This is a genomic window from Salinibacter altiplanensis (genome assembly GCF_002894645.1).
In the GTDB taxonomy this organism is placed as follows: domain Bacteria; phylum Bacteroidota; class Rhodothermia; order Rhodothermales; family Salinibacteraceae; genus Salinibacter; species Salinibacter altiplanensis.
The window spans coordinates 241,474-299,144 of record NZ_NCQY01000020.1 but is presented as its reverse complement, the minus strand read 5'-3'; the positions used below and the strand labels follow the sequence as shown (position 1 = coordinate 299,144).

The following is a 57,671-nucleotide window of genomic DNA, read 5'->3' as shown; positions in this document are numbered from 1 at the left end:
CGGCGAGAGGCCGTCGACGTAGTCGATCTCGGGCCGCTCCATCATCTCCAGAAACTGACGGGCGTAGGCGCTCAGGCTCTCCATGTAGCGCCGCTGGCCCTCGGCAAAGATCGTGTCGAACGCGAGGCTCGACTTGCCGGACCCCGACAGGCCGGTCACCACGACGAGCCGGTTGCGGGGAATGTCGAGGTCGATGGCCTGCAGGTTGTTCTCGCGCGCACCGCGAAGGGTGATGTGCTCGGGCATGCGGGGACGGACCGTTTTCGTGGAAGGGGAAACTCCAATCTATAGACCTCGGCGCCCCCTCAAAATCCGTATTTTGTATTGCGGGAATCGTAGCGCGTGAGGGGCCGAAGGCCATAGAGAAAGTTACACCATTGGGGCGAGTGGGCGTTTCGCAATGGGCTGGGGGTGCTGCGGGCTGGGACGGAGATGTTGCGGGGGCGTTGCGGATCGACGCTCGATGAGTCCGACCGCAGGATTGGCCCGAAACGCACGATCGGCGCCGCCCACGCCACAGGAACTCCTCGTCCGCGCCGCGCCGCCGTGCGGCCAAACGGCGGGAACGTGAACGTGCCGATCTCGAAGCAGTGCGGCCCAAACGGGATGCCCACCCGTCACGGCCCGTGTAGACGCTGCCAAAGAGGCCCCAGAGGAGGATGCCGGGGATGCGCACGAAGATTTGGGAGGAAAGAAGCGCACGGCAACACGCGAGAGCAGGACCGGCACCTATGGAAAAGTCAGCCGCGCCCCACGGGATCACAGGAGATCGTTCGGCCCGGCCCGCTCCACGGGGCCATGATCGGGGCATTGTTCGTGGAGACGCGTCCGAAACGCAGAGACGGACGGGACAGAGTCTGGACGAACCAGGTGGGCCGGGCAGGTACAGTCCGACGCTCCAAAGCCGTCGACCGGCACCGTGGCCTCGGCACGCGACCGAAGCACCTCGGCCCACGTGCACTCGCGGCGCTTGGCATCGTGGGTGTACCAGACGACCTCCAGGGTCGTGACGGCGCGGAGGTAGTCGACGTGCCAGTGCAGCGCCCCGTCGCCCTGCGCATGCCGCCCCACCCGGGCCTGCAGCCCGCCCGGGCCGAAGGCGCTGCCTACGTAGATGTAGACGCCGGGCCGGATCGGCATCACGGACAGGGCCCCTATCTCAGTCTCACCGGCCTCGTCGGCCCGCAAGAGAAGCGCGTACGTTCCGGGCGCGTCCGTCATCGGGCGGAGGGGATCGTCGCGTCCGTCTTCCAGAACGCAATGCCGCCCGCCTGCGGCCCGACCTCCACCGAGGCGACCCGCTCATTCGTGCGGAGGTCAAACACGTCGACCGCGCCCGGGTCGTCCCCCTTTCCCTCCGCCGAGACAAACGCGTAGCGGCTGTCCGGGGAGATCACGACACCGTGCGTGACGGACTGCGTATTTGGCAGGCGGGCCGCCCGCTCGCCGGTCTCCAGGTTCCAGATGCCCGTCTCGCCGGTGCCCTTGTACGAGACGACGAGCGTCGAGCCATCCGGCGACACCTCCAGATTGTACGGCGCGGTCCCTTCTCCGGTCTGCAATCGCTGCGTCACCGCCCAGTCGTCCCGGTTCACCACGGCCACCTCGTCGGTCCCATTGTGGGCCACGTACGCCAGCGGCCGCGAGGGATGGGGGTCCACCCACGTCGGCTTTGGGGCCCCCTCACCGGTCGTGAGGGTGCGCGTAACCTGGCCCGTCAGCGCGTCGATCTCGTAGAGCGTGCCGTCCATCATGCCCACCGAGTAGTGCGTGCGGCCGTCCGGCGCAAAGCGGGAGCCGTGCGGCATAATGCCGGTCTTCACCTTGTCCATCTCCGTCATCGTCTCCGGATCGACCACGGAGACGGTGCCCGGGGTTGGCTCGCCGTGCAGGTTGAAGTTCACGACGTGGAGCAGGCCGGTGGACGGGGCGACCTCCATCGTGGCCGGAAACATGCCGACGTGCGCGGTGTCGACCTTCGCGTTCGTGCCGGCCTCGTACTTGGCGACGCGCCCGTAGGGCTTGCCGTGGGCGATGGACACGAACCAGTGCTCTCCGTCCGGCGCCACCGTCATGCCGTGCGCCCCTTCCGTCTCCGGCGCGATGTAGCCGACGGGGACGGTTTCCTCAACGGTCGCCGATTCGGTGTCTGCGTTGAACCGCACCAGGGCCACCTCGTCGGCCGACTCCGACGCGACGTAGGCGTAGTAGTTTTGCCCACGCGCGGGGACGGCGGTCAAGACACTCAGGACGGCGACCCAGAAGAGAAGGCGGCAGGTGTCCATGATAAACGAGGGGGCGGGGAGTGAGGATCGCACGGTTCGGATGCACGACATCACGCGTCGCTCGTCATGCGTTACTCGTCACGCGTCAATTCGACCGCCCAGAGGCCCGAGTTCCAGTCGGAGAAGAAGATGTGGCCCTTATGCGGCTGCGGGCCCCACGTCATGGCGGCGTTGGGAATGCGGCCCTCCAGGTCGTGCGGCTTGAAGTGCGCGATCTCGCGGCCCTGCTCGTAGAGGTTGCCCTTCAGGTCGCCAGAGAGATCCACCACGCGCAGCCCGGCGTTGTAGTAGGCGACGTACAGCGTGTCGCCGTCCACCCAGTAGTTGTGCGAGCCGGCCTCCGGCACGCGGTAGCGCGCCTCTTCAGACGGGGCCTGCGGGTCGGACACGTCAACGAAGTGGAGCCAGCCGTCCGGGATGGTCGGCTCATTCTCGGTGTTCAAGCCGTTGGGGAACGCTTCGTCCCCCGCGACGACCCAGTCTTTGCCGGTTTCCGGGTCGTCGTACGGAAAGGCCGCATGGTTCCAGCCGCTCGGGTAGGCGTACCGCCCAATCTCGACGGGATTCGAGGGCGACCCGCCCTTCACGCCGTTGCCCACGTCCACCATCACGATCCCATCGTCCCAGTTTGAGGAGTACGCGATGCCGTCCTCCACCCACACGTCGTGAATGGAGTGGCCCGGCGTCTCCAGCTCGAAGTCAGTGACCCGCCTCGGGTGGGCGCGATCCTCGATGTTGATGATCTCGTAGCGGCGGCCGTTGCTGAGGGCGTAGACGTGGTCCTCGTAGATGAACAGGTTGTGGACGCCCCCGGTGAGGCGGTTCGTGTACTCGGTGACGATCGACACGTCGGTGGGGTCCGAGCAGTCGAGGAGGACCATTCCGTTCTTCCGGTCGGACGCGCCCTCCCGGCTGATGATGCAGGTGCGCCCGTCCTCACTGACCTTGACGTCGTTAACGGTACGGGCGTCAACGGTGACCGTGTCGACGGGGGTGATGTCGGAGGGATCGGTCACGTCCCAGAAGTACGCCTCGCCATCCCCGCCCCAGGTGCCCGTGAGGGCGTAGTCGCGGCCGTCCGGCGCCTCCCACACCCAGAGGTCGGACGTGTGGACGTTCGACACGCGGGCGTGGTCGACGACCTCAATGGAGCCCGGGAGGTCGCGCGGCGTGACCGTGACGGTGTGAGTGGCAGTGTGCGCCCCACTCGTGGCGACGACGGTGTACTGCCCGGCGTCCTCCGCCACGAAGCGCCCGTTGGGGCCAATCTCAGCGGCCGCGCCCGGCGCAATGTCTTCGGTCTGGCCCGTGCGCACGGCGTACCGGATCGGGACATCCCCCACCGCGGTGCCCGCCTCGCTGCGGGCCGTCGCCGCAAAGTCGAGCACGTCGCCGGTGCGGGCCGAGTCCGCCCCGCCGCTCAGGTCGAGGGACGCGACCGGATTCTCCACCACCTCGACGGTCGTCGTCCCCTCGTGGCCCTCAGCCTGAGCCGTGAGTGTGACGGTGCCAGGGGCGGCGCCGTGGACGCGACGCAGCCGGTCAACTGTAGCGACGCCCGGGTCCTCGCTTTTCACCTCGACGGCCACGTCGTCGCGGACCCGTCCGTTCGTCGCCCGCGCCTCCACAGTGAGGGGCACCGTCGTCCCGGCATACATTTGCGCCGGCGCCTCGGCGAACGCCACCTCCCCCACCGCCGCCTGGCGCACCGTGATTGACACCCGCTGTACGATCCGGTCCCGATTGGCGGTGCCGGGACGCAGGGCGATAATTTCGTGGGTCCCGGGCTCGTTGGCCGTCACCTCTCCGCCCCGCGTCGCCGGAGCCGCATTGCCGTTGCGGGACAGAAAGACCACGGTGGTATCCCGCCGCCGCTCGCCATCGGGCCCAACGTAGAAGGCCCTCAGCTGCTGGCTCTCGCCGACCTGAAGGGTCGGGCTGGACGGGTCGATGTCGAGCGACTGTCCTAGGACGGGCGTGACGGCAAACACGAGCCCCGCAAGGGCCCAGAGTCCCACCGGGAGAAGGGGACGGGACGATGTGAAGACGTGGAGCATGAGACGATCGGAAGAGGGATTGGAACTAGATTCACAATCCCTTTCCACAGGCCCCATTCCTCCAGGTTTCCCGTCTTCTCTGGCCGTCGCCGTGATGGCTTTCCCCGGTGCTTACGGTCTTGTGGATCATACGATCTCGTCCGGCCCGTACTCCAACACCGGCCCGCGGTAGCCGAAGACCGTCTGCAGCACCTTTGTGACGGTGGCCGACTGCTTTTGCACGTACCACTGGTCGGCCACGCGGCGCACCCCCTCGCCGTAGGCCGGGTAGGGATGAATCGTGTCGCCGATGTTGCGGAGCGTGACGCCGTTGCGCATGGCGATGGTAAACGCGGTGATAAGCTCACCCGCCCGCTCGCCGAGGACGCTCGCGCCCAGGATTTTTCCGGTGAGCGACGTGGCATGCACCTTGATCTGGCCGGTCGTCGCGCCCTCGGTGATGGCACGGTCGAGCTGGTCGTAGGGGAAGTGGTAGGTCTCGTAGGAGACGCCCTGCTCGTCGAGGTCGGACGCGTGGGCCCCCACGTGGCCCAGCTCCGGCTCCGTGTAGGTGACCCACGGCACGTGGTCAGCGTCGATTTTGGAGGGAATCTTCAGAAGGGCATTCGTGACGGCCACCTTCGCCATGTGATTGCTCATGTGCGTGAACTGGTACCGCCCCGTCACGTCGCCCACGGCATACACGTGGCCCTGACTCGTGCGGCACCGGTCGTCGACCGTAATTCCCTTCCGGGAGTAGTCGATGCCCGCGGTGTTTAGGTGGAGGCCATCGACGTTGGCCGTGCGGCCCGTGGCAAGGAGGAGCGCGTCGGTCTCAACAGTCTCTCCGTCTCCCGTTTCCACCGTGATGGCTCCATTCTCCTGTGCCACCCGCTCTGCCGCGGCCCCCAGCTTGTACTTCACTCCTTCCTCCTCCAGTGTGGTGCGCAGCGTAGCAGTGAGGTCGGCGGCGTCGTTCGAGAGGATGCGGTCGGCCATGTCGAGCACGACCACGTCCGTGCCCAGGCGTGTGAAGGCCTGTGCCATCTCGGTCCCAATGGGCCCGGCGCCCACGATCGCGAGGCGCTCTGGCTGCTCGTCCAGTTCGAACAGGCTGTCGTTCGTAAGGTAGTCCACCTCCTGGAGGCCGTCGATGGGCGGCACGAGCGGGCTCGCCCCCGCCGCGACAATGATGTACGTCCCCGTCACCTGCTCGGTGCTCCCGTCCTCCCGCTCCACCGCCACGGTGTGGCTGTCGATGAAGTGCGCGTTCCCCTGTCGCACGTCGATGTCGAGGTCCTCAAAGATCTCCGGGGCGTCGGCCTCCTCGTACACGTCCCGCCGCACCTGGCGGACGTGGTCCATGACGCCCGCAAAATCGACGTCGACCGGCTGGTCGGTCAGGCCATACGTGCTGGCCGTCCGGGCCTGGTGGACCACTTTCGCAGCCTTTAGGAGCGTCTTGCTCGGCACGCAGCCGGTCCATGTGCAGTCGCCGCCCAGCGCGTCGCGCTCGATCATGGTGGTCTTAGCGCCGAGGTTGGTCGCGATGCCGGCTGCGGAGAGGCCGCCGGCCCCACCGCCAATCACAATGACGTCGTAGTCGGTCGTCATAAAAGGAGAGGACTCACTCATTCAGAAAATTGTGGCACACGCTGTGTCGCCCGACGGCACGGTCCGTTACGGCCGCGGGTCCCCTCGTTGGCACACAAGGCGTCGCCGCGTGCAGAGACCTCGGTACCTGGGGCGACAACGAGGCAATCCGGTCCGGTCGAGCACCTTGCTCTTCTCTCCCCGGCAAAGGGATCGAGACCATTCCGTGGGCAGCCCGGGCGCGCGTGCAGGCCAACCAGGGGCCGTGTCCGGCGAGAGCAATGTCGTACACTCAAGTCAGGCAATCCAGGAAGGTGGTTTCAGAAAACATAATTTGGCTTTACGGCCGCGGCCGTCGATTCTTACCAGTCCTGGCGAGTCACTCGCTCATGGACGCGAGGCTCTTTCTCCAGCGGGCTGATTCGCGTTTGGGGGAAACGGGGGCCTCCGTCGTTTTGTCCTTCTGTGTCTCACTGCGAGATGGATCGAGTCCTTTCTTCTCTCCTTCTGGCCGCGTGTCTGTTCAGTGCTCCCCCTCCCGCCTGTTCGGCCGCGGGCTCAACTGACAGCCTTCGGATGAACCTGACGCCAATGATCTCGGCCGTACTCGCGGATGGGGAGGGAAACGGCAGGCCCGACCGGCTCGGCGACACCCTGGCGCTCAGTGGACGAGTAACCGCGTCCCACACCCAGTTGGCCCACGTTCGTCCCGGCGTGGCCGCCCTCCAGGACGACACCGACGGGATCCACATCCGTCTGCCCGACGACCCGCCCCTCCACCGGGGCGACAGCCTTCTTGTTCGGGGGCGGCTCGTTGAAGAAAAGGGCCTCACCGCGATCGATGTGGTCCAGTACCGCGTCGTCTCCACCGACTCGTACACCCCGGAGCCGGTCCCCCTCACCGTGCCCACCGCCGCCGAAGAGCACTACGAGGGCTGGCTCGCCCGGACGCGGGGACGGGTCGTCGCCAAGCGCCACACGTCGGCCGGAAAGTCTCTTGTGCTCGAAAGCCCCGACGGATCCTCGCCGGCCCAACTGTCCCTCTTCGTCCCCCAACGCCACGAAGACCGGGTTCGGATCGACCGATTCGAGACGGGAGACCTCCTCGAAGCAACGGGGATTGTGGGCCAGCACGGAGACCAGTACCGAATCGAGCCCCGCGATGCGTCGGACCTCGTCCAGAGCGGCCTGGCCTGGAAGTACATCCGCATCGCCCTGTTCGTTCTCGGCGGACTGGCGACAGTCGCCACGATGTGGGGCCTCGTCCTGCAGGGGGCCGTCGACCGCCGCACCCGCCAATTGGAGGCGGCCAAGCGCCAGAGCGATCGCATGCGGAAACTGTTCGAGTCCGTTTTCGAAAGCGCCCCCGTGATGATCATTCTCCTCGATGAGCACGCCCGGTTTGAGCGCGTGAACGACCAGTTCGAGGAGGTTTTGGGGTGGGACGAAGGCGAGCTCCGGGCCCGGGACGATGCATGGACACTCTTGTATCCGGACGACGAAGATCGGCGTGAAGCCCTGGAGTTCGTTGCCGGGCCCCCAACAGGCCGCTTCGAATCGCGTCCGCGAACGAAGGGAGGAGATCGGATCGTGACGGAGTGGTGGAGGACCGACCTGGACGAGGGACGCCGGCTGTGCCTGGCTGCAGACGTAACCGAGCGCAAGGCACGTGAGCAGGAACTGCGTCGTGCAAAGCAGCAGGCCGAAACGGCCCGTTGGGAGGCCGAGGAGGCCAACCGGCTCAAGTCGGTGTTTCTTGCGAACATGAGCCACGAAATTCGAACGCCGCTTACCTCAATCATCGGATTTGCCGAGGCCATCGGAGAGGAGCCCAGGGACGACGCCACAGAACGTGCCGTGCAGTTTGCCCATCTCATCAGAGACAGCGGTCACCGGCTCCTCAACACACTCAACGCAGTACTGAACCTGTCGAAGCTGGAAACGGGAGAGGTCGACTTCTCCGCCCAACCGATCGACCTCGCCAGCGAGATTCGGAGCAGTGCTCGGCAGTTCCGCCGGAAGGCCAACGAGGACAACATTGACCTCCGCGTGGAACTTCCCAACCAACCGGTCTTCACGCAGGCGGACGAGGGAGGGGTACAGATTGTCCTGCGCAATCTCTTGTCCAACGCGATCAAATACAGTCAGGACGGGGACCGCGTCTGGGTGCGCGTCCGGCAGGCAACGGACGCCGTGGTCTTGGAGGTCGAGGATGAGGGCATCGGAATGGATCCCGGCAAGGTCGAGGAGCTGTTCGAGGCGTTTCGGCAGGCCTCGGAGGGACGCGGGCGGACCCACGAAGGAACGGGCATCGGCCTCGCCGTAACGAAGAAGGCAGCCGACGCAATGGGCGGTACGGTCGCCGTTGAGACCGAGAAAGGAGTTGGGAGCCGGTTTGTCGTGCAGCTCCCGCGCGCCGATGAGGCCGAGCCCCAACGGCCCAGCAGGCCGTGACAACGGGGTCGCGGGCCACGTTCCCCGTCGAACGCGGATGGGGACGGCCTCGGGGATCGGGGGGCGCACCATCAGCGGACGCTTCCCAGGTGCGCCACGGCGTGACCGGGAGCAATCTACAGGGGCACGCCCAAGGAGGTCAGGCCCCCAGCTCCGGCTCCGAAGTTGCCCCACTTGGCACTTCGGCGGGGGTCGATCGGCTCTCCAGGACGACAGCCGGTTCGAGGGGACGAACGGCCACCGTGTCACCCGGCTCGTAGAACTGCCGGTTGTCCGTGTGGACGAGGTACTCGCTTCCCTCACAGCACACCCGATACGTGATGTCGTGGCCCTTGAACGCCCGGCCCACGACGGTTCCGACAGTGCCGTCCGAGGTCTCCGGCGCCTCCAGCCCGAGGTGCTCCGGGCGCATCGACACGAGCACCGTGCCCTCCGCCGCCTCGTTAAGTCCCACCCGGCCGAGCGGCGTGTCCGCCTCGGTGCCGGCGGCCCGCGAGAGCAGCAGGTTGGTGCGGCCCAGAAACTGAGCCACGAAGAGCGTCCGGGGGTGGTAGTACACGTCCTCCGGCGTGCCGATCTGGTCGAGCTGTCCCCCCCGCATCACGGCCAGGCGGTCCGAAAACGAGAGCGCCTCCTCCTGGTTGTGCGTCACGAAGACAGCGCTCATGCCCTTGTTCTTGAGCAGCTCGCGCACCTCCTGTCGCGTCTCTTGTCGCAACAGGGCATCGAGGTTGGAAAAGGGCTCGTCGAGCAGGAGGAGGTCCGGCTCCGGGGCGAGGGTGCGCGCGAGGGCCACCCGCTGCTGCTGCCCGCCCGAGAGGTGCTGGGGCCGCCGGCCCTCAAAGCCGTCGAGCCCCACCATCTCCAACGCCTCTTGGGCCCGCGCCGCCTCCGACGCCCCGTTGAGGCCGAACGCCACGTTCTCGCGAACCGTGAGGTGGGGAAAGAGGGCGTAGTTCTGAAAGACAATGCCTACGTCCCGCGTGTCCGGCGATGCGTGCACGCTGGGCCCCGAGAGCACCTGGTCCCGCACCGCAATCGTCCCCTCCGTGGCGGCCTCAAAGCCCGCAATGCACCGGAGCGTCGTCGTCTTGCCACAGCCGCTGGGGCCCAAGATCGAGAAGATCTCGCCGTCCTCCACCTCAAACGACACCTCGTGGACGACGGGCGGGGCCGCGGGCCCAAACCGCTTGGTCAGGTTTTGAACGGAGAGGATCGGGGGGCTCATGACGAAAATGGCACCCATCGTCGCCCCCCCTCGTTCCCCATTCGCCCATCGCCGACGGGACAATTGAACGGGTCTACGTGCGCTCCGCGGCCGCGGAGCGCTCGGTCGCCTGCTCGCGGAGCAGCAGCACGCCCACGAAGAGGGCCGAGACGAACATGATGGTGAGCGCGTAGGGAGCGGCCTGCCCAAACATCGCCTCTTCGGCGTAGCTCCACGTGTTCAAGGCGAGCGTCTCGAACCCGATCGGCGCCAAGAGGAAGGTGAGGGGCAGCTCCTTCATGGCTGAGAGGAAGACGAACGCCATGCTCACGAGCAGGCCGCGCCGCACGAGCGGAAAGGTAACGCCCACGAACGCGCCGAGCGGGGAGCGGCCCAGCGAGCGGGCGGCCTCCTCCAGGTGGGGCGGCGCCTGGTAGAGCGCGCTCCGCACAGGGCCCACGGCCTCGGCCATAAAGTGGACCGCGTAGGCCATCACAAGCAGGCCCAGCGTCTGGTACGCAAACGGCACAGCCCCGAGCGAAAACACGATGAGCGCGAGGGCGAAGGCCAGGGGCGGCGTGGCGTAGCCCAGGTAGGCGACCCGTTCCACGACGCGCGTCCAGTTGGACGGGTGCCGCACCCCCAGGTACGCCACCGGCAGCGCGAGCAGGGCCGCGAGCACGGCGGCCGGGGCGGAGGCCGACACCGAATCCCAGAGGGCCGCCCCCAGACTGCTCCAGGGCACTCCACTCGCCGCGGAATCGGCCATCCAGTACCCCACCGTGCCCGCCGGGAGGACCACGGACAGCCCCGCCACGCCCAGCGCAAAGGCATACCCGGCCCAGCGCCAGCGCCCCAGTCCGTATTGGGCGGCAGTCCGGCCCGTACCGCTCTCCGTCCGGTGGAACAGAAGCCCCTTCAGCAGCCGCGCCTCCAGCAGCAGGACCGCGCCCGTCAGGATCAGCAGCATGAGCGCGAGGCAGGCCGCGTAGACCCGATCGTAGGAGGCTGCGTACTGGATGTAAAGCGCGTAGCTGAACGTGTCGTACCGCATGAGAGAAACGACCCCAAAGTCACCGAGCACGTGGAGGGCCACCAGGAGCCCGCCCGACAGGAACGCCGGGCGCATCTGGGGCAGCACCACCTGCACAAAGACCTGCCACCGGCCGCGCCCGAGTGCCCGGGCCGACTCTTCTAAGGAAGGATCCAGTCCCAGAAAAGCCGTGCGGAGGTTCAGAAAGAGGTACGGAAACGTGGATAGGCTGAGCGCAATCCAGGCTCCGGTGTAGCCGCTCAGCCGGGGCACCACGAGGCCGAGCATCTGCGCGAGCGTACCGTATTCGCCCGTCGTGGCCATCAGGGCGTACGCCATCACGTAGCCGGGCACCGCGAGGGGCAACACCCCCAGCAGCGTGAGCACCTTTCGGCCCAGGAGGGCCGTGCGGGTGGTGAGCCAGGCCAGCGGAAGTGCCAGCACACTCGTGCCCACCAGCACGCCCGCAGTGAGCCCCACCGTGTTCCCCAGCAGCTGCAGGGTGCGGCCCCGCACGACCAGGTCCCACAGCGTTCCCGGATCCGCCTGGAGAGCACGGAGCAGAAGGTACACCAGCGGGATGAGAACCCCTCCCACGACGACCGCCACGGGAATGGCTACGTACCAGCGCCGGCGAATTGTGTCCAGCACGCGGGCAACGGTCATGTCTGCGAACGAAGGCGAAGAGAAAGGCCGGGGGCGTCCACAGGGAGTCGCCCGCGCGCTCCCGCACACCGGCACACTGCCGCGCCAGAACGCTAGAGGGCCCCTACGTCACGGAGCAGCTCAAGGGTCGGGTCCATCTCCTGCAGCCGCTGCAGCTCGAACTCCGGACTCAACTGGAGCGCCTCCTCCGCCGGCGTCATGTAGCCCGGCACCGGCGTGCCCGCCACCACCGGATACTCGTTCACGCGGTCGGCGGCGAAGGACTGTGCCTTCTCCGAGAGCAGGTATCGCAGAAACCGGTTCGCAGCGTCGGGCTGATTGCTCGTCTGCAGAGCCCCGGCTCCCGTTACGAGGGCAAGATTGCCAAGATCCCTCTCCGCAAAGTGGTATGTTTCCACCGGTGCGGACGCCCGCGCCGCTGCCTCCTCTTCTTCTTCGTGCTCCTCCTCTTCGTGCTCTTCTTCCTCATACTCACCCTCGGCCCCACCGTGCTTGAGGCGCAGCACGTAGTAGTGGTTTGTCAGGGCCACATCGATTTCACCGGCCTCCAGGGCCTGCACCATCGGCGTGTTGGAGGTGTAGCTGTTCGGGTCTAGCTCCTGCATATTCGTCAGCCACGTGCGGGCCGTCTCTTCCCCTTCCGTCACACGAAGCGCCGTTGTAAAGTCTTGGAAGCTGGAGTACGCCGGTGTCCATCCGATGCGTCCCTCAAACTCGTCGTGCTCCGGCAGGTCGAGCACCGAGTCGGGAAGGTCCTCCGGGCTCACCGTGTCGCTGTTGTAGGCCAGCACGCGAAAGCGAGTCGTGACGGGGGTCCACCGCTGGTTTGAGGGCGTGAAGCGAGTCGCCCGATCTGCCAGCGTGTCCGGCAGTTCGGTAAGCAGACCGTTGTTGACGGCGTTGCCAAGGGCACCGGTCGTGTTGGCCCAAAACACATCGGCCGGGGACTGGTCGCCCTCCTCTTGCAACGCGGCCAGCAGCTGCGAGTCGGTCCCGTACCGCACGCGAACCGGCACGTCCGTCTGCTGGCGGTACTGCTGGACGAGCGAATCGACGAGGGCCTTGCTGCGGCCGGAGTAAATGACGAGTTCGTCCTGCTGCTCCCCTCCGCATCCGACCAGGGACAGGACCAGGACAACGACGAGACTGAGGCTGAGAAGTCGTTTCATGGAACGTAGACAGTTGTCTGGGTGAGTTGGATTTGTTTAGATTGATTCTAAAGAAGGAGAGGGAGAGATGACACGAGGCGCGTTGCACAAACCGCCTAAATCGCAGAAACTCCACATGGATCGCCGGTCGAACGGATCCGCCGTCGCCCTTCTACACCTCAAACATCAGCAAACCAGTCCCTCCGGCCAGACTCAATTGTCTTCCCGGCCTCGGTGTCTTTTCTTCACACATACGTGGCTCACTTGTTTTCGTCTCTCCTCCACTCCCCAATGGCCCGCAGAGTTTCCCTCGCCGCCCTGCTCGCACTCATCGTTCCCCTCCTGGCCCACGGTCAGGCTCCGTCCTTCTCCCGCATGGACGTCTTTGACCTGGAGTGGGTCGCCAGTCCGCAGGTGTCTCCGGACGGCAACCGGATCGTGTACCAGCGGCGGGGCATGGACGTTATGGAAGACCGCCGCACCTCGGCCCTCTGGCTCGTGAGCGCGGACGGCACCGGGCACACGAAGCTAACCAACCGGACCGCCGACGAATCGTCGCCCCGCTGGTCCCCGGACGGCTCAAAAATTGCGTTCACGAGTTCGGGCGACGACCACGGCACCGAGATCTACGTCCACTGGGTCGAGGAGAACAAGACGGCCCGCCTCACGCAGCTGGAGAACGCCCCGAGCGGGCTGTCCTGGTCGCCCGACGGGACACACCTCGCGTTCTCGGCCCACGTGTCCGCCCCGGAGCCGACGCTGGCCTCGCCGCCGGAAGCCCCGGAGGGCGCCGACTGGGCCGAGCCGCCCCGCGTGGAAACGCGCCTCAACCACGAGGCCAACGGAGTCGGCGTCCTGGACTACGGGTACGACCATCTGTTCGTGGTGCGGGCCGACGGGGGGCGCGCCCGGCAGGTCACATCGGGCGACTACCACCACTCCAGCCGCCCGGTGTGGACGCCCGACGGCGAGGCGCTGATCTACTCGGCCAACCGCCACGACAACTGGAAACGAGAGCGCCGCAACTCGGAGCTCTACACGGTGCCGGTAGAGGGCGGAGAGAGCACACCGCTGACGGACCGCTTCGGCCCCGACCACACGCCCCGCGTGTCGCCGGACGGGGAGCAGATCGCCTTCCTCGGCTACGACGACGAGGTCCAGACCTACCAGGTGACCCGGCTCTACGTGATGGACCGCGATGGCTCCAACCAGCGGGCCGTGGACCTCGGCCTAAATCGCTCGATCGATGACCTCGCCTGGGACGAGGACGGGGAGGGACTCTACGTTCAGTACGAGGACGAGGGCACGACGACCCTGGGGCACACGACCTTCGACGGTTCCCCCTCGGTGGTGGCGGAGAACCTGGGCGGCACGTCGATTGGCCGCCCGTACGGCGGCGGCCACTTCTCCGTGTCCGACGGGGGGCGCCTCGCCTTTAACCAGACCTCGCCCGCCCATCCTGCCGAGCTGGCAGTCACGCGCCGGGGCCAGGATGCGACGCGGCAGCTCACGGACCTGAACGGCGACCTCCTCGACGACCGCACCCTCGGTTCGGTGGAGGAGATCCGCTATTCGTCTTCGAAAGACGGGCGCGAGATCCACGGCTGGGTGGTGACGCCGCCGAACTACGACCCGGACCGGGCCTACCCGCTGATGGTGGAGATTCACGGCGGTCCAATTTCCAACTACGGCGATCGCTTCTCCGCGGAGATTCAGCTCTACGCGGCGGACGGATACGTCGTATTCTACCCCAACGCACGGGGCAGCACCAGCTACGGGGAAGAATTCGGCAATCTGCTCTACAACGACTTTTCGGGCGGCGAATATCAGGACATCATGGACGGGGTGGATCGGCTCGTCAAACGGGACTACGTGGCGGACGACAGCCTGTACGTGACCGGCGGGAGCGCGGGCGGCACCTCCGCCGCCTGGATCACGGGCAAGACCGACCGGTTCCGGGCCGCGGCCGTGCAGAAGCCGGTCACCAACTGGATCAGCAAGACGCTGGCCGCGGATAATTACTACAGCTACGCCGAGTACCGGTACCCCGGCCAGCCGTGGGAGAACCCGATGGAGTACTGGGACGTGTCGCCGGTCTCCCTCCTCGGCTCGATGAGCACGCCGACGGTCGTCATCGTTGGCGGCGACGACCTCCGCACGCCCCCCTGGCAGGCGAAGCAGCTCTACAACGGGCTCAAGCTGCGCGGCGTGGAGGCGGCCTATGTGGAGATTCCGGGCGCCTCTCACGGAATTGCGTACCGGCCCAGCCAGCTGATCACGAAGGCCGACCACGTGCTTGGCTGGTTCGACCGCTACCGACAGTAAACGTCCGGAATGCCGAGCAGCCCTTCACTTAGCCCGCGTGCTTCGCCACGAGCCGTTCGATGGCCTCGAGCAGGCGGGCGGGCTGCTGGGCGCGCTTCCGCTTGCGCACCCCATCCGTGAGCTCCTCGGCCCAGTCCTCCCGGAAAAACCGCGTGATGGCCGCGGCCAGGGCGTCGGGATTCTCGGGCGGGACGACGAAGCCGGCCTCCTCGTGCGGGATCGACTCCGCGAGGCCGCCCACGTCGGTCACCACCATTGGCGTCTCGAAGTGGGTGGCAATCTGGGCGACGCCGCTCTGGGTGGCGGAGACGTACGGCTGCACCACGAGGTCGGCGGCGCCGAAATAGGTGGGCACGTCGCTGGACGGGATGTAGTCGTCGTGCCAGTGCACACGGGCGCCCAGATCGTGCGCGCGAACAAGGCGACGGTAGCGCTCCGGATCGTCGTACGGCTCCCCCGCCACGACGAGGTGCAGGTCGGGACGGTCGCCGAGCACGTCCGGCAGTGCCTCCAGGAGCACGTGCAGGCCCTTGTACTCCCGCACGAAGCCGAAGAAGAGAATCACCGGCGCGTCGTCGGGGAGATCGAGCGCCGCTCGGGCCTCGTCGTCCGGGACGGGCTCGCCGAACCGCTCGTAGACGGGATGCTCGATCTGTTCAAGGGAGGCGCCGGCCCCGGCGAGGCGGCGCGTATCGGTGGCCACGGCGTCGGACATCACGACGTGCCCGGCACAGGCGCACAGAAAGAAGCGACTCAGAAGCGCATCGCCGAAGTGCCGTTCGTGGGGCAGCGCGTTGTGGACGACGGCGAACGAGGGGATGCCGTAGTGTCGCCGCAGTCCCCGCGCGATGACGCCGTACGCGGGGGCGAAGAACGGCATCCAGTACTGAAAGATCACCGCGTCGGGTACCTGGTCCCGGAGGTACAATCCCGTCCGGAACCACGAGACCGGATTGATCGAGTCAAGCGGGCGCGGCGCGTCTCGGACGGCCGGGGGCGCCTCGCTCTCCGGCTCGTACTGCGTCTCGCCGGGAAAAAGAAGCTTGGGGTACTGCCGCGAGAAGGTGACCGGCCGCACGTCGTGCCCTCGATCCGCAAGGCCCGTGACTATTATCTCCGTGAAGTGGGCAATCCCGCCCCGGTACGGGTGCATCGGACCGACGACCGCAATTCGCATTTGTTCATTGCCCCCTTGTCTCATCTTTGCGTCCACCGTTCACCTGCCAATCTGCAAGCTTCCAATGACCCGATAATCTAATGCACCAGTGCCTCATTGACTCAACGATTCACCGTGCTCATGTCCGGGTAGCGGTTGCCGGCCGCCACGTCCTGCGGGGCAATCTCGTCGATGCGATCGAGCTCCTCTCGGGACAGTGAGACATCGAGCGCCCCAAGGTTGTCGTCCAGATGCTCCGGGTTCGTGGTGCCCGGAATCGGCGCAATGTCGTCGCCCTGGTGCAGTACCCAGGCGAGGGCAAGCTGCGCGGGAGTCACGTCCTTGTCGGCGGCCAGGCGCTTCACCTCATCCACGAGGTCCAGGTTCTTCTGGAAGTTCTCCCCCTGGAAGCGCGGGTTCTGACGGCGCCAGTCGTTCTCGGGCAGATCGTCGGGCGACTGGAACCGGCCGGTGAGAAAACCGCGGCCGAGCGGGCTGTACGGCACGAACCCGATGCCCAGCTCCCGGCACGTCGGGAGAATTTCGTCCTCCGGGTCGCGGCTCCAGAGCGAGTACTCCGTCTGGAGCGCCGTAATGGGGTGCTCTTCGTTCGCTCGGCGGAGCGTGTCGGTGGCAGTCTCTGACAGGCCCAAGTACCGCACCTTTCCCTCCTCCACAAGCCGGCCCATGGCCCCCACCGTGTGTTCGATGGGCACCTCCGGGTCCACGCGGTGGAGGTAGTAGAGGTCGATGGTGTCGACGCCGAGGCGCTGCAGGGAGTCCTCGCAGGCCGTCTTCACGTAGCTCGGGCGGCCGTTGAGGCCGTGCATGCCCCCCTCCTTGTCCCGCACGATGCCAAACTTGGTCGCGATCGTCACCTCGTGGTGATGTATGCCGAGCACACGCCCCAACAGCCTCTCATTGGTGAAGGGGCCGTAGATGTCAGCGCTGTCGAAGAAGGTGAGGCCGCGGTCGATGGCCCGCTGGAGGGTCTTGATGGCCTGGTTCTCATCGGGCGTGCCGTAGAAGTCGGACATGCCCATGCAGCCGAGGCCGAGAGCGGAAACGGTGAGGCCCTGGTCGCCAAGGGTGCGCGTGTTCACAGGGAGTGGACAAATTTGGGAAGCAAAAACATGGATCAGCAAGGTTACCAATTCCTACGACCGCTCGGGCATGCTGTTGCGTCGGAAAAAACGACCGCCACCCTCACACCATTGGAGCTCGTCTTATCTCCAAGAGGCTCGCGCCCGGTACGATACGGGTCACACTGCGACCAGCGAGTTCTATCGATCTCCAACGCAGCGTCCAACTCGCAGGACATGGATCTGCCGGACTACCGACTTCACACGCTGAAAGAGCAGTTCGAAGGACACTGGACCACGGGCATGTCCGACAACTGGCGGATCAGCCTCCACTTTGAGGACGGGCCCAACGGACATGGACCACCACTGAGTCCACTGTTCCGCAACAGCCAGCGAGGGAATACCATTTATTCGCCTCATTGTACTCTCTGGAGGTAGGGCCCCAAACAGGACAGAAGGGAAGGGGGAACTGGAGGTAAATCGGTGCGCGGCGGCGTAGAAGATCTCCGGCACCAGCCGAGAGCTGTATCGCTAATCGCAACGGGGAACGTTGCCCATGTACCCTCAAACAAAAAGCCCCTGGGCAGCAAGAACTGCACCCAGGGGCTGTATTGTAAAAGTAGAGAAGTAGGTCCGGAAGACCGACCCGTACTACTCAAGGTCAAACCGGTCGAGCGTCATCACCTTCGTCCACGCATCCACAAAGTCATGGACGAACTTCTCTTCCCCGTCGGCGGCCCCGTAGACCTGTGACAGAGCCCGGAACCGGGAGTTGGATCCAAAGATCAGATCCACGCGGGTGGCCTTCCACTTGACCTCGCCGGTGTCTCGGTCTCGGATTTTGAAGTGCTCCTTCGCCTCCGAAACCGGCTCCCATTCGTGGTCCATGTCGAGCAGGTTCACGAAGTAGTCGTTGGTGAGCGTCTCCGGGCGGTCGGTAAAGACGCCGTGCCCGTCGGCCTGCTCGTGGGTCGCGTCCAACGCACGCATGCCACCGACGAGCACCGTCGTCTCGGCGGGCGTCAGGTTCAGCAGGTCGGCTTTGTCGACCAGAAATTCCTCCGGCGCCCAGTCTTGATCGGGATCATCGGCGATGTAGTTGCGGAACCCGTCCGCCTGTGGCTCCAGCCACTCGAACGCTTCCGTGTCGGTCTGCTCCTGCGTGGCGTCGGTGCGGCCGGGGGTGAACGGCACCTCCACGTCGTGGCCGGCGTCCGCCGCGGCCTTCTCGATGGCGGCGCTCCCACCGAGCACGATCAGGTCGGCCATCGACACCCGTACATTGTCGGACCGCGCATCGTTGAAGTTCTGCTGGATGCCGTTCAGAACCTCCAGGGCGTGGGCCAGCTGGTGCGGCTCGTTGGCCTCCCAGTGCCGGTGCGGCTCAAGCCGAATGCGTGCCCCGTTGGCACCTCCACGCTTGTCGCTGTCCCGGTAGGTCGACGCCGCCGCCCAGGCGGTCTTCACCAGGCGGGCGACGGACAGATCGGTGTCGAGGATCGCGTCCTTCAACTCGGCGATCTCCTCGTCCCCGATCAGATCGTGGTCGGCGTCCGGCACAGGGTCCTGCCAGATCAGGTCCTCGTCGGGGACCTCCGGGCCGAGGTACCGCTCCTTCGGGCCCATGTCGCGGTGCAGCAGCTTGAACCAGGCCCGCGCGAACGCGTCCTCAAACGCGTCCGGGTTCTCACGAAAGTCCTCGATGATCTCTCGGTAGTCCGGGTCTCGCTTCAGCGCCACGTCCGTCGTGAGCATCATCGGATCCACCGTCTCCGAGGCGTCGTGGGCGTCCGGCACAATTCCCTTTAGCTCGTCGCTTTTCGGTCGCCACTGCCACGCCCCGCCGGGCCCCTCGTGGACCTCCCACTCGTAGTCGAGCAGGAAGTCGAGGTAGCCCATGTCCCACTGGGTCGGCGCGTCGGTCCAGGGCCCTTCAATGCCACTGGTGATGGTGTCGCCGCCCTTGCCGGAACCGTAGTCATTTTTCCAGCCGAGGCCCTGCTGCTCGATGGAGGCCGCTTCGGGCTCGGCGTCGAGGTGCTCGTCGGTGTCGGCGCCGTGCACCTTTCCGAACGTATGGCCGCCGGCGATGAGCGCGGCCGTCTCTCGATCATTCATCGCCATTAGGCCGAAGGACTGGCGGATTCGCTGGGCCGACCACTCCGGGTCCGGCGTGTCCTCCGGCCCCTCGGGATTCACGTAAATGAGGCCCATGACGGTCGCCCCGAGCGGGCTCTCAAGCTCGTCGTCCTCGTTGAACCGCCCCCAGGTCTCCATTTCGTCCTCCGGCCCCCAGTCGACAGACCCATCGGGCTTGTACTCGTCTTCCCGGCCACCGGCGAAGCCAAATGTCTTGAAGCCCATTGACTCCATGGCCACGTTGCCGGCTAGGACCAACAGGTCCGCCCAGGAAATCTTGCGGCCATACTTCTGCTTGACCGGCCAGAGCAGCCGGCGCGCCTTGTCGAGGTTTGCGTTGTCGGGCCAGCTGTTGAGCGGGGCAAGCCGCTGTCGTCCCCCCGATGAGCCCCCGCGTCCATCCGTCGTGCGGTACGTGCCCGCGGCATGCCACGACATGCGAACGAAGAACGGGCCGTAGTTCCCGTAGTCGGCCGGCCACCAGTCCTTCGAGGTCGTCATCACCTCTTTGATGTCCGCCTTCAGGGCGTCATAATCAAGCTCCTGAAAGGCCTCCGCATAGTCGAAGTCTCCGTTCCAGGGCCCGACATCCTGCACATTTTGGTCGAGGATCTCGATGTCCAAGCTACTGGGCCACCAGTCGCGGTTCGTCGCAGGGGGGGTCCTGGCTGGCTTCTCCGCCGACCCGTTGTCGGAGCCGTTGTGCATCACTGGGCACCCACCGGCCCCGTTCGTACGTTCTGGAGCGTGTTCTTCTGACATAGATAGAAACGACGGCGTTGCTGAAGGGATAACGAGACACTTCTAAAGGTACGGCCCCAGACTTGATTATTCAAATCGATCGTCTCTATATTCTTAATAGGTTTGCCCTATCAGAAAGACCCCCATCCGATGACGCTCTCGCAACTGCAGTATCTCGTGGCCCTCGACACGCACCGCCACTTTGGCGACGCGGCCGCGGCGTGCAACGTGACCCAGCCCACCCTCAGCGGCCAACTGCGGCGGCTGGAGGACGAGTTGGACGTGGAGCTCATTGACCGGAGTCACCAGCCGGTGGTGCCCACGGCCGCCGGCGAGTCCATCGTGAACGAGGCCCGAGAGGTGCTCGCCGCTCGGGATCGACTCGCCGCCACCGCCGCGGAGGTAAAAGACCGGGTCACGGGCACCCTTCGCCTCGGCATGCTCCCGACGCTGTCGCCCTACCTCCTGCCCCTTGTCCTCCCCTCGTTGGAGACAGCGTACCCGGAGGTGTCCCTCGTCCTGCGCGAGTGGCCCACGACCGAGATCTTGGACGCGCTTCGGACCGATGCGCTCGACGCGGCCCTGATCGCCACGGACGAGGCCGGCCCGGGCCTTCACGACCGCGTCCTGTTCACGGAGCCCTTCGTCGGCTACGTCGCTCCGTCCCACCGCCTTGCCGACCGCGAGTCCCTGGGGCCCACGGCCCTCTCCATCGAAGACCTGTGGCTTCTGAGCGAGGGCCACTGCTTTCGCGACCAGGTGCTCCAGGTGTGTGGCCGCGCCCCGTCCGCCCCTCAGGCCGCCGCGCAGTTCGAGAGCGGTTCCCTGGAGACGCTGGTGCGCCTCGTCCGGACCAGCGGGGGCATGACCCTTCTGCCCCGCCTCGCCACGCACCACATGCCCGAGGCGGAGCGGGCAACGTTCGTCGTGCCCTTCGCTGACCCTCCGCCCACCCGGAACGTCCGTTTCGTGACCCGGCGCCGGCACAAGCAGCGTCTCCTCAACGCGGTGGTCGAGACGCTTCTCAAAGTACTACCTAGCACAGTGGCAGCTTCTTGATAGGGCAATTGAATCAGGAAACTCACAACACCCTCTTACATTTTCTTAGTAGAGAATCAGGGTCAGTGAGCCTGATGCGGCAATTGATTTTCGTCGTTGATACGCGACGATTCAGTGTACGGGTAGCCATACGGGCTCCGTCACCGAATAGCCAGATTAGAATCCTGGCATTTTCTACTCTCAACATTTCCGGCGCGACGATGGCCCATATTTGCCTCGGCTCCGCGACCGGATAGGTGGGAATTGTCGAACAGGCTCACTGACCCTTTTTCTATGTCTCACTCACCCATCTCTACCTGACCTCACTCCGTGAGCATATCTCTCGATGCTTCTGAAGAGGAGCTTCAGAATGACTTCCATAACCTCGAAGATCTTGAGGACGTAGCGGACCTTCTGGATGTTGAGTCCAGCAACCTAATTTATCATATTCGCGAATCTCCAGAAGAAGGTCGCTACAAAACATTTACCCTTGACAAGTCGGGTGGTGGTGAAAGAGAAATTTCAGCGCCTGTTTCTGCTCTAAAAATCATACAGCAGAAGCTTAATCAGATCCTGCAGGCCGTCTACACCCCTAAAGCTGCAGTCCACAGCTTCTTGCCCGACCGAAATATCAGAACAAATGCTGAACAGCACGTAAAGCAGCGCTTCGTCTTCTGTGTCGACCTAAAGGACTTCTTTCATGAAATTAATTACGGTCGCGTCTGGGGACTCCTTCAGGCAGTGCCGTACGAACTACCGGAAGATGTAGCAACTGTACTCGCACAAATTTGCTGTCACAACAACAGGCTGCCGCAGGGTGCCCCCACATCCCCCATTGTCTCGAACATGCTTTGTGCGCAACTGGATAGTGAACTCCTCCGGCTCGCAGAAAGCAACAAATGCATCTATACCCGCTACGCAGATGATCTCACCTTCTCTACTTCAATGCGTCAGTTTCCAGACGAATTGGCGACTGGGGGGGAGGATGGCAATGTGAAGGTCGGTAAGGAATTGCGAGAAGTAGTGGACAAAAACGGATTTGAGTTGAACGAAGATAAAACCCGTCTACAGCATGAAGACTACCGACAGATGGTGACGGGTCTCATTGTGAATGAGAAGGTAAATGTGCCAAGAGAGTTCGTTCGGGAGATTCGCGCCATGCTACACGCCTGGAAGGCTCACGGCTATGAGGCGGCTGAGGAAGAATTTCTTCGCGAGTACGACACGAAGAATAGGAAATCGGAGAAGGAGGAACCGGTCTTTTCGAGGGTGATACGCGGGAAGCTTGAGTTTCTTTCTATGGTGCGCGGAAAGGATGACAAGATTTACAAAAAATACCTCACTGAGTACTCCAGATTGAGCAATACTCCCATCAATATTGACAATCAAGAAGAACCTGAAAATGATACTTCAAAACTTATAGTGTACACGGAAGGGAAGACTGACTGGAAGCATCTAAAACGAGCCATCCGAGAACTTGCTGTAAATCAGAGTTCAGAGCTTCCTGACCTCGAATTTAATGAGACTGAGTCGGACAGAGGAGACGACGAGTTACTTGAAAAGTGTAGACACACCTCAGAGTCCGAGGGCCAGCATCAGCACGCCCATGTATTCTTATTCGACAGGGACCAACCAAACCAAGTACAAGAGGTTACGGAGGACGATCAGTCTTTTCGTAGCTGGGGAAATAATGTTTTTTCAGCTGCTATACCCCCTCCCCCACACAGAGAGGATGTCAATATTTCTATTGAGCTTTACTACGAAGATGATGATCTTTTAAAAAGAGACGGCAACAGCCGAAGAATTTTCTTAGGCCAAGAGTTTCATAAAACGTCTGGAAAACACAAAGAAGAGGCCAAAATAAATTGTAGCCTCTTAAACAAAACTGGAGATGAAAACAGAATTATAGATGATCGCGTATTCAACGAAGAAAATGAAAATATCTCTCTTTCAAAAAATGATTTTGCCGAATATATATTAAATGAAGAGCCACCTTTTGATGATATTAACTTCAAACCTTTTGCTAGAATATTTGACCTACTCTCAGAGATTGAAGAGAGAGTTGATAGTTAAGAGCTATCCCTCAACAGATGTTGAGGGGTCTTTAGATGCCAATTCCTCAATTGGCCCAACCGCCTCCGCCACCTCGTAGGTCGACGGGTCCTCCATCCGCGGACGGATGATCATCTCGCCCAGCAGACCCGTGGTGAACATCTGCGACCCGAACAGGATGAGCAGCACCCCGAACAGCAGCAGCGGACGGTCCCCGATGGGGTGCCCGAGCACGAGCTTGTCGAACGACAGCCACAGGCTTACCAAGAAGCCAAGGGCAAACGCCCCGGTGCCCATTGAGCCGAAGAAGTGCATGGGCCGCACGGCGTATCGGGTGAGGAAGACGACCGTGATAAGGTCGAGAAACCCCTGAACGAAGCGCTCTACGCCAAACTTGGTGGTGCCGTACTTGCGGGGATGATGCCGCACTTCTTTTTCGGCAACGTGATCGTAGCCCTCCCACTTGGCGAGGAGGGGAATGTATCGGTGCAGCTCGCCGTAGACGTCAATGCTCTTGACCACCTCACGGCGGTACACCTTCAGGCCGCAGTTGAAGTCGTGCAGGGGCAGGCCGGAGAAGAGGCGCGTGACCCAATTGAAGAACCGGCTGGGGAGGGTCTTGCTGAGTGGGTCCTTGCGGTCCTTTTTCCAGCCACTTACGAGGTCGTGGTCCCCCTCTCGGAGCACATCGAGCAGGGCCGGGATCTCGTTCGGGTCGTCCTGCAGGTCCGCGTCCATGGTGGCGACGTAGCGCCCCTGCGCCCGGTCGAACCCAACGGCCAGGGCCGCGGACTTGCCGTAGTTGCGGCGGAAACGAAGGCCGGCGATACGGGCATCCTTTTCACAGAGGCCCTGTACCGTCGCCCACGTCTCGTCCCGCGACCCGTCGTCGACGATCCACAGCCGGAACGAGAGGCCCGCCTCTTCGCACGCCGCCCGCACCCCGTCGGCAAGCTCGGGGAGCGACCGGGCCTCTTCGTACGCCGGCACGACGATGGACAGGTCCGGGTCCCGAGAATCGGGCGGAGAATGTTGGGGAGCGGGTGCTTCCACGACCAAGGGGCACTATCCAGAGAAGTGCGGACTTCGCGCTGCGCACCGCGTGCAGGCCGCCCCCCTACGCACCGCGCACCACGCAACACGCCCTAAGCGTCGATCGTCGCGTACTTGGCGTTGCGCTCGATAAACTCGCGCCGGGGCTCCACCGAGTCGCCCATGAGGGTCGAGAAGAGGCGGTCGGCCGCGGCGGCGTCCTGGATGGTCACCTGCTGAATCTTGCGCGTCTCCGGGTTCATGGTGGTGGTCCAGAGCTGCTCGGGGTTCATCTCGCCGAGCCCCTTGTAGCGCTGCATGCTGGGGCTGTTGCCCTCGGCCCGCAGCTCGGCCATCCGCGTCTGCATCTCCTCGTCGGACCAGCAGTAGATTTCCTGGCTGCCGTTCTGGATGCGGTAGAGCGGCGGCAGGGCAATGTAGATGTTGCCCTTCTCGATGAGGGGGCGCAGCTGGCGGTAGAAGAAGGTGAGCAGCAGCGACCGGATGTGGGCCCCGTCCACGTCCGCGTCGGTCATCATCACGATCTTGTGGTACCGCATCTCGCTCATGTTGAACTCCTCCTCCGTGGACGTGAGGCCGGTCCCGAGGGCCGTGACGATGTTTTGGATCTGATCGTGCTCCAGGATGCGGTCGAGGCGGGCCTTCTCCACGTTCAGGATCTTGCCGCGCAGGGGCAAGATGGCCTGGAAGTGGCGGTCGCGCGCCTGCTTGGCCGAGCCGCCCGCCGAGTCGCCCTCCACGAGGTAGAGCTCCCCCTCTGCGGGGTCGCGCGAGGAGCAGTCGGCCAGCTTGCCGGGCAGGCTGCCCCCCGAGAACGCGTCCTTGCGCTGCACCAGCTCGCGCGCCTTGCGGGCCGCCGCCCGCGCCTCCGCCGCCTGGATCACCTTCTCGATGATGCGCTCCGCCTGGTCGGGGTGGTCCTCCAGCCAGCGGCCCAGCTCGGTGTTGATGAGCGACTCGACGATGCCCTGCACCTCCGAGTTGCCGAGCTTCGTCTTCGTCTGGCCCTCGAACTGCGGCTCGGCGACCTTCACCGAAAGCACCGCCGTGAGCCCCTCCCGGAAGTCGTCGCCCGACAGGTCAAACTTGAGCCCGTCCAGCATGTCGTTCTGCTGGGCGTAGCGCTTCAGCGTCCGCGTGAGGGCGCGCCGAAAGCCGGTGACGTGCGTGCCGCCCTCGTGCGTGTTGATGTTGTTGACGAAGGAGAGGACGTTTTTGTTGTACTCGTCGTTGTACTGCATGGCCAGCTCTACCGGCACCTCCCCGTCCGTCTTCCCGATGTAGATCGTCTCGTCGAGGATCGAGCCCCGCGCCTCGTCGAGGTAGTCCACGAACCCGATGATGCCCTCCTCCGAGTGGTACGTCTCGCGGGCCAGGTCCACATCCTCCTCGCGGTGGTCTTCGACCCGGATGCGCACCCCCGCGTTCAGGAAGGCCAGCTCGCGCAGGCGGTCCGAGAGGGTCTCGAACCGAAACTCCGTCGTCTTGAAGATGTCGCCGTCGGGCCAGAATCGGATGCGCGTCCCGGTCTCCTCGCCCGCCTCCATGGGGCGCACCTTGTGCACCGGGTCCTCCGGCACCCCGCACAGGTAGTGTTGCTCCCACACCGAGCCGTCTCGCCAGACGGTCACCTCGAACCGCGAGGCCAGGGCATTCACGACCGACACCCCCACGCCGTGCAGCCCGCCGGACACCTGGTAGCTGTCCTTGTCGAACTTGCCCCCGGCGTGGAGCACGGTCATCACCACCTCCAGCGCCGAGCGGTCCTCCGCCGGGTGCTGGTCGACCGGAATGCCGCGGCCGTTGTCCGTGACCGACACCGAGCCGTCGTCGTAGATCTCGACCCCGACCTCGTCGCAGTGGCCGGCCATGGCCTCGTCGATCGAGTTGTCGAGCACCTCGTAGACGAGGTGGTGTAGGCCCCGCAGGCCCACGTCGCCGATGTACATGGAGGGGCGCTTGCGCACGGCCTCCAGGCCCTCAAGCACCTGGATGTTGGACGCCGCGTAGTCGCTAATGGCGCGATCCGGAAGGTCGGTGGTCTCGCTCATGAAAAACAGACAGCCAGTCGAAAGGGGACGAAGGGGCTTGCGGAGGTCTTTTCGGCTCCGCAGCTAGTTAAGTTCGTACGGAAGGACTGGCTGATGGTTCGGCCTGTGCGCCCCCTACCCAGCGCCGGAGCGCCCCGGTGTCAAGCGGGGACGCCTCGCATGGAGTCGTCCTCAATTCGTTCGGGGCCGGTGGACGCCGCCCGGGCCGCTCCCTACATTGTGCGCCGTCATGGTTTTTACACGTGAGAAACTGGCCTCGTCCCCTTTCCATGAACGGCTTCTCCTCCATGCAACGCATCCTCACCGCCGTCCTGCTCCTTCTCGCTGGCCCCGCCCTCGCATTCGCCCAGGCGCCCGAAATTGACCGCATCGACCCGCCCTTCTGGTGGGTCAACATGGAACGGTCGACCGTGGAGCTGATGGTCTACGGCGAGAATCTCGCCACGACGCGGGTGGAGATTGGGGATCACCCCGGCGTAACGCTGGACCGGGTGACGGAGGTCGACAATCCGAACTATCTCTTCGTTCGCCTCCGCATCGCCGACACGGCCACGCCCGGCACGGTCCCGCTCCACTTCCGGCACGACGCGGGGACGCTCACCCGCGACTTTGAGCTCCGCCCCCGGCGCACCGACCCGTACGCCCAGGGCTTCTCCAGCGAGGACGTGATCTACCTGCTCATGCCGGACCGGTTCGCGAACGGCGCCCCCGAGAACGACTCCATTCCGGGCTTCCTGGAGGGGGTGGACCGCTCCGACCCCGACGCGCGTCACGGGGGCGACTTTGCCGGCATCCGCGAACACCTCGACTACATCGACGACCTGGGGATGACGGCTCTCTGGATGACGCCCATCTTTGAGAACGACATGCCCCCCGACTACGGGGCCTACCACGGCTACGCGGCCACCGACATGTACCGGGTGGACCCGCGCTTCGGAAGCAACGACGCGTTCCGGCGGCTCGTAGAGGACGCCCACGAGCGGGACCTGAAGGTGATCATGGACATGATCCACAACCACATCGGCGCCCGGCACTGGTGGATGGACGACCCGCCCACGAGCAACTGGGTCCACGACTTCGACACACACGGCACTACGAACCACGAGGGGGCCGCCGTCATCGACCCGTACGCCTCGGCGCGCGACCGGGCACAGCTCACGGACGCCTGGTTCGTGCCATCGATGCCCGACCTCAACCAGGACAACGACCTGCTCGCCACCTACCTCATCCAGAACACGCTCTGGTGGATCGAGTCGACCGGCATCGACGGCATCCGGATGGACACCTACTTCTACGCCGACAAGGCATACATGACGCGCTGGACGTCAGCGGTGCGGGAGGAGTACCCGGACTTCAACATCGTGGGCGAGAGCTGGGTGCCCACCGTGTCCCACGAGGCCTACTGGCAAGACGACTTCCCGGCCTCCCCCGACGGCTACGACTCGGACCTGCCGAGCGTCACAGACTTTCCACTAAGCTTCGCGATGCGGGACGCCTTCGCTCCCGATGGGGACATCCACGACCTCTACCGGACGCTGACACAGGATCACGTGTACCCCGATCCGAACAAGCTCGTCACCTTCCTCGACAACCACGACCTCGACCGGTTTTTCTCCGTCGTGGACGCGGACGAGAACGCCTTCCGGCTAGCGTACACGTTCCTGATGACCACGCGCGGGATCCCGCAGGTCTACTACGCCACGGAGCTGATGCAGCCGATGCTGGACGTGCAGGGCGACGGCGCCAAGCGGGCCGACATGCCCGGCGGCTGGCCCGGCGACTCGCGGAGCGTATTTACCGAGGAGGGCCGCACCGCCCGCGAAAATGAGGCCCACACCTTCGTGACGAATCTCACGACGTGGCGCGAGAGCGCGGACGTCGTGCACCACGGCACGCTTACCCACTTCATTCCGCAGGACAACACCTACGTCTATTTCCGCCACGACGCCGACGACACGGTGATGGTGGTCCTCAACAACGCGGAGGCGCCGCGCACCCTCGACCTTGATCGGTTTGCGGAGCGCATCCAGGACCACACGGCGGGCCGGGACGTGATCAGTGGGGACACCGTAGCCCTCGGCGACTCCCTCACGGTGCCCGCCCGAACCCCGATGGTGTTGGAGCTTCGGGAGTGATGCACTTTCGCCTGGGCGACGCTACACCTCGTGCCGCGTCCACACGACGAGGCTCATGCCCCGTTCCAGAACCTCCGACAGGTGCGGGCCCTCGGCGTCGTCGGCCAGGGCGTGGTCCACAAACTGCTCGATCTCATCGTGCGTCCGGCGCGCCTCCTCCACCAGCTCCTCCGAGATCTCCGGGTAGAGGCTCAGCAGATGTTGGTGCATGGCCTGGGCGAGGCGCTCGGCGCGGCGCATCTTCATGAGCAGGTCGAAGTGGCGCACGGCGTGCGGCAGGGGATCTTCGTCACGCTGTTCAAGGGGCACGCGACTCAGGGCCATTTCCATGAGCAGGTCCATGAGCGTCTGCCCGGCATTTTGGAGACGGGCGACCGCCTGATCGATGGGGGCCTGCGCCGACGGGTCGCGGCCCGCCCGGCGCTGGACCGCCGACTCGTGAAGGGTTGCGGCGGTCGACAGGCTGGCCAGCAGTGTCATGGACTCCAGCACGGCGGCGGCGTCGGGGGGGAGGTCACTGCTCATGGAAAAAACGGGGGAAGGAATGACGGAAAGCACGACGTATGGGGGTTCCGTAGGGACGTGATGCACGAGAACGCCCCATCACGCCTCACAGCCCTACACCTCCAGGTACCGCACGAACTCGTCGACCAGCTCTTCCAGCTCTCCGTCTTCCTCCCCGAAGGCCGCCACGACGTGGTAGTCGTGGTGCTCCAGGACGTGCCGGACGCGGGCAGTGTCCTTCACGTTGAGCTTGAGCGTGACGCGGATGTCGTCCGTCGAGTTCTCCGGCAGTTCCGAGGCCACGGCCAGCACCTTCGCCTCGTTTTGCTCAATGACGTGGATGAGCTTGGAAAGAGCGTAGTCCCGGGCGTCGACCTCCAGGGCCAGGATGGCCCCTTGCTGGCGAGTCGACAGCATCTGTGCAAACTGGTCAAAGATGTCGTGCCGGCGGAGCAGCCCCAGGTACTGCCCCTCCGAGTCGGCCACCGGCACGGTGCTGAGGTCGTGCTCCACCATCGCACGCGCCGCATCGAAGATGTGCGCGTCCGGGGGCACGCTCACGGGCCGCCCGATGAGTAGCGACTCGATTGATGCGTCGGGCCCCTCCGCGTCCATGAGACGCGTCTCGGCAATCACGCCGACCAGCCGCCCGTCGTCGCCTACGACCGGCAGGTGGCGCACGTGGTGCTCCATGAGCAGTCCCAGGGCCTCCTCCACCGGGTCGGAGCTCTGGAGGGCGGGGGTCGCGGAATGGATGGCCTCTCGTACTTTCATGGCGTCGGAGACTTGGAGAAAGGGATGCACAGCAGAGGAAACGGACGCGGGGGCAGCGGTCTGTTTTCCCACAATTGTCGTGCCGAACCCGTCGTTCTACCCAGGCCGCAGGGCGCCCAGCACCAGAAGGGCCTCGGCCGATCAGGCATTCGGGACCGGTTCTTCCTCCCCGGCCGGCCGGAGCGCCCCGAGGGAATCCAGCATCGCCCGAAGACGCGAGTCGTTACGCGGGGCCGCGCGGAAGTGAATGCACGCCACGGCCTGTGCCCCCTTCACCTCTCCGTTTAGCGATTCCAGGCCTCCGTTCTCGGCGTACGCGTAGTCCTCCGTGATCACGTCGCCGAGACGGTGCACCTGCGCGATGGCCTCGGGCTCGCTCACCGGGATGTACGCCATCCGCTCCACGTAGTCCCGCTCGATGAGGCCGAGGAGATCGTCCCTCAACGTGTCCAGGCCGATGCCGCGGAGGGCCGACGCAAATACTGCGTCCGGGTGGTTGCGCCGGAGGCGGCGGAGCAGGGTTCGGTCCTCCAGTGCGTCGATCTTGTTAAACACCACAAGCGTCGGCTTGTCGCGGGCATCCAGCTCGCCCAAGGTTTCGGCCACCACCCGCATCTGCTCCTCGTAGTTCGGGTGCGTAACGTCCACCACGTGAACAAGCACATCACTCTCGCGCACCTCGTCGAGCGTGCTTCTGAAGCTCTCGATGAGGCGGTGAGGGAGTTTTCGGATGAACCCGACCGTATCGGACATCAGCACCTCCTTGTTCGAGTCCAACTCGACGGTGCGGGTGGTCGCATCGAGCGTGGCAAAGAGGCGGTCTTCGGCCTCAAGATCCTCGTCGGCCAGGGCATTGAGAAGGGTGGACTTGCCCGCGTTCGTGTAGCCGACCAGCGAAGCCGTGGTATATCCTTCGCGTCCCTTGCGCTGGGTCGTGCGCTGCTGGTCAATCTCGGCGAGCTTCTCGCGCAGCTTCGCCATGCGCTTGTCAATGATGCGGCGGTCCATCTCGATCTGCTTTTCGCCGGGCCCCTTGGTCCCGATCCCCCCCTCCTGCCGCGAGAGGTGGGTCCATCGCCGCGTGAGACGGGAGCGAAGATAGCCGAGCTGCGCGAGCTCAACCTGTGTTTTTGCGGCTCGGGTCTGCGCCCGACTGGCAAAGATGTCGAGGATAAGCCCCGTTCGGTCGAGCAGCTTGCAGTCGATGTTCTTTTCGATGTTCTTGACCTGAACGGGCGACAGCTCGTCGTCGAAGATCACTAGGTCGGAGTCCCGCGCCTCCGTAAGGCGCGCCAGCTCCTGCACCTTTCCGGAGCCAATGAATGTGGCCGGGTTTGGGCTGTTCAGCGACTGCGTCAGGCGGTCGGTCACGTCAGCCCCAGCCGTGCGCGCGAGGTGCTCCAACTCGTCGAGATGATCCCGCACTTCCCAGCGCGATTCCTGCGGCGTGATGACCCCGACGATGATGGCCGTTTCGGCGTCTTCGGTTTTGTGCTCAGGGGTAAACAATGCGGCAGAGGCGACTTTCTGGGGGAAGAATGCGCGCGAGGGACTTGCAGACACCGGGAGCACCGGTGCCTAGTTCAATTGAATTCCACACAGTCATATCTGTCCTGGCGTCCGGTTGTTGCACACAGGCCGCAGGGAGAACACAATTTTCTTGACCCTCCGCTCCCCGGAAGAGGTGGGAGACGACCACGGCCGGCCTCGTGGCCGGCACGCCCCCCCCCGGGATTACGACGACGCCGTCTCGGGCACCCACTGACTGGCGACGAGCATCTCTGCCGCGAGGAAGACCAGTGCCAGAAGCAAAAACACGTTCCAGAGCTCCGTGCCTGCCCGCCGAGTGCGGAGGGTCTCTTCGAGGTCGTCGGTCTCTGCCGCGGCTAGCGCCCGTACCGACGCCCCCGTCGCGGTTCGCAGCCGTTCCGAGGCGTCTTCCGGGGACGCTGCCCGGAGGTTCGACTCGGCCGGGTTGACGTTCACGGCCACCCGCCGCACCCGCGTCGAGCCCGCCTGCACGTCATAGAGCCCCGGTGTTGTCAGTGTGGTCCCCACTTGCACAAGCGTCGCCCCAAAGAGGGTGCGCTGCTCGGGGGTGACCTCGACCCCGTCCGGGCCTTCGAGGCGAACCGATGCCTCGGGAGGGACGCCCCTCACGCGCAGTTCGGTCGGGCGGCCGGCCCCCAATTGCTCGCCCGCGACGGAGGGGGTCGCGGAGAGGTAGTAGACCGACCGGTAGAGGAGCGGCACGAAGAGCCCACGAACAGGCAGGTCGCTCCACGCCCGGGTGGGCGCCACGGCAGTTAGGAGCAATCGCCCCCCTCCATGGCGCACCTCATGGAGGAACGGGCGGCCGTTGGACAGCTCGATGAGGGTCTGCCCCGACCGACCCGAGGGACGGATGTTCATAATGTAGTAGAGGTCCGGCTGCTCCACGGACGCCTCTTCCCGGCGCCGTTTCTGGAAAATGTTCTCGAAGAGCGGATGCTGCAGGTCCACCTGCTCGAACGAGGCCACAGTCTGATCCCCCGACAAGGCGCCGCTAAACCCCCGGAACGACCCGGCGTTGAGGCCTCCGAGCAGGGCATTGTAGTCCTCCGGGCGGGCCTGGGCGTTCGGGAAGAGGAGCAGGCCGCCCCCCCGGTCCACGAAGCGGGTGAGGGCCTCTACCTCTCCGCTCGACAGGGACCGAGGCCCGGCGAGGAGCACCGCGTCGTAGCGCCCCAGCTCCGCGGAGGCCAACTCACGCTCGTCGATTGCGGTGGTACGGAACGCAATCCGGTCCGCCACCATCTCGGACGAGAGGGCAAGGTCAAGGTAGCGCGTGTCCTGACCCTCCCCCCGCACCATCAGCACGCGCCGTTCCTCCGGTACGTGCAGGGCAAAGTGATGCCGGTCGTCCACTGGCACGGCATCGTCTTCCGTCACCACCGCCCCGTCCAGCCAGCCCCGCGTCTGGGGCGTAACTGTGAAGGAGACCGTCGTCTCCAGGCCCGGCTCCAGCGTTGCCGTGGCCTGGGCCACCCGGTCGCCCGCGAGATAGACACTCGCCACGTAGTCGTCGAGCGGATCGGGGCCGTGGTTGGTAAGGGTGGCCTCCAGCTGCACCGGCTGGTCGACCTCCACGATGCGACTGGTAACCGTGACGTCCGAGACGCTGACATTGGACTGACTTCGCGTCTCGACGGGCAGCAATTGCACCTGCACCCCGTCGGGCACCTCCACCGCGACCGAGTCGCCGAGGGTACTGGCCTGCAGGTCGCTCACCACGGAGACGACCGCCTGGGGCGCGTCCGCCTGACTCGCTGCGTCGGCCGCCTGTCCCACGGCCGCCGCGAGCGAGGAGGCCCCGGCCCGCGGCTCCAGCTCCGCGAGCGACTGCCGCACGACGCCCGTGTTCGTCGTCGGCTCCAGCCGCCGCGCCCCGCTCCGCGCCGTCGGCCAGAGGAGCGCCTCGTCGCCCTCTTCCACCGTCCCCAACACGCCCTGCGCCTTCTGAACGGCCCGATCGAAGTACGTCCCGCCCCGGCCCTCCGCCGACATCGAGAGCGAGTTGTCGACGACGACCGCGTGGGCAGTGGGCGCCGATGCCCCCACGCCGCCAAGCTCACTCGTGAGCGTGGGCTGGGCGAACGCCATCCCCAGACTGGCAATGGCCAGCATGCGCAGGGCAAGCAACAGCCACTCTTTGATGCGGACCCGCTGTACTGCCGATGCCTGCAGCTCTTTTACGAACGCCAGCGAGCTAAACTCGACGGTGCGCGGCTGGCGCAGGTTGAAGAAGTGCAGAAACAGCGGCACCGCCACCGCCGCCATCGCGAGGAGCGCAAAGGGGTTGATGAACGACACGGATCACGACCGTTGGGCGCGAGCGACGACGCGATTGGGATCTGCTGCTACCGCCCGTTTGGCCCCGTCGTTCCACGTTGTCTTCACGTAGACACGCCGGGCCGCCCACGGAGGACCGCCCGGCACTGTGCTGGCACAACCGACCTGGCAGCGTCCGCAACTCTCGTCCCCCTACGGAAGGAGTACCGTGTCGATGCCGTGGATCACCCCGTTGTCAACCTCCACATTCGGCGTCGTCACGCTGGCTCCCTCATCGTTCGGGTTGACCGTGACCTCGTCCCCGCTCCGGACGACCGTGACGTCTGAGCCTTCCAGCGTGGGCACGGAGGTCTCAGACTCCGGCACATCGGCCGCCAGGAAAACGCTGTCGAGGACGTGGTGCTGCAGAATATCGCCGGCGTTTGAGGGAATTTCGCCCGCCTCGATCTCGCCGCTGCCATCGCTGTCGAGGGCTCCCAGAAGAGCCTCGTTCGTCGGGGCAAAAATGGTACGCCCGTCATTCGCCCCGGCTTCTCGGAGGGCATTCGCCAAGCCGGCCTCCTTTACCAGCCGCGCAAAGATCGTGAACCGCGGCGTGAGTGTTGTCCGGTCCACGGCATCCGCCAGGAAGCCATCGACCACGTGCACGACGCCGTTCTGCGCACTCGCGTCGGGATTCGTCACAATTGCTCTGTTTACCTTCAAGGTATCAGCACCCTGGTTGTCCTCGTCGACGATTCGAAAAGAAAGTCCCTTTCCCGATAGGGGACTCAGTGCGTTGTCGTTTTCTGCCAAGGTTCGGAGCGCGGCCTCCTCATTTATCTCGTCCACGACATGATGCCGCACGACCTTCTCGACAACCTGCCGGTTCAGCGACGGGTCAATGGCCGGCGAAAAGGCATCATTGGTCGGGGCAAATACGGTGAAAGGACCGTCCGTGTCCAGTGTCTCGACAAGGCCAGCCTCAGCCGTAGCTCCTTCGAGGGAACTCAATGCCGGCACCTCCTGAACGTACCCCGCAATCGTGGGGGACTGCCTCGTCGAATCGTCCAGGTCCTGATCGACGAAGGCGTCACACCCCATCGTGACGAGGGCAAAGGCGAGCAGGCCGAGGCCGAGGCGGCCCCATCGGCGAAGAGACGTAGCAACGTCAATCATGTGAGGACAAGGTGTTCGGTTCGAGGAGGGGTGAGGCATTTCCATCCGGGGCAGCGAGGCCGGGGGGTCGCCTCCGGCCCCGCCGACGCAACTAGAGGGAGATCGTGAGCCGGCTGTAGACGAAGCGGCCGTTGAAGCCTATCGGGTGGGCCCGGTTGTACGGCAGAATGATGTCGAACGTCCCCTTCTGCGGGTCGAGGTCCGGGTAGTTGTCGAAGAGGTTGCGTGCCCCGACGGCGAGGCTGACCTGATCGTCAAACATGTTGTACCCAAGCTCGCCCCCGAAGACGTATTCCGGATCGAGCGTAAACTCGTCGTCGGCATCATCGTCCGCGTTCAGCAGCTCGCCGTAGCGGGCGCCGCGGAGCGTGAGGTCCACCGGGCCGGCCGTGAGGGAGGCCGTCAGCTTCGTCGTCGTTTCGGGCAGTGCACCGTCCGTCAACGCCCGCTGGTCGTCCGGGGCCAGAATCACCGTGCTGAAGTCCTCATTCAGCGTCGTCGGGTTGCGCGGACCGCCTGTGATCTCGGTGTCCGTCCAGTTGAACGCGCCGCGAAGCTGCAGTTGCACCCCATCTGCGAGGAGCGCCGAGAACTTGGAGGTGACGTCAATGCCCTCCGTGTTCGTGTCGATGGCGTTTGAGAAGAAGCTGGCGGACTCGGCGCCCGTGTTGTTTTCACGGAGAACCTGGTTGATGGCCTCCTCCCCTGGCGATCCCGGCTCGCCAAGGTCTCCCGAGAGGGTAATCCGGTCATCGATCTGGATGTTGAAGTAATCGACCGAGACCTGAAACCGCTCGATGGGCTTGATGACAACGCCGCCGCTGAAGTTGACGGACCGCTCCTCGTCGAGGTCCGGGATGCCCAGCGCATTCCCAATGTCGCTGTTGATGCGGAAGATGCCGGTCTGTACGGGCTGGTTGTCGATGAATGTCGTGGACACCTTCGAGAAGAACTTCTGCGCCTGGTTCGGCGCCCGGTATCCCGTCTGGGCCGTCCCGCGGAAGGCCAACTGCGAGATCGGCTCGAAGCGCAGCGCAACCTTTCCGTTGACGGTCGACCCGAAGTCGCTGTAATTCTCAACCCGCCCGGCCACGTTCAGCTGGAGCGGGTCGATGAGGTCGGTCTGCAGGTCCACGTACGCCCCCACGTTGGTGCGCGTCTCGTCGACCTCCTGCGAGGGGCGGAAGCCCGGAAAGACCTGGGCCCCCGGGGCAGGCACGCCCCCATTCTGGTTGATTTGCCAGGGCGCGTCCTCCGTAAAACCCGCCCAGGAGGCCTCCTCTCCGGCTTCGAGCTCGTACGTGTCGGCGCGGAAGAGGGCCCCGGCCGCCACGTTCAGCGGCGACGCAAGGCCCACCTCGTACCCGCGATCCACATCCAGTTGCACGACGGTCTTCTGAAGCTGCACAGACCCCGCGTAGAACTCTGTTTGGTTTCCCCCCTGCGTAGGGCCAAAGCTGGCGTTGAGGGTATTGGTAATGTTGTACTGAAAGTAGTTAAATCCAGTCTGGGCGCTCAGGTCGTAGTTCCATTCGTCGAGCACTCCCCGAAGCCCCACGACCACCGAGCCATCGTTGATCGGGTTCTCGAAGTTCGGGAGGAAGCCCTCCGGGTAGATCTGAGGCCAGTTGCCATCGTCGGTGCCCTCCCGGTAGAAGCCCTGTCCCTTTCCCTTCCGGTAGCTGTAGCCCCCAAACGCATAGATTTCGGTGGGCTGGTCGGCGTTGAGATCGGAGATGGGGTACGCCCCATTCGCCCAGAACAGCAGGTTCTCCGACCGCCCATCCCCCCAGTGGAAGGCCGGCTGCTCCACCGAATTGTTCTTGTCGACAATGTCAAACAGTCCGTCCTCGTCCGGGCCCGCGATCTCATCTCCGCCCTGCCCGGCAGGCCCCAGGTTGAAGTCCGCCGGACCGGCCCGGTTGGTCGGCGTCCGAAGGCGGTACTCGCCGAAGAAGTTCAGGAATCCGCCGTCGTCTCCCAGCTCTACGCCGAAGGACGGGCGGACACTGTAGGTGGTCCCATCGTTCGAATAGGGGTTTGTCACATACCCTCCGATCCGAGTTTCCACCGTCGGGTCCAGGGGCTCGTCCTTGAGGCGCAGGTTCGCCACACCCGCAATGGCGTCAGACCCGTACTGCGACGACGCACCGTCCCGCAGCACCTCGATCCGTTCGATGGCATTGGACGGGATGGCGTTCAGGTCGATCGGACTGGACCCCCCTGAGACCCCGGCCCCCAGCCGGTTGACAAGGGCCGACTTGTGGCGACGCTTCCCATTCACGAGAACGAGCGTCTGGTCCGGGCTCAGCCCCCGCAAGGTAAAAGAGCGAAGTGCGTCCATCCCGTCGGAGAGCGTGTTCTGCGGAAAGTTGACCGACGGTGCACTCTGCTGAAGAATCCGGCCGGTCTCGAAGGCCCCGGAGGTCTGGATTTCTTCCGTCCCGTACACGTCTACCGGAGTGGCCATGTCCTCGGCGGCCATGTCGCGGGCCCGCGACCCAACGGTGACGGTCACGCCTTCTCCCTGCAAGGGAGCCCGCTCAAGCACAAATCGCCCCTGCGCCGTCGTGCCCGCCTCCAGCGCAAACTCCCGCTCGACGGTCTCGTACCCGACGAAGGTCACACGAACCGTGTAGGAGCCCGGCTCAATGTCCGTGATCGTGTAGGAGCCATTGGGCCCGGTCGCCGTGCCGTAGTCCGAATCCACGAACACGACGTTGGCCCCAGGCAGCGGATTCTCGCTCGGCCCTACGACACGTCCGGACAGGGTGGCGGCCTGCTGGGCGTGCGCCGGCGCCCCCGCAACGAGGCCCCACGCAAAACTGACAACCAGGAGGATAGAAGCGTAGCGTATCGTCATAGGGGGATGAGGGAGCGTCGATGAAGACAAGCGAATTCTTTCCCTACTGGACTGCCTTCTCCAAAGTCCGAGAGAAGGGGGACTCATAAGATGGTCCACATTATATAGTCCCAGGCATCATTACTGTCAATGTTCTGGAAACGACACTTCGAAGATGCAGAAACGATACAACCCGAAAATGTATGAAATTACGAAAAACAGACATTACGATCTCCACTCACTGTCGTCCATTTCGCGAAATGCCCGGCGGCAAGAGTTCGGAGGGGAATGGCTTCGCCCGCAGTGAGGCCTCCACGCTCAGCTACCGCTTCATCGCTAGGGTCACGCCGTCGGCCAGTGGGAGCATGCTCAGGTCCACCCGTTCATCGTCGTGAATCTTCTCATTGAGGCGCTGGATGGCCCGCACGCTTTCGTCCTCCACGTCCGGGTCGGCGACCTGCCCGTTGCGAAACACATTGTCGAGGGCAATAACGCCACCGGGCCGCAGCAGCCGAAGCGATTGCTCGTAGTAGGTGTCGTAGCTCGCCTTGTCCGCATCGATGAACGAGAAGTCGAAGGTCCCATCCTGCCCATCGTCGATCAGCGCCGTGAGGGTCTCCTCGGCGGGCGCGATGCGAAGATCGATGCGGTCGGCCACGTCTGCTTCCTCCCAGTATTGGCGTGCAACCGTCGTGTACGCCTCGCTCACGTCGCAGGCGACGAGCGTGCCCGTCGGGGGCAGGGTCGACGCCACGGCGAGCGCGCTGTAGCCGGTAAAAACGCCGACCTCAATCGTGCGGCGCGGCGCGATCAACCGGACGAGGAACTGCAGGAACTGTCCCTGCTCCGGAGCGACCTGCATGTTCGACTTCGGATGCTCGGCCGTCTCCGCCCGGAGGCGCTGCATCACCTCGGGCTCGCGGAGGGACGTGGACAGGAGATACTCGTGCAGTTCGTCCGTCAGGCCAATCGACTGAGTAGACATTGTGGGAGGCATGGACAGTGGGAAGAAAGCGCGTTGCCCGCATGAGGGACCAGGGGCAACGTTCCCTGTCATCTGACCCCCGAGAGCACGTGCGCACACGGAATCCACCGTCACAACAGGACCGGCATCGGCTTGCTTACCCCGGTCGGTCGCGCACTGTGGGCGACGAATCACGAGTCGGTGCGGAATTGGTCGAGCCAGGCATCGGTTTTGGGGTGCTGGGCAAACGTGGTCACGGCACTCTCGATGGTTTTTCGGCTCGCCTGCCCCGCCAGCTCGTCCGAGACGGTGGCGTAGAGGGCCTCCAGGAGGTGGAGCGGCGTCTTCTTCGTCGCGTCCGCCATGTCCCGGAATCCCTGTTCTCTCGCCGCGTCGAGGAGGTCGGACCAGGCGCGATCAAGCACGCGGTGCAGTCCCGCCTCGGTCGCCATCTCGTCGGCCTCCGCGACGCCGCGTTCGCGGAGCAGCGCCCGGGACGCCCGGTTGGTTTCCGGCCCCGTGAGGCCGTCCACCGTCACAGGGCGATCGAACAAATGGGTCAGTGCCATCTGCCAGTACGTGACCCGCGACTCGTGGGCCGCCACAAACCCCGGCTCTCCCCGACCGGAGACGTGGAAGTGATCCTGATGGGCAGCATCAAATTTGTAGTTGAGCACGGTTCCGAAGTGCTTTCGGAGCACCGCTTCGACGGCGAGGTAGAAGGCCCGGTCGCTCGGGTACCGGTTCGCGACGAACGCCTTGTCGGCCCAGAAAATGCCGTCGATGTCGAACGCCCGCCCGGCCCCGTGCATGCCACCCTTGTCCACGTAGGCCCCGGCCGAGGTGAGGACCTCCGCCGGCCCGAGCGGACAGACGGCCCAGAGCTCTTCGACGGCCGCATGCAGGGTGTCCTCGAAAGGCTCTGTGGAGTGAAAGGTGTAGGCGATGCCGCGGGTCCCGTACCCGGCGTTCGGGGCACGGTCGTAGTGAACGGGCACGCCTGCAAGCTCATCGAACGCGTTCTCGGGTTCGGGCATGGCGACGGGCGAGCGCCTGTACAAACTGACATGGGCGAACGGACCATTGACCTCGCGCCCCGTAGACACAGACAGCGGCTCTTTCATAACGTCTGTACCGTCGGGGGCACCCGGTCGTCGCGGGAGGGGGCACACCGCGCGAACGTGACGCAGTGCCCCAGGTACAACCATTCTCATCCGTACCCGGCTGCTCTCAGCCCCTGGCGCCCCCAACCGCGTTCCCCTCGGTCGGCACCCGACACGTTTCCCCGCTCCCTATGAGCCCGCCACAGATTCTCTGGGTCGACGACGAGATCGACCTGCTTCGCTCCCACGTGATGTTTCTGGAGGAGAGGGACTACGAGGTCTCGACCGTGGCAAACGGGGCAGACGCCGTGGACCTGGTGCAACAGCGCCCCTTCGACGTAGTGCTGCTCGACGAGCAGATGCCGGGCATGGAGGGGCTGGAGGCCCTCGACGCCATCAAGGGCGAGCGGCCCAACCTGCCGGTGGTGCTCGTGACCAAGAGTGAGGAGGAGGACCTGATGGAGGCCGCCCTCGGCAACCAAATCAGCGACTACCTCACCAAACCCGTCAACCCCAGCCAAATCCTTCTCACCTGCAAGCGGCTTCTGGAACAGTCGCAGATTCGGCAGGAGGCCCTCTCCCAGCAGTACCTGCAGTCGTTCAACCAAATCTCCCAACGGCTCCGCACCCCCCTCTCCTCTCACGAGTGGGTTGACCTCTACCAAACCCTCGTGGAGTACGACCTGGAGTTGGCCGACGACGAGGGGGCCCGGCAGGTCTTCCAGGACCAGTTTGAGGAGGCGGACCGCGAATTTGGAGGGTTCGTCGAGGAGCGCTATCCGGACTGGATGGCACGCGTTGACGAGGCCCCCGGGGCAGACCGCCCGGTCCTCTCCCACGAGGTGGTGCCCGAGTTCGTACTGCCAGAGACGGGCGACGAGCCGGTCGTCTTCTTCGTGATCGACTGCCTGCGGTACGACCAGTGGCTTGAGATTTCCGAGCTGCTTCGGCCACACTATGCCGTCGACACGGACTTTTACATGAGCATCCTGCCCACGGCCACCCCCTATTCCCGCAACGCCGTCTTCAGTGGGATGCTGCCGGTCGACCTCGTGGATCGCTTTCCGAAGGCGTGGCAGACGGGCGAAGAGAGCGAGCACAGCCGCAACCAGTACGAGGACGCCCTGCTCCGCCACCAGCTTGACCAGCATCACCACGACGACCTAAGCCTCCGCTACGACAAGCTGATTACGAGCGAGGACGGGCAGCAGCTGGCCCGGGACGCGGCCAACCTGACGCAGCACGACCTAAGTGCCGTCGTCGTCAACTTCATCGACATCCTCGCCCACAGCCGCTCCGAATCGGACGTCTTGCAGGAGCTGGCCCCCGACGAGGAGGCCTACCGGGCCCTCACGCGGACCTGGTTCGAACACTCCTGGCTCCTCGACATGCTGAAGACACTGTCCGATACGGACTGTACGGTCGTCTTGACCAGCGACCACGGCGCCGTGCGCAGCCTGCAGTCGACCAAGGTGATCGGCGACCGCGAGACGTCCACGGCCCTCCGCTACAAGTATGGGAGCAACCTGAAGTGCGACGAGGACGACGCCATCTTCGTCCGGGAGCCGGAGCGGTTCGGGCTGCCCAGCTACGGGATGAACACGACCTACCTCTTCGCCAAGCAGGACTACTACTTCGTGTACCCTACCAACTTCCACCACTACGAAAATCTCTACCGGGACACCCTGCAGCACGGCGGGGCCTCGATGCAGGAGATGATTCTGCCCGTCGCGACGCTCCAGCCGAAGGGGTAAGCCTGGATCGGTCCAACGAATCCATGCCCGATGACCCGTGATGGGTGAAACGTGATGGCCGAACGACACCGGCCTCCTCCTCACGCATGATGCGTCACGCCTCCCCCCATGCCCGAAACGACACGCAGCACGATCCAGGACCTCCTCCCCCAAACGACCGACTCGGTGAAGGCCACCATGGCACTTGGGGCCCGGATCGTGAATATACTCGCCCCGGGGGCCGTCCTCGCACTGTACGGCGACCTGGGCTCGGGCAAGACCCACTTTGCCAAAGGCGTCGCCCGCGGCCTCGGCCTCCGCCCCGCCGAGGTGCGCAGCCCCACCTTCACGATTCTGTCCGTCCACGAGGAGGGCAAGCATCCGCTCTACCACTTCGACGCCTACCGCGTGCAGACGCCCGACGAGTTCGTGGAGCTCGGCTTCGAGACGTACGTGCACGGCGAGGGGATCACCTGCATCGAATGGGCCGGACGGGTCTCCCCCCTCCTTCCGCCCGACACAGTCCATCTTCAATTCCACCACGTGGCCCCGTCGAGGCGGCGGGTCACGCTCGGCGCCCCCGACGCGTCCGACGACGAGACCTCGCAGGCGTGAGTGCCCCCGGACGCGCGCCACGCGGCATTCCCGCTGGGCCCGGCCCCTCTCGACCTTTTCTCCTTCGACGCAGACCGCGAATGCCCGACGACGCCCTCGACCTTCTTCTGAACCGTCCCCAGTACGCCAACGTCGCCGACGACGCCTACGCCCCGGGCCTGGACCGGATGCGAACCCTGGTCGACGGGATGGGCAATCCGCACGAGGCGCTCCGGGCGGTGCACGTCGCCGGGACGAACGGAAAGGGCTCGACCGCCGCGATGACCGCGGCCATCGCCACCGCGGCGGGCCTGCGCACGGGCCTCCACACCTCCCCCCATCTCACGCACGTTGCCCAGCGGATGCGGGTGGATGGCACGCCCGCGCCCACCGACTGGCTCGCCGAGACGCTCGACGCGCACCGCGCCCTCATCGACGAGGTCCAGCCCAGCTTCTTCGAGCTCGCCGTCGCCCTCACCTTCCGGTACTTTGCCGAGCAGGACGTGGACCTGGCCGTGATTGAGGTGGGACTGGGCGGGCGCCTCGACTCGACGAACGTGCTCCGCCCTGCCCTGTCGGTGATCACCCACGTCGGATTCGACCACACCGACATGCTGGGCGACACCCTCGACGCCATCGCCCGCGAGAAGGCGGGCATCATCACGCCCGGAACGCCCGCCCTCAGTGCCGTGACCCCGGACGAGGCGCGGGCCGCCATCGCCGAGGTCGCCGCCACACAGGACGCCCCCCTCCACCGGCTCGACGACGAGACGTCCTGGACCCCCCACCGGTCGAACCTCACCGGGAGCACCTTCAGCCTCGACACCCCCGCGCACCACTACGATCGGCTTTCGTTGTCCCTTGCCGGTCCGCACCAGCAGCGCAACGCCGCCCTCGCCGTGCGGGCCGCGGAGCTCACGTTCCTGGCGGGCAAAGGCGATACGTCTGCCGACGCGGCGGTGCGGGAGGGCCTTGGCGACGTGCGGGGCCACACGGGCTTCCACGGGCGGCTCGACGTGCTTCAGGAGGAGCCCCTGATCGTGGTCGACGTGGGGCACAACCCCCCCGCCATTGCCGCCAGTCTCGACACGGTGGCGCCCGTCGTGGCCAACCGCGGCGGCACGCTGCACGTGTGCCTCAATGCGGTGCGGGGCAAGCAGCTCGACGCGACCGCCCGCCTGCTTGCCGCCCACGAGGCCGTCGTGATCCCCATCCCCATCGACACCAAGCGCGCCATTCCCCCCGGTGAAATTGCCGAGCGGCTGCGGGCACAGGGAGTTGCGACTCGCGATCCTCGCTCCCTCCCCGACGCGCTCGACGACTTTGAACAGGCCGCTGCCCCCGGGGATGGACTGCTCCTCATCGGCTCGCACAAGCTCGTGGACGTGCTCCCCCCTGCGCTCCGCGACTGACCGTCGCTCCCTGCTCCTCCCCGTTTCCCCCTGCGTCCATGCTCTTTCCCGCCGGCGACGACGAGCCTTCCTTCGAGGACGCCCCCCGGATCCTCCTCTTCACCGGCAAGGGCGGCACCGGCAAGACCACCTGTGCCGCCGCCACAGCCCTCCGCGCGGCCCGCAACGGCCACAAGACGCTCGTCCTCTCCTCGGACCCCGCCCACAGCCTCGCCGACGCGCTCGACCAGGAGCTCGGCCCGGAGGCCCAAGAGGTGCACGACGACCTCTTCGCCCAGGAGGTGGACCTCTACTACTCGATGCGGAAGCACTGGGGCAACATGCGGGAGCTGATGCTCACCGTCTTTCGCTGGCAGGGGGTCGACCAGATCGCCGCCGAGGAGCTGGCGGCCCTGCCGGGCATGAATGAGGGCTCGGTGCTGCTGTGGCTCGAAGAGGCCCTCCGCGAGGCCGACTACGACCTCGTCGTCGTGGACAGCGCGCCGACCGGCGAGACACTCACCCTCCTCACCCTCCCGCAGGTGACGCAGTGGTGGCTCGCGAAGGCGTTTCCGTTTCAGGAGCTGGCCGTCAAGTCGCTTGGATTCGGCGTCCGCAAGACCACCGGCATCCCCCTGGACAAGGGCTACGAGGAGCTAGAGGTGATTTTTGAAAAGCTGGAGCGCGTGCAACAGGTGCTCGCCACCCCGTCGACCACCTCCATCCGGCTCGTGACCAACCCCGAGAAGATGGTGATTGAGGAGGCCCGACGGGCATTCACGTACCTGCAGCTCTACGGCTACGGCGTGGACAGCGTCATCGTGAACCGCGTGCTGCCGGAAGCGGAGGTGCCGGAGAACTCGTTTTTCGAGGGCTACGTGGAGAGCCAGCGCGGATACCTCGAGGAGATCGAGCAGAGCTTTCGGCCCCTCCCGATTCTACAGGTGCCGCACCTGGGCGAAGAGGTGTTCGGGGCCGAGCGGCTGGGCCGCGTCGGGGATGCGATGTACTCGAAGCGGGCCCCGACGGACGTGTTCTACGACGAGCCTACGTTCACGGTGCAGGAGGACGGCGACGCGTACGTGTTGAAGCTCCGTCTCACGTTCGCCGCGGAGGACGACCTTGACGTGCGCCACCTCGGGGATCAGCTCGTCGTGCAGGTCGCCAATCAGCGGTCTAATGTACTCCTCCCCACCTTTCTCAACTACTACCGAATGACGAACGCGACCCTGGACGAGGGATGGCTCCGCGTCCGCTTCACGCCGGATGGAGCCTCTTCCCCAGCGTAAGTATGTCAGGCACCCGATCCTTCCCGATCGACGAACCCGTTCGGGGCCTCCTCGTTGAGAGCGACGCCTCGCCCGTCCGAGTCGAACTTCCACCTCCCATGTCCGTCCCCGACACCCTTCTGAAGCAGCTCTACACGTTCGGCAGCCTCGAGAATACCGACCGGGGCGTCGAGTTCGCACTCAAGAACCGACTCCAGGACGCCACGCTCACCGGCCTCCTCGGCATCAAAATCAACGGCGACGCGGTGCCACCAGAACGGGTGTACCTCTTCACCGGCGAGGGCAAGCCCTGCGCGGCCGACGAGATCTCGGAGGAGGACACGCTCGACTTTCCGCTGCGCCGCACCCTTCACGTGCGGGCCGACCGGCCGGCCCTCGAGACCGGCACGCACGACCTTACGCTGCGCTTCCGGGCCGATCCGTTCGGGACGCTCAGCTTCTCGGTCGAAGACTCGATCTCCGGCCAGGACGAGGCCCTGACGCGCATCCCCCGAGACCCGGACGACAATTATGGTCAAGCCATCATCGACGAGCGGCAGCAGTTCGTCGAGGACTACAGCGACACCTCGCTCGACCACGTGTCCCACTACTCGTTCGCCCCCGAGGTCACCGACGGCAACATCGAAAATTTCACCGGGGTCGCCCAGGTCCCACTCGGGGTTGCCGGCCCGCTGTCGGTGCACGGGGAGCACGCGCAGGACGACGTGCTGATCCCCCTCGCCACGTCCGAGGGCACGCTCGTGGCCTCCTACAACCGCGGCATCAAGGTGTGCAATCTGAGCGGCGGCGTAAAGGCCACCGTGTCCGGCGACTGCATGCAGCGCGCCCCGGTCTTCATCTTCAACGACGCCCGGGAGGCGCGCGACTTCGCCCACTGGGTGGACGACCACATGGATGCCGTCCGGGCGGAGGCGGAGGCAACTTCCAGCGTCGCGGAGCTGCTCTACATCGACCACTACCTGTCAAATCACTTCGCGTACCTGCGCTTCAACTACCGCACCGGCGACGCGGCGGGGCAGAACATGGTGGGCCGCGCCACCTTCGCCGCCTGCGGCTGGATCATGGACCAGTACCCGGGCTCCGTCGAGCACTTCTACCTGGAGTCGAACTTCGCGACGGACAAGAAGGCCTCGCAGGTCAATGTGATGCAGACCCGGGGGAAGCGCGTGACGGCCGAGGCGACCATCGACCGGGACACGCTCGCCCAGCACATGCGGGTGGAGCCCGAGGCCCTGCACCATCACTGGAACGTGTCGACCGTGGGGGCCTTTCTCTCCGGCGCCAACAACAACGGGGGCCACTCGCCCAACGCCATCACCGCGCTCTTCATCGCCACCGGGCAGGACGTGGCGAACGTCTCCGAGTCGTCCGCGGGCGTCCTTTACACCGACCTCACCGACGACGGGGACCTCTACATCTCGCTCACCATCCCGTCCCTCATCGTGGCCACGTACGGCGGGGGCACGGGGCTGCCCACCCAGCGCGAGTGCCTCGAACTCATGGGGTGCTACGGCAAGGGAAAAGTCCACAAGTTTGCCGAAATCGTGGCGGCGGCCACCCTCGCCGGCGAACTGTCGCTCGGCGCCGCCATCTCGTCGTCGGACTGGGTCTCCAGCCACGAGACGTACGGCCGGAATCGGTGACCGGGCGTGAGAACATGGACACACGGGCATGATCGTTGCCCACCCCCACCGTTCCCCTTTCAACATCTCAACGTGCAACGCTGATGCTTGCGGCGCTCGAACTCGCCATTCCGGTGCTCTACGCGGTATCGATTGTCGTCCTCACGGCCTACGGCGGCAACCTGCTCTGGCTGGCCCTCGTCCACGCCAACCACGAGACGCTCCGCGACGGCCCGGTGCCGGCCCCCGACGACCTGCCAGTCCCCACCGACGACTGGCCCGTCGTGACCGTGCAACTGCCGCTCTACAACGAGGCCGAAGTGGCGCGGCGCCTCATCGACGCCTGCGTGGATCTGGACTACCCCCGGGACCGGCTCGAAATCCAGGTCCTCGACGACTCGACCGACCAGACGACCGAGCGGGTGGCCCGCCGCGTCGCCCACTGGCAGGACCAGGGCGTGGACATCACCCACGTCCGCCGCGACGACCGCACCGGCTACAAGGCCGGCGCCCTCGCCAACGGCCTGCAGCTCGCCCGGGGCAATCTCGTCACGATTTTCGACGCCGACTTCGTGCCGCGCCCGTCGTTTCTCCGGCGCCTCGTCCCGCACTTCTTCGACGCCCCCGACCTCGGCATGGTGCAGGCCCGCTGGGGCCACCTCAACCGGGACGACTCGCTGCTGACGAAGGTGCAGGCCTTCGGGCTCGACGCCCACTTTGCGATCGAGCAGCGGGTGCGCGAGCTGGCCGGGTGCTTCCTCAACTTCAACGGCACCGCGGGCGTCTGGCGCCGCGCCTGCATCGAGGACGCGGGTGGGTGGCAGCACGACACGCTCACCGAAGACCTCGACCTCAGCTACCGCGCCCAACTTCGGGGCTGGACCCTCACGTATCTTCCCTCCGCGGAGGCCCCGGCCGAATTGCCGCCCGACATGAACGCGCTCCGTGCCCAGCAATTTCGGTGGGCAAAGGGCGGCGCCGAAACGGCCCTCAAGCTCACGGGGCGCCTCTGGCGCTCAACGCAGCCCTGGCGGGTGAAGCTAGCGGGAACGTTCCACCTCACCGCCCACTTCGCCTTTCCCTTCATTCTGCTCGCCGCCCTCACTCATGCCCCTCTTCTTCTGCTGAAGGGCGTCGGGCACGGGCCCGGGGAGGCCTACTTCGCCGTCATGGGGTTCGGCCTGTTCGGGTTCGCCGGCTTTTTCCTCGCCCAGCTTTTCGCCCAGCGGGCCCTTCATCCTGACTGGCGGCGACGGCTCCGTCTCTTCGTTCCGTTCATGGCCGGCACCATGGGCCTCTCCATCAGCAACACGAACGCCGTCTGGCAGGCCCTCCGCGGCACCGACACCGCATTCATCCGCACGCCGAAGTACGGCGCCGGGGGCGGCGACGGCTGGTGGGAGAGCCGCTACGCCATCCGCGAGGTGCCACGGGTCGTGTGGGGCGAGATGGCACTGGCCCTCTACTCGACCGTCGGCCTCGGCGTCGTGGTCGGCCTCGGCGAGTGGGCCGCCGTTCCGTTCCAGGCCCTGTTCGCCCTCGGGTTTGCGCTCGTGACCGCGTCGAGCCTGCGACAGGCCCTGACGGCGCAGCGGCGCCCCTCCACCCCCGCCTCGTCCCCGGCCGCCTAGCTCTCCCCTTCTATCCATTCCCAGTAGCCCCTCTGAGGACACAGTCCCCCATCACGCACGTCCGGGCCAGGAACCCCCGTGGGCGTCCCTCATTGTCCCTGTCCCTCGCTCCCCCCCGAGCGCGCCTCACCCGCCCGCCATGTCTGTGCCCGATCTCCAAGAGCCCCTCGCCCTGCTGGAACAGGAGGACTACGACGCCGCCATCGCGATGCTCACCGACAAGGTGGCGGCCCTGCCGGCCCACCTGGGAGCGCACGTGCTACTGGCCCACGCGTACGAGTCCCAGGAGCGCTGGGAAGAGGCCCTGCAGTCGTGGGCGGAGGCGCGCGTCCTGATGCCGAACAGCCCCATCGCCGAGACCGGCACGCAGCGAGTCCTCCGTCGCCTGGAAGAGGACAGCGGGCCCTCGTTCAGCTTTGCGTTTCCCTCGTCCCTCAAGACTCCATCTGGCCGCGACACCGACCCGGACGCCTCCCCCGCGGCCGATGCGCAGGACGATTCGGCCGACGCAGACTCCGGCCTGGCCCAGCTGCGACGCCAGGCCGAACGGGAGGCCCGACAGGGCGGGGCCCGTCCCGGCCTGTCCGACGCGCCCCCGTCGTCGGATCTTCCCTCGTCTCCCGACACCCCTCCACCAACCCCCGAGGAGCAGGTCGAACAGCTCGAAGACGAGGGCGGCGCCGACGACCTCGACCACCTCATCGACGAGTTGCAGTCGGCCCGCATCGAACCGGAGCCGGATGCCGACCCCGATGTCCCGCCCCCGGAGGTCGACGACGGGCCGGAGCGCGAGGAGGACGACACGGAAGACATCGTCTCGGAAACCCTGGCTCAGATCCACAAAGGACAGGGAGACCATCAGGAGGCCGCCCGCATCTACGCCACCCTGGCCGAGCAGGAGCCCGACCGGGCCGACGAGTTTCGGGAAAAGGCCGATGAGATGCGCAAGAAGGCCGACGCCCCCGACGAAGAGTCGTAGGCCGCCCCCTCACGGGCCTTCGACGAAGCCCCTCCGTTCCGCCGTTCGCAGTACTCGTCGTCCCGCATGGACGCCCTCCTCTCTCTTCATCGCACCTCTCCCCGACTGGTCGTCGGGCTCATGTCCGGCACCTCGCTCGATGGGGTCGACGCCGCACTCGTCCAGCTCGACGGCAGCGGCACACCCCTGACGATGGAGGCCGAGGCGTTCGTCCACGTCCCCTACTCCGAGTCCCTCCGGGCCCTCACCCGGAAGACCACCGTCCCCGACTCGTCGTCGATCCAAGACGTGGCCCGCCTCGACGCTCGAATCGCGGAAGCGTATGTGGAGGCCGTCGACCGCGTGCTGGCGAACGGCGACGCGGACCGCGCGGATCTCGACCTCGTGGGGGCCCACGGGCAGACCGTGTGCCACTGCCCCGAGCCGACGGACTGTGCCGGCGAGGACGTCCGGGCCACGCTCCAGCTGGGCAACTCGTCGACGCTCGCCACCCACCTGGGCGTGCCCGTCGTCGGCAATTTCCGGGCGGCCGACCTGGCGCTGGGCGGGCAGGGCGCCCCGCTGGTGCCGTACTTCGACGTCGTCACCTTCACCGACGCCGAGGCGCCCCGTGGGCTGCTCAACCTCGGCGGCATCGCCAACCTCACAGTGCTCCCCGCTGGGGGGGCGCCGGACGAGGTGCGAGCGTTCGATACCGGCCCGGCCAACATGGTGATCGACGCCCTCGCCGCCCGCCTTTTTGACGCGTCCCACGACCCGGACGGCCGGCACGCCGCCAGCGGCACCCCCGACCACGACCTGCTTGCCGACCTGCTGGAGGGCGACTACTTCCGCCGCGAACCGCCAAAATCCACCGGACGTGACGACTTCGGGCCGGAGTACGTGGACCGTCTGTTGAGCGCCGCCCAGTCCCGCGGTCTGAGTGCCGAGGACACGATCGCGACGGCGACGCTCCTGACGGCCGCCTCCGTTTACCAGGCGTACGCCCAGTACGTACGCCCGGAGCAGTCCATCGGCGAACTCATCGTCAGCGGGGGCGGGGTGCACAACGACACGCTCTGGCGGATGCTGGAGGAGGCCTTCACCCCGATCCCGGTCCGCTCCACCGCGGACTACGGCGTGGACCCGGACGCGAAGGAGGCCCTCTGCTTTGCCGTCCTCGCCCACGAGACCGTCAACGGCGTGCCCACGAACCTGCCGTCGGTCACGGGCGCCTCGGCCCGAACGGTGCTGGGATCGATCAGCGTGCCGGGTCGATAGAGCGGCGGTCCCCCGCCCCACCGTTCAGAGAGTCCCGCTACCATACCACGACGAGCCGACACGTCGCCGTCACGTCCCCGACCGTCACGTGGACAACGTACACCCCGCTCGGCAGCCCCTTGCCCCCAATCGCCATCGCGTGCCGCCCAGCCGGGCGCAAGGGACGAAGCATCTTTCGCTTAGACCGATCGCCACATCCGATCCGGGGTCACCGCGTTGCAACCGTCTCTCCGCCCCCACCTCCGTTTCTCGATCGGTCCGTGAGTGTGTCTGCGGTCCCACCGCCCGACGTGCTTTAGGAAAGCAACCGCCCGGAGACATGGACATGCCCTTGCCGTAGCCAACCATCTCCCGTCTCTGTCAACCAAAAAGCCGACGAAAGGGCCCCTGTGCTGCCTCGACGGGCAAACATGCCTGTGCCGCCGGGGTATAGGAATTTCGGCAGTCAATGCTTTTTCGAATGCAAGCCCCGGCCCCCATGGAATCCCAGCAGCAGTCCGACCAGACGGCCCTCGCTGAGATCGGCGAGTTCGGCCTCATTGCTCTCCTGCGCGACACGCTCGGCGAGCCGACCGACGACACCATCGTGTCGGGCATCGCCGACGACGCGGCCGTGTACCGCACGGACGACGACCGTGTCCACGTGATGACGACGGACACGCTCATCGAAGGCGTGCACTTCGACCGCGCCTTCATGCCGATGGAGCACCTCGGCTTCAAGGCCCTCTCGGTCAACGTGAGCGACGTGGTGGCGATGAACGCGTCGCCGCGCTACGCGACCGTCTCGATTGGCATTCCGCAGAACGTGTCCGTCGAGATGATTACCACGGTCTACGAGGGCCTGAAGCAGGCCTGCGACGCCTACGACATGCACATCGTAGGGGGCGACACGAACGCGTCCCACGGCCTGTCGCTCTCGATCTCCGTCGTGGGGGCTGCCGACGAAGACGCCGTGGTGTACCGAACGGGGGCCCAGGTGGGCGACAAGATCTGCGTGACCGGCGACATCGGCTCCTCCTACGCAGGCCTGAAGGTGCTTCTGCGGAACCGAGAACGCCTCCAGGAGCAGGAAGAGGACTTCGAGCCGGACCTCGACCCGTACTCCTACGTCATTCGTCGGCACCTGGCCCCGCCGGCGCAGCTCAAGACAATTCGTGAGTGGGACGACGCCGGGGTGCAGCCCCACGCCCTCATCGACATTTCGGACGGGCTCTCCGCCGAGGTGCACCACATCTGCGAGGCCGGTGACCTTGGCGCCCAGCTCTACGAGCCGGCCCTGCCCATTGACCCGGAGACCCGCAACACGGCCACCGACTTCGGGGAGGACGTGACGATCTACGCCCTGTTCGGCGGCGAGGACTACGAACTGGTGTTCACGATTCCGGAAGACGAGCTCGAGGCCCTCGACCCGCAGACGTACACGGTGGTGGGCGAGATCGTGGAGCCCGACGCCCCCGAACACCCGATCAAGATTCAGCGCGCCCACGGCGAGAATGTCCCCCTTCAGCCCGGGGGCTTCGACCACTTCGACGACCCGTCCGCAACCGCCTCACAGGTGTAGTCCCTCACTCAGTCCAACGTCCCTGCCGCCTCCTGGCACGCCTTCCGGAGGGCACGCAGCTCGTCCTTGAGGCGGTCGATCTCGGTTTCCAGCGTATCCAGGGCCGCCTCGGCGCCCGTGAGATCCCCCGTGTGGCCCATCTCCTCAAGCGTCTGGGCCGCCCCGCTGGACGGGGACGCCCGGAGGCTTCCCGCAGCCCCCTTCAGGCCGTGGGCCTCCCGTTCCAGCGTCTCGGTGTCTCCCCGCTCAACCGCCTCCCGGATGGCGTCCATGTAGTCTGAACAGTCCGTCAGAAACGAGTCGATCAGGGTTGCGATGATGTCCGGGTCCCCGTCCAGCAGATCAACGAGGGCGTCCCGGTCAACGGCGGGCGTAGACATGGCACTTCCGGTCGGCTGAATCGGTTCAGTGGGTGCCTCGACGGCGTGAGTGCCCAACACGACGGGGTCCGCCTGTCTGTTCTCGTGTGCGGACGGGAGGATGTATTTTCCACGTCGACGGCGGAAGCACGACCCCTTCCGTCTTTCCGGCCGAAACGCCGGGTGTAGGGACGCCTCGAGGCATGCGTCGTTGTGTTTTTGCAGAGCAAGAAGCATGCGAGGAACCGAGGATGCGTTCCTATGGTCGCTGCCGCGCACAGGCGAACGGGGTCCACTGGTCGAGCCAGGCCTGCCGCTGGACGTGGCGCCGATGGTACCCTGGGGCCTGCCCGATGGGCGACCCGGGCGGTGCGTCGACGGTAGTGCGGCCCGAGGCTGCGTCGTGGGACCGGTCGACGTACCGGTCGATCGACGTCCGGATGGCGGTCCGATGGGCCTCCGCTTCCGTGCTCTCGCCCGGATGGGCCGCGAGCCAGTCCCGGAGCGTGCGCAGGTGCTGGTCCAGACGCGCCTGTACGGCCGGCGCCCCGTCCTCAGCGTCGGCGCGGTCGAGCAGCACGTCCGTCCAGGCCTGCTGCACCGTTCGCTGCACCTCGGCCGAATACGCATCGGTGGGCGCATCGGCCTTCCAGACGGCGTCGGTGATTCGTGTCACCGTACCCTGCAGGCCCGGGAGGTTGGCGCTGGCGTCGTGCTGCTCAACGAGGCGCAGGGCGCGCTCCGGCTGAGTGAGGGCGTCCAGGACCATCGTGGCGGCCACCTCGGCCGGGGCGTAGGGGTCGAACGTCGGGTCCGTGCGCCCCTCGAACAGCTCGCGGTGCTCTGCGTGGCCGGGCGGACGCGGCGGAATGCGGGTGCGGGCGGCTTCGGGCAGCGCCAGTGCCGACGGCGTGATTGTGGAGAGCAGGGCATCGAGGGCCGCCGTCTGCTGCGAGGCCGGGACGCGCTCGGCCAACTGCGGGTCCGCCTCCCCCCGCGTGGCGTACTCGTAGGCTTCGCCCCCCACCAGCTTCGCGGTCGCCCCGACTTGGTACCGGTGCCGCAGGTAGAGCGGCACGAGGGCCTCTTCCATGCGGGCCAGCGGCGCGCCCCGCTTCACGACCGCCTCGCCAAACCGGTCGAGCGCTACGTCTCGCACCCGCATCTCCCGGTCGAGGGCCTCCACCATGTCGCGCCCATTGTCCCAGAGATTGCCCATCGGGTGGGCAGCCCCAGGCGGGCGGGCGTCAGCGTCGGTGACGTACCGGAGCCCCTCTCGCTCGGCCGCCCGAATGAGGCTATCGAGCAGTGCAGCCTCGGTCTGATCGGGGCCCGGGCGGGCATAGGCGTACTGAACGGCCTGTACGTCCCACCGCTCCACGCCGGCATCGTAGGCCCCCTCCAGCGTGATCGAGTCGCCACGCACCCGGGCCAGCGGGGCCGGGTAGTCCATCACCGAGGCGCGGTCGTTCACCGACCCGGCAAAGTTGTGAGCGAGACCGAGCGTGTGCCCCACCTCGTGCGCCGACAGCTGCCGAATGCGGGCGAGGGCCATCTCCAACATCGGGTCGTTTTCCGGAAGAAATCCGTCGGCGTGGGCCCCCTGATACGGCGCCAGCAGGCCCTCGGCCAGCAGGTGGTCCTGTCGCACCCGCTGGGAGCCAAGCGTGACGTGGCCCTTCAGGATCTCGCCGGTCCGCGGGTCGGTGACGGAGGCACCGTAGCTCCAGCCCCGCGTGCGGCGGTGGACCCACTGGATCACGTTGTAGCGCACGTCCATCGCGTCGGCACTGTCCGGCAGCACCTCGACCCGGTACGCGTCCTCGAAGCCCGCCGCCTCGAACGCCTCGTCCCACCAGCGCGCCCCGTCGAGCAGGGCACTGCGCACCGGCTCGGGTGTGCCGGGGTCGAGGTGGTAGACAATCGGCTCTTTGGGCGGGCATCGCCCGTCCGCGCCAGGCGGCTCCGCACAGGCAAGCCGGTGCCGGTTGATAAGACGGGTCGTCATGGACTCCCCAATCGGCGTCGCGAAGTCCATGTAGTCCGCGTAGAAGAGCCCGGAGCGCGGGTCGAAGCGGCGCGGGCTGTACCCGGACGTGTCCGGCAGCTCGACGAGCGAGTGGCGCACCCGAAGCGTGACGGCCCGGGGCACGGCCGCCGTCTGCTCCACGTACTCGCCCGGGTCGCCGTCCGTGGTAAAGGTGAGCCGCGCCTCCAGCTCTGTGTTTTCCGGGAAGGCCTTCACGTGTTCGAGAACGGGCACGCTGCGCTCTTTGGCAAGCGAGTACGCGCCCTGCCCCGTGTTTTCGAGGCGACGGGCCACCCCGTGGGCGTCGCGCACCACGAAGTCGGTCGCGTCGACCAGCACGCGACCGTCGGGCCCCTCGGCCGCCACCTCGAAGCCCCATACGACGCCGGGCGCAAACGCCTCCCGCACGGCCTTTTGCTCATGCTCGTTTTTGGAGGCGGCGCGGTAGTCGAGGTTCGGCGCCACGAGGAGCACTTTCGGCCCCGTTCGTTCGAAGCGGACGACCCGCTGCGTGCCGAGCTGGCCGCGGTCGAGCCCGACGAGATTCGAGCCGAGCCCGGTGGGAAGTGAGCCGACGTACAGCATCTCGGTATCGAACCGAGAAATTTCCAGCCAGAGCCGCCCCGTCGTCTCGTCCCAGTAGACGGGCACGTAGCCGTCCATCTTCGTCATCTCCTCCGTCTTTTCGGCGATGGTGGGAAGGGCGGCCTTCTCTGCCCCTTGCGCGAGCGCAGAAGAGGTGATGCCCCCCACTGCAGCGATCACGAGAAGCACGACGCAGAGGAGACGCGGCCCGGCGTGACTGAAAACGGGAGGCATGGGAACAGGCCAGATGGGTGTGGGAGTGGAACGTGGAGCCGCTCAGAATCTACGAATTGGCGCAATGGAAACCGAAATGCCGAGAGACATAGAATTTCCGGATTCTTTGCGGGGCAGCCGTGGAATCCTCATCCGTCGCATGGGCATTTTCCATCGACGCCCTTTACATTTCTAATCGTGTATACGCTACATCCGGCCCGATATTCTTCGGCGAAGCGCCGCCGTTTTCCACAGCGTCTGGCCCCTCTTCTCATCGAATAATTGACCCCGTCTCATGGAAGTAGGAAGCAACGAAGTCAAGGGCACAATCGTCGAGGTCCTCGGCCCGGTCGTCGACGCCGAATTCCCACGCGACGGCGTGCCCAACATCTTGGATGCTCTTCGTATCGATCGGGAGGACGGCCGCGACCTAGTTCTGGAGGTGCAGCAGCACCTCGGCGAACGGCGTGTGCGCGCCATCGCGATGGACTCAACCGACGGTCTGCAACGCGGCCAGGACATCGTGGCGACGAACCAGCCCATCAGTGTGCCCATCGGGCAAGAGATTCGGGGCCGCCTCTTCAACGTGGTCGGCCAGCCAATCGACGGCCTGCCGGAGCCGGATGTCGACGAGCGGCGCGCCATCCACCAGGACCCGCCCGACTACGACGAGCTCACCGGGTCGCAGGAAGTGCTGGAGACCGGCATCAAGGTGATGGACCTGATCCAGCCGGTGCCGAAGGGCGGCAAGGTCGGCCTCTTCGGCGGGGCCGGCGTCGGCAAGACGGTCCTCATCATGGAGCTCATCAACAACATCGCCAAGGCGCACGAGGGCCTCTCGGTCTTCTCCGGCGTCGGGGAGCGCACCCGGGAGGGCAACGACCTGCTCCGCGAGATGATTGAGGCCGGCGTGATGACCTACGGCGAAGAGTTCCGCGAGTCGATGGAGTCCGGCGGGTGGGACCTCGACAAGGTCGACCTCGAGACGATGAACAGCGAGAGCAACATCTCGCTCGTCTTCGGCCAGATGAACGAGCCGCCGGGCGCCCGGGCCCGTGTGGGCCTCACCGGGCTCACGATCGCGGAGTACTTCCGCGACCTCGGGGGGCGCGACGTGCTCTTCTTCCTCGACAACATCTTCCGCTTCGTCCAGGCGGGCCAGGAGATGTCGGCCCTCATGGGGCGCATGCCGAGCGCCGTGGGCTACCAGCCGACACTCGCCAGTGAGATGGGCGACCTCCAGGAGCGCATTACCTCGACCCAGGAAGGCTCCATCACCTCCTTCCAGGCCGTCTACGTCCCCGCCGACGACCTGACGGACCCCGCCCCGGCCACGACGTTTGCCCACCTGGACTGCACGACCGTCCTCTCGCGTCAGCTGTCCACGCAGGGCATCTACCCGGCCATCGACCCGCTCGACTCCACGAGCCAGATGCTCAACGAGCGGGCGCTGGGCACTGAGCACTACGAGACCGCACAGGACGTGAAAGAGATCCTCCAGCGCTACGAGGAGCTGCAAGACATCATCGCGATTCTCGGAATGGACGAGCTGAGCGACGAGGACAAGCAGGCCGTCAACCGCGCCCGGCGCGTACAGCGGTTCCTGAGCCAGCCCTTTTTCGTGGCCGAGCAGTTTACCGGCCAGCCCGGCAAATACGTCCCCATCGAGGAGACCATCCGCGGCTTCCGCATGATTCTCGACGGCGAGCTCGATCACCTGCCCGAGCGGGCCTTCCTCCTCAAGGGCACGATCGACGAGGTCATCGAGGCCGGTGAAGAGATGGCCGAAGAAGCATAACCGACCCTCGAATTGCGGGCGGCGAACGGGACCGTTCGTGCGACGCGCATTCGACCTCCGCACTTCGTCATTTGACCTTGACGCCCCATGGCCGACGAACTGACCGTTGACATCGTGACGCCGGACGAGCGCTCATTTCAGGGCCCGGCCGACGGCGTTCGTGCCCCCGGCATCGAAGGCTCGTTTGAGGTCCGCGAGGACCATGCGCCCATGATCGCCGCGTTCGGGATTGGACCCCTGATCGTGAAGACCCAGGCGGCCCACGAGTATGCCGACGTGCACAACGACCGCATCATCTTCGCCACCAGTGGGGGCTTCCTGGAGATTATTGACAACAAGGTGACCGTGCTGGCCGAAACGGTCGAGCCGGCCTCGGAGATCGACGTGGACCGGGCCGAGAGCGCCAAGGAGCGCGCGAAACAGCGCCTGGAGCAGGGCCTGCAGCAGGAGGAGCGTGACACCTACGAGTCCGCCCGCGACCGGGCCCGCAACCGTCTGCGCGTCGCCATGGGCAAGGTCGGCACGCAACAGACATAGGGGGCGTCGTGCGCCGCCCTCCTGTGCCTTCACCTTGAAGGTCTTTTTGGTGGGATCGGGACGCCGTCTCCACTTCTCCGGCGTTCCTTCTCCTGATTGCCCCCATCGGCCCTCTCGACCGGTTTTCCCACCGTCCCTGTGCCGAAGCGCCCTCTCCATGATGGCTTCGGCAGTCGATCATGGAGGGACGGCCGCCGGGCCGTGGACACGAGGCCCTGCGAGGGCCGAGCCGCGAGCGTGCAGACACGCGCCGCGTCGTCCGCTTTTGCCCGTCCCCGGTTTCTTCCCAGCTGTCCTGTCCCCCAATGAGGACTTGGCTTGCCCTCCCCCTCGTCTGTCTGTGGAGCCTCACGGGCGTGGCCGCCCAGCCGATGCCCGAGCGCCCGTCCGACGATCTGCTGACGCGACCTGCGCTCCAGGCGGTCGTGGAGGCGCAGGTCGACCGAAACGGCCCCCTGTTGCGCAAAAAGATCGGGGCCGACGACGCCGACGTGCGGGCCCGGGCCGCTCTTGCCCTCGCGTCCGTCCGGGACACCAGCGCCATTTCAGGACTCCTCGATCTGCTGAGCGACGGCGTCCCCCTCGTCCGCACCGACGCCGCGTTTGCACTCGGCCAGATGCCGTCGGGGGTCCCGGCGTCCCCACTGCTCCGGGCCCTGGGCCGTGAGCGCGATCCCTCGGTGCAGAACCGCCTCATTGAGGCGCTCGGCACGACGGGCA

General features: G+C 65.7%; 41 protein-coding genes (1 of these 41 running past the window's edge). 17 read left to right on the top strand and 24 right to left on the bottom strand.

The window, feature by feature from the left end; all coding sequences use genetic code 11:
* From B7R93_RS08780 to B7R93_RS08760, 5 genes are all read right to left on the bottom strand, one after another.
* Window positions 1-246 carry the 5' end (the start) of an excinuclease ABC subunit UvrA gene (locus tag B7R93_RS08780; protein WP_103020401.1) on the bottom strand. The gene continues 2,805 nt to the left of window position 1, outside the view, so only the first 246 of its 3,051 coding nucleotides appear in the window; its start codon is at window positions 244-246; the stop codon falls past the left edge of the window.
* Window positions 247-759: 513 nt separating this feature from the next.
* Window positions 760-1,221, bottom strand: a complete 462-nt coding sequence (locus B7R93_RS08775; protein WP_103020400.1) for a GIY-YIG nuclease family protein — start codon at window positions 1,219-1,221, stop codon at window positions 760-762.
* Entirely contained in the window at window positions 1,218-2,318 is a 1,101-nt protein-coding gene (locus B7R93_RS08770; RefSeq protein ID WP_232798224.1) for a YncE family protein, read from the bottom strand. The genes B7R93_RS08775 and B7R93_RS08770 overlap by 4 nt, the downstream gene beginning before the upstream one ends.
* 38 nt (window positions 2,319-2,356) lie before the next feature.
* On the bottom strand, window positions 2,357-4,342 hold the full coding sequence (locus B7R93_RS08765; protein ID WP_103020398.1) for an Ig-like domain-containing protein: 1,986 nt from the start codon (window positions 4,340-4,342) through the stop codon (window positions 2,357-2,359).
* Between the two features lie 126 nt (window positions 4,343-4,468).
* Window positions 4,469-5,956 (bottom strand): dihydrolipoyl dehydrogenase family protein, encoded by a 1,488-nt coding sequence (locus tag B7R93_RS08760; RefSeq protein WP_232798223.1) that lies wholly within the window; start codon window positions 5,954-5,956, stop codon window positions 4,469-4,471.
* A gap of 534 nt (window positions 5,957-6,490) precedes the next feature.
* Here B7R93_RS08760 and B7R93_RS08755 point away from each other — a divergent pair.
* Window positions 6,491-8,368 carry a PAS domain-containing sensor histidine kinase gene (locus B7R93_RS08755; RefSeq protein WP_232798222.1) on the top strand — a complete coding sequence of 626 codons (1,878 nt, stop codon included), beginning with the start codon at window positions 6,491-6,493 and terminating at the stop codon, window positions 8,366-8,368.
* A 139-nt stretch (window positions 8,369-8,507) separates the two neighbouring features.
* Here the strand turns inward: B7R93_RS08755 and B7R93_RS08750 are convergent, their stop codons facing one another.
* From B7R93_RS08750 to B7R93_RS08740, 3 genes are all read right to left on the bottom strand, one after another.
* Window positions 8,508-9,596 carry an ABC transporter ATP-binding protein gene (locus B7R93_RS08750; RefSeq protein WP_103020643.1) on the bottom strand — a complete coding sequence of 363 codons (1,089 nt, stop codon included), beginning with the start codon at window positions 9,594-9,596 and terminating at the stop codon, window positions 8,508-8,510.
* A gap of 73 nt (window positions 9,597-9,669) precedes the next feature.
* Window positions 9,670-11,274, bottom strand: coding sequence for an ABC transporter permease (locus tag B7R93_RS08745; protein WP_103020395.1), 1,605 nt, complete (start codon window positions 11,272-11,274; stop codon window positions 9,670-9,672).
* 92 nt (window positions 11,275-11,366) lie between these two features.
* Entirely contained in the window at window positions 11,367-12,443 is a 1,077-nt protein-coding gene (locus B7R93_RS08740) for an iron ABC transporter substrate-binding protein (RefSeq protein ID WP_103020394.1), read from the bottom strand.
* Between the two features lie 270 nt (window positions 12,444-12,713).
* Here B7R93_RS08740 and B7R93_RS08735 point away from each other — a divergent pair, with 270 nt between their 5' ends.
* Complete coding sequence (locus B7R93_RS08735; protein ID WP_103020393.1) at window positions 12,714-14,747, top strand: S9 family peptidase; 2,034 nt, start codon at window positions 12,714-12,716, stop codon at window positions 14,745-14,747.
* 28 nt (window positions 14,748-14,775) lie between these two features.
* Here B7R93_RS08735 and B7R93_RS08730 read toward each other — a convergent pair whose 3' ends face one another.
* The 3 genes from B7R93_RS08730 to katG all read right to left on the bottom strand — a co-directional run bounded on the left by B7R93_RS08730 (window position 14,776) and on the right by katG (window position 19,832).
* Window positions 14,776-15,924 carry a glycosyltransferase family 4 protein gene (locus tag B7R93_RS08730; protein WP_232798221.1) on the bottom strand — a complete coding sequence of 383 codons (1,149 nt, stop codon included), beginning with the start codon at window positions 15,922-15,924 and terminating at the stop codon, window positions 14,776-14,778.
* 101 nt (window positions 15,925-16,025) lie between these two features.
* Window positions 16,026-17,006 carry an aldo/keto reductase gene (locus tag B7R93_RS08725; RefSeq protein WP_103020391.1) on the bottom strand — a complete coding sequence of 327 codons (981 nt, stop codon included), beginning with the start codon at window positions 17,004-17,006 and terminating at the stop codon, window positions 16,026-16,028.
* Window positions 17,007-17,636: 630 nt separating this feature from the next.
* Entirely contained in the window at window positions 17,637-19,832 is a 2,196-nt protein-coding gene (katG, locus tag B7R93_RS08720; protein ID WP_103020390.1) for a catalase/peroxidase HPI, read from the bottom strand.
* Window positions 19,833-20,015: 183 nt separating this feature from the next.
* Between katG and B7R93_RS08715 the strand changes: the two genes are divergently transcribed.
* Window positions 20,016-20,924: a hydrogen peroxide-inducible genes activator gene (locus B7R93_RS08715; protein WP_103020389.1), complete on the top strand. Its 909-nt coding sequence runs from the start codon at window positions 20,016-20,018 to the stop codon at window positions 20,922-20,924.
* Between the two features lie 309 nt (window positions 20,925-21,233).
* On the top strand, window positions 21,234-22,976 hold the full coding sequence (locus B7R93_RS08710) for a reverse transcriptase domain-containing protein (RefSeq protein ID WP_198598630.1): 1,743 nt from the start codon (window positions 21,234-21,236) through the stop codon (window positions 22,974-22,976).
* Window positions 22,977-22,979: 3 nt separating this feature from the next.
* Here B7R93_RS08710 and B7R93_RS08705 read toward each other — a convergent pair whose 3' ends face one another.
* Both B7R93_RS08705 and gyrB read right to left on the bottom strand, forming a co-directional pair.
* Window positions 22,980-24,008, bottom strand: a complete 1,029-nt coding sequence (locus tag B7R93_RS08705) for a glycosyltransferase family 2 protein (protein ID WP_103020641.1) — start codon at window positions 24,006-24,008, stop codon at window positions 22,980-22,982.
* 92 nt (window positions 24,009-24,100) lie between these two features.
* Window positions 24,101-26,059, bottom strand: a complete 1,959-nt coding sequence (gene gyrB, locus B7R93_RS08700; protein ID WP_103020388.1) for a DNA topoisomerase (ATP-hydrolyzing) subunit B — start codon at window positions 26,057-26,059, stop codon at window positions 24,101-24,103.
* Window positions 26,060-26,346: 287 nt separating this feature from the next.
* On the opposite strand from gyrB, the gene B7R93_RS08695 reads away from it, so the two are divergent.
* Window positions 26,347-28,194, top strand: coding sequence for a glycoside hydrolase family 13 protein (locus B7R93_RS08695; protein ID WP_103020640.1), 1,848 nt, complete (start codon window positions 26,347-26,349; stop codon window positions 28,192-28,194).
* 21 nt (window positions 28,195-28,215) lie between these two features.
* On the opposite strand, the gene B7R93_RS08690 is transcribed toward B7R93_RS08695, so the two are convergent.
* The 8 genes from B7R93_RS08690 to B7R93_RS08655 all read right to left on the bottom strand — a co-directional run bounded on the left by B7R93_RS08690 (window position 28,216) and on the right by B7R93_RS08655 (window position 39,304).
* Complete coding sequence (locus B7R93_RS08690; RefSeq protein WP_103020639.1) at window positions 28,216-28,719, bottom strand: hypothetical protein; 504 nt, start codon at window positions 28,717-28,719, stop codon at window positions 28,216-28,218.
* A gap of 93 nt (window positions 28,720-28,812) precedes the next feature.
* Window positions 28,813-29,472: a CBS domain-containing protein gene (locus B7R93_RS08685; RefSeq protein WP_103020638.1), complete on the bottom strand. Its 660-nt coding sequence runs from the start codon at window positions 29,470-29,472 to the stop codon at window positions 28,813-28,815.
* A gap of 141 nt (window positions 29,473-29,613) precedes the next feature.
* Window positions 29,614-30,981 (bottom strand): GTPase HflX, encoded by a 1,368-nt coding sequence (gene hflX / locus B7R93_RS08680; RefSeq protein WP_103020387.1) that lies wholly within the window; start codon window positions 30,979-30,981, stop codon window positions 29,614-29,616.
* Window positions 30,982-31,206: 225 nt separating this feature from the next.
* The gene (locus tag B7R93_RS08675) at window positions 31,207-33,324 is read right to left on the bottom strand and encodes a BatA domain-containing protein (protein ID WP_232798218.1); all 2,118 of its coding nucleotides are present in this window, start codon (window positions 33,322-33,324) and stop codon (window positions 31,207-31,209) included.
* A gap of 171 nt (window positions 33,325-33,495) precedes the next feature.
* Window positions 33,496-34,461 carry a fasciclin domain-containing protein gene (locus tag B7R93_RS08670; protein WP_198598629.1) on the bottom strand — a complete coding sequence of 322 codons (966 nt, stop codon included), beginning with the start codon at window positions 34,459-34,461 and terminating at the stop codon, window positions 33,496-33,498.
* 91 nt (window positions 34,462-34,552) lie between these two features.
* The gene (locus B7R93_RS08665; protein WP_198598628.1) at window positions 34,553-37,324 is read right to left on the bottom strand and encodes a TonB-dependent receptor; all 2,772 of its coding nucleotides are present in this window, start codon (window positions 37,322-37,324) and stop codon (window positions 34,553-34,555) included.
* Window positions 37,325-37,625: 301 nt separating this feature from the next.
* Window positions 37,626-38,288: an O-methyltransferase gene (locus B7R93_RS08660; RefSeq protein WP_103020384.1), complete on the bottom strand. Its 663-nt coding sequence runs from the start codon at window positions 38,286-38,288 to the stop codon at window positions 37,626-37,628.
* A gap of 170 nt (window positions 38,289-38,458) precedes the next feature.
* Window positions 38,459-39,304: an extensin family protein gene (locus tag B7R93_RS08655; RefSeq protein ID WP_103020383.1), complete on the bottom strand. Its 846-nt coding sequence runs from the start codon at window positions 39,302-39,304 to the stop codon at window positions 38,459-38,461.
* 257 nt (window positions 39,305-39,561) lie between these two features.
* Here B7R93_RS08655 and porX point away from each other — a divergent pair, with 257 nt between their 5' ends.
* The 8 genes from porX to B7R93_RS08615 all read left to right on the top strand — a co-directional run bounded on the left by porX (window position 39,562) and on the right by B7R93_RS08615 (window position 49,869).
* Window positions 39,562-41,124 carry a T9SS response regulator signal transducer PorX gene (gene porX, locus B7R93_RS08650; RefSeq protein ID WP_103020382.1) on the top strand — a complete coding sequence of 521 codons (1,563 nt, stop codon included), beginning with the start codon at window positions 39,562-39,564 and terminating at the stop codon, window positions 41,122-41,124.
* Window positions 41,125-41,232: 108 nt separating this feature from the next.
* Entirely contained in the window at window positions 41,233-41,718 is a 486-nt protein-coding gene (tsaE, locus tag B7R93_RS08645; RefSeq protein WP_103020381.1) for a tRNA (adenosine(37)-N6)-threonylcarbamoyltransferase complex ATPase subunit type 1 TsaE, read from the top strand.
* Between the two features lie 80 nt (window positions 41,719-41,798).
* The gene (locus tag B7R93_RS08640; RefSeq protein ID WP_103020380.1) at window positions 41,799-43,109 is read left to right on the top strand and encodes a bifunctional folylpolyglutamate synthase/dihydrofolate synthase; all 1,311 of its coding nucleotides are present in this window, start codon (window positions 41,799-41,801) and stop codon (window positions 43,107-43,109) included.
* Window positions 43,110-43,147: 38 nt separating this feature from the next.
* A complete protein-coding gene (locus B7R93_RS08635; RefSeq protein WP_103020379.1) occupies window positions 43,148-44,377 on the top strand; it encodes an ArsA family ATPase in 1,230 nt (409 codons plus the stop codon).
* Window positions 44,378-44,475: 98 nt separating this feature from the next.
* Window positions 44,476-46,020 carry a hydroxymethylglutaryl-CoA reductase gene (locus tag B7R93_RS08630; protein WP_103020637.1) on the top strand — a complete coding sequence of 515 codons (1,545 nt, stop codon included), beginning with the start codon at window positions 44,476-44,478 and terminating at the stop codon, window positions 46,018-46,020.
* Window positions 46,021-46,103: 83 nt separating this feature from the next.
* Window positions 46,104-47,630 carry a glycosyltransferase gene (locus B7R93_RS08625; RefSeq protein ID WP_103020378.1) on the top strand — a complete coding sequence of 509 codons (1,527 nt, stop codon included), beginning with the start codon at window positions 46,104-46,106 and terminating at the stop codon, window positions 47,628-47,630.
* Between the two features lie 139 nt (window positions 47,631-47,769).
* Complete coding sequence (locus tag B7R93_RS08620; RefSeq protein ID WP_103020377.1) at window positions 47,770-48,609, top strand: tetratricopeptide repeat protein; 840 nt, start codon at window positions 47,770-47,772, stop codon at window positions 48,607-48,609.
* A 66-nt stretch (window positions 48,610-48,675) separates the two neighbouring features.
* Window positions 48,676-49,869 carry an anhydro-N-acetylmuramic acid kinase gene (locus B7R93_RS08615; protein WP_103020376.1) on the top strand — a complete coding sequence of 398 codons (1,194 nt, stop codon included), beginning with the start codon at window positions 48,676-48,678 and terminating at the stop codon, window positions 49,867-49,869.
* 37 nt (window positions 49,870-49,906) lie between these two features.
* Here B7R93_RS08615 and B7R93_RS15515 read toward each other — a convergent pair whose 3' ends face one another.
* Window positions 49,907-50,041: a T9SS type A sorting domain-containing protein gene (locus B7R93_RS15515; RefSeq protein WP_198598627.1), complete on the bottom strand. Its 135-nt coding sequence runs from the start codon at window positions 50,039-50,041 to the stop codon at window positions 49,907-49,909.
* A gap of 306 nt (window positions 50,042-50,347) precedes the next feature.
* Here B7R93_RS15515 and thiL point away from each other — a divergent pair, with 306 nt between their 5' ends.
* A complete protein-coding gene (thiL, locus tag B7R93_RS08610) occupies window positions 50,348-51,430 on the top strand; it encodes a thiamine-phosphate kinase (RefSeq protein WP_103020375.1) in 1,083 nt (360 codons plus the stop codon).
* Window positions 51,431-51,438: 8 nt separating this feature from the next.
* Here the strand turns inward: thiL and B7R93_RS08605 are convergent, their stop codons facing one another.
* Window positions 51,439-51,810 (bottom strand): Hpt domain-containing protein, encoded by a 372-nt coding sequence (locus tag B7R93_RS08605; RefSeq protein WP_103020374.1) that lies wholly within the window; start codon window positions 51,808-51,810, stop codon window positions 51,439-51,441.
* 238 nt (window positions 51,811-52,048) lie between these two features.
* Window positions 52,049-54,637 carry a zinc-dependent metalloprotease gene (locus B7R93_RS08600; RefSeq protein ID WP_103020373.1) on the bottom strand — a complete coding sequence of 863 codons (2,589 nt, stop codon included), beginning with the start codon at window positions 54,635-54,637 and terminating at the stop codon, window positions 52,049-52,051.
* Between the two features lie 274 nt (window positions 54,638-54,911).
* Here B7R93_RS08600 and atpD point away from each other — a divergent pair, with 274 nt between their 5' ends.
* The 3 genes from atpD to B7R93_RS15865 form a co-directional block, all read left to right on the top strand.
* Window positions 54,912-56,414: a F0F1 ATP synthase subunit beta gene (gene atpD / locus B7R93_RS08595; protein WP_103020372.1), complete on the top strand. Its 1,503-nt coding sequence runs from the start codon at window positions 54,912-54,914 to the stop codon at window positions 56,412-56,414.
* A gap of 87 nt (window positions 56,415-56,501) precedes the next feature.
* The gene (gene atpC / locus B7R93_RS08590; protein ID WP_103020371.1) at window positions 56,502-56,951 is read left to right on the top strand and encodes an ATP synthase F1 subunit epsilon; all 450 of its coding nucleotides are present in this window, start codon (window positions 56,502-56,504) and stop codon (window positions 56,949-56,951) included.
* 305 nt (window positions 56,952-57,256) lie between these two features.
* Window positions 57,257-57,671, top strand: a 415-nt coding sequence (locus tag B7R93_RS15865) for a HEAT repeat domain-containing protein (RefSeq protein ID WP_232798216.1), incomplete at its 3' end; no start/stop codon positions are given.

Coding starts and splice junctions, on each gene's coding strand:
- B7R93_RS08775 (WP_103020400.1), bottom strand. CDS start 1,221: ATGACGGACGCGCCCGGAACGTACGCGCTTCTCTTGCGGGCCGACGAG.
- B7R93_RS08765 (WP_103020398.1), bottom strand. CDS start 4,342: ATGCTCCACGTCTTCACATCGTCCCGTCCCCTTCTCCCGGTGGGACTC.
- B7R93_RS08760 (WP_232798223.1), bottom strand. CDS start 5,956: ATGAGTGAGTCCTCTCCTTTTATGACGACCGACTACGACGTCATTGTG.
- B7R93_RS08755 (WP_232798222.1), top strand. CDS start 6,491: ATGAACCTGACGCCAATGATCTCGGCCGTACTCGCGGATGGGGAGGGA.
- B7R93_RS08750 (WP_103020643.1), bottom strand. CDS start 9,596: ATGAGCCCCCCGATCCTCTCCGTTCAAAACCTGACCAAGCGGTTTGGG.
- B7R93_RS08745 (WP_103020395.1), bottom strand. CDS start 11,274: ATGACCGTTGCCCGCGTGCTGGACACAATTCGCCGGCGCTGGTACGTA.
- B7R93_RS08740 (WP_103020394.1), bottom strand. CDS start 12,443: ATGAAACGACTTCTCAGCCTCAGTCTCGTCGTTGTCCTGGTCCTGTCC.
- B7R93_RS08735 (WP_103020393.1), top strand. CDS start 12,714: ATGGCCCGCAGAGTTTCCCTCGCCGCCCTGCTCGCACTCATCGTTCCC.
- B7R93_RS08730 (WP_232798221.1), bottom strand. CDS start 15,924: ATGCGAATTGCGGTCGTCGGTCCGATGCACCCGTACCGGGGCGGGATT.
- katG (WP_103020390.1), bottom strand. CDS start 19,832: ATGCACAACGGCTCCGACAACGGGTCGGCGGAGAAGCCAGCCAGGACC.
- B7R93_RS08715 (WP_103020389.1), top strand. CDS start 20,016: ATGACGCTCTCGCAACTGCAGTATCTCGTGGCCCTCGACACGCACCGC.
- gyrB (WP_103020388.1), bottom strand. CDS start 26,059: ATGAGCGAGACCACCGACCTTCCGGATCGCGCCATTAGCGACTACGCG.
- B7R93_RS08695 (WP_103020640.1), top strand. CDS start 26,347: ATGCAACGCATCCTCACCGCCGTCCTGCTCCTTCTCGCTGGCCCCGCC.
- B7R93_RS08690 (WP_103020639.1), bottom strand. CDS start 28,719: ATGAGCAGTGACCTCCCCCCCGACGCCGCCGCCGTGCTGGAGTCCATG.
- B7R93_RS08685 (WP_103020638.1), bottom strand. CDS start 29,472: ATGAAAGTACGAGAGGCCATCCATTCCGCGACCCCCGCCCTCCAGAGC.
- B7R93_RS08670 (WP_198598629.1), bottom strand. CDS start 34,461: ATGATTGACGTTGCTACGTCTCTTCGCCGATGGGGCCGCCTCGGCCTC.
- B7R93_RS08665 (WP_198598628.1), bottom strand. CDS start 37,324: ATGACGATACGCTACGCTTCTATCCTCCTGGTTGTCAGTTTTGCGTGG.
- B7R93_RS08660 (WP_103020384.1), bottom strand. CDS start 38,288: ATGTCTACTCAGTCGATTGGCCTGACGGACGAACTGCACGAGTATCTC.
- B7R93_RS08655 (WP_103020383.1), bottom strand. CDS start 39,304: ATGCCCGAACCCGAGAACGCGTTCGATGAGCTTGCAGGCGTGCCCGTT.
- porX (WP_103020382.1), top strand. CDS start 39,562: ATGAGCCCGCCACAGATTCTCTGGGTCGACGACGAGATCGACCTGCTT.
- tsaE (WP_103020381.1), top strand. CDS start 41,233: ATGCCCGAAACGACACGCAGCACGATCCAGGACCTCCTCCCCCAAACG.
- B7R93_RS08640 (WP_103020380.1), top strand. CDS start 41,799: ATGCCCGACGACGCCCTCGACCTTCTTCTGAACCGTCCCCAGTACGCC.
- B7R93_RS08635 (WP_103020379.1), top strand. CDS start 43,148: ATGCTCTTTCCCGCCGGCGACGACGAGCCTTCCTTCGAGGACGCCCCC.
- B7R93_RS08630 (WP_103020637.1), top strand. CDS start 44,476: ATGTCCGTCCCCGACACCCTTCTGAAGCAGCTCTACACGTTCGGCAGC.
- B7R93_RS08625 (WP_103020378.1), top strand. CDS start 46,104: ATGCTTGCGGCGCTCGAACTCGCCATTCCGGTGCTCTACGCGGTATCG.
- B7R93_RS08620 (WP_103020377.1), top strand. CDS start 47,770: ATGTCTGTGCCCGATCTCCAAGAGCCCCTCGCCCTGCTGGAACAGGAG.
- B7R93_RS08615 (WP_103020376.1), top strand. CDS start 48,676: ATGGACGCCCTCCTCTCTCTTCATCGCACCTCTCCCCGACTGGTCGTC.
- B7R93_RS15515 (WP_198598627.1), bottom strand. CDS start 50,041: ATGCTTCGTCCCTTGCGCCCGGCTGGGCGGCACGCGATGGCGATTGGG.
- thiL (WP_103020375.1), top strand. CDS start 50,348: ATGGAATCCCAGCAGCAGTCCGACCAGACGGCCCTCGCTGAGATCGGC.
- B7R93_RS08605 (WP_103020374.1), bottom strand. CDS start 51,810: ATGTCTACGCCCGCCGTTGACCGGGACGCCCTCGTTGATCTGCTGGAC.
- B7R93_RS08600 (WP_103020373.1), bottom strand. CDS start 54,637: ATGCCTCCCGTTTTCAGTCACGCCGGGCCGCGTCTCCTCTGCGTCGTG.
- atpD (WP_103020372.1), top strand. CDS start 54,912: ATGGAAGTAGGAAGCAACGAAGTCAAGGGCACAATCGTCGAGGTCCTC.
- atpC (WP_103020371.1), top strand. CDS start 56,502: ATGGCCGACGAACTGACCGTTGACATCGTGACGCCGGACGAGCGCTCA.